At 63.7% G+C, this 57,671-nt stretch carries 48 protein-coding genes and 1 pseudogene (2 of these 49 only partly in view); 27 read left to right on the top strand and 22 right to left on the bottom strand.

The annotated features are described in order from the left end of the window. The 7 genes from ACE04A_RS16250 to ACE04A_RS16280 form a co-directional block, all read left to right on the top strand. Positions 1-740: the 3' portion of a LysR family transcriptional regulator gene (locus tag ACE04A_RS16250; protein ID WP_485820303.1), read on the top strand. Its footprint begins 166 nt before the window's first position; only the last 740 of its 906 coding nucleotides appear in the window; the start codon falls outside the window, past its left edge; its stop codon occupies positions 738-740. 412 nt (positions 741-1,152) lie between these two features. After that, a complete protein-coding gene (locus ACE04A_RS16255; RefSeq protein WP_100855909.1) occupies positions 1,153-2,199 on the top strand; it encodes a TRAP transporter substrate-binding protein in 1,047 nt (348 codons plus the stop codon). A gap of 83 nt (positions 2,200-2,282) precedes the next feature. Beyond that, entirely contained in the window at positions 2,283-2,903 is a 621-nt protein-coding gene (locus ACE04A_RS16260) for a TRAP transporter small permease subunit (RefSeq protein ID WP_279996146.1), read from the top strand. Then, the gene (locus ACE04A_RS16265; protein ID WP_279996147.1) at positions 2,900-4,183 is read left to right on the top strand and encodes a TRAP transporter large permease; all 1,284 of its coding nucleotides are present in this window, start codon (positions 2,900-2,902) and stop codon (positions 4,181-4,183) included. The genes ACE04A_RS16260 and ACE04A_RS16265 overlap by 4 nt, the downstream gene beginning before the upstream one ends. A gap of 72 nt (positions 4,184-4,255) precedes the next feature. Continuing rightward, positions 4,256-4,939 (top strand): DUF2848 domain-containing protein, encoded by a 684-nt coding sequence (locus ACE04A_RS16270; protein WP_279996148.1) that lies wholly within the window; start codon positions 4,256-4,258, stop codon positions 4,937-4,939. A gap of 100 nt (positions 4,940-5,039) precedes the next feature. Next, positions 5,040-6,389 (top strand): amidase, encoded by a 1,350-nt coding sequence (locus tag ACE04A_RS16275; protein WP_279996149.1) that lies wholly within the window; start codon positions 5,040-5,042, stop codon positions 6,387-6,389. 39 nt (positions 6,390-6,428) lie between these two features. Next, complete coding sequence (locus ACE04A_RS16280) at positions 6,429-7,235, top strand: putative hydro-lyase (protein ID WP_448718750.1); 807 nt, start codon at positions 6,429-6,431, stop codon at positions 7,233-7,235. Between the two features lie 54 nt (positions 7,236-7,289). Here ACE04A_RS16280 and ACE04A_RS16285 read toward each other — a convergent pair whose 3' ends face one another. From ACE04A_RS16285 to ACE04A_RS16300, 4 genes are all read right to left on the bottom strand, one after another. Then, positions 7,290-8,363: a porin gene (locus tag ACE04A_RS16285; protein WP_448718751.1), complete on the bottom strand. Its 1,074-nt coding sequence runs from the start codon at positions 8,361-8,363 to the stop codon at positions 7,290-7,292. A 339-nt stretch (positions 8,364-8,702) separates the two neighbouring features. Further along, entirely contained in the window at positions 8,703-10,004 is a 1,302-nt protein-coding gene (locus ACE04A_RS16290) for a TRAP transporter large permease (RefSeq protein ID WP_100855902.1), read from the bottom strand. Continuing rightward, positions 9,997-10,497, bottom strand: coding sequence for a TRAP transporter small permease (locus ACE04A_RS16295; protein ID WP_279996152.1), 501 nt, complete (start codon positions 10,495-10,497; stop codon positions 9,997-9,999). The genes ACE04A_RS16290 and ACE04A_RS16295 overlap by 8 nt, the downstream gene beginning before the upstream one ends. Before the next feature lie 7 nt (positions 10,498-10,504). Continuing rightward, positions 10,505-11,479 carry a TRAP transporter substrate-binding protein gene (locus ACE04A_RS16300; protein WP_279996153.1) on the bottom strand — a complete coding sequence of 325 codons (975 nt, stop codon included), beginning with the start codon at positions 11,477-11,479 and terminating at the stop codon, positions 10,505-10,507. Between the two features lie 282 nt (positions 11,480-11,761). On the opposite strand from ACE04A_RS16300, the gene nudC reads away from it, so the two are divergent. From nudC to ACE04A_RS16315, 3 genes are all read left to right on the top strand, one after another. Beyond that, a complete protein-coding gene (nudC, locus tag ACE04A_RS16305) occupies positions 11,762-12,532 on the top strand; it encodes an NAD(+) diphosphatase (RefSeq protein ID WP_259247849.1) in 771 nt (256 codons plus the stop codon). Positions 12,533-12,688: 156 nt separating this feature from the next. Further along, positions 12,689-13,198, top strand: a complete 510-nt coding sequence (locus ACE04A_RS16310; protein ID WP_438859798.1) for a winged helix DNA-binding protein — start codon at positions 12,689-12,691, stop codon at positions 13,196-13,198. 80 nt (positions 13,199-13,278) lie between these two features. Continuing rightward, positions 13,279-16,905: a hydantoinase B/oxoprolinase family protein gene (locus ACE04A_RS16315; protein WP_485820304.1), complete on the top strand. Its 3,627-nt coding sequence runs from the start codon at positions 13,279-13,281 to the stop codon at positions 16,903-16,905. Positions 16,906-17,148: 243 nt separating this feature from the next. Here ACE04A_RS16315 and ACE04A_RS16320 read toward each other — a convergent pair whose 3' ends face one another. Further along, positions 17,149-18,183 carry a C45 family autoproteolytic acyltransferase/hydrolase gene (locus tag ACE04A_RS16320; RefSeq protein ID WP_259247825.1) on the bottom strand — a complete coding sequence of 345 codons (1,035 nt, stop codon included), beginning with the start codon at positions 18,181-18,183 and terminating at the stop codon, positions 17,149-17,151. Positions 18,184-18,348: 165 nt separating this feature from the next. On the opposite strand from ACE04A_RS16320, the gene glnH reads away from it, so the two are divergent. The 3 genes from glnH (at position 18,349) to glnQ (ending at position 20,580) form a co-directional block, all read left to right on the top strand. Beyond that, positions 18,349-19,101: a glutamine ABC transporter substrate-binding protein GlnH gene (gene glnH / locus ACE04A_RS16325; protein ID WP_100855895.1), complete on the top strand. Its 753-nt coding sequence runs from the start codon at positions 18,349-18,351 to the stop codon at positions 19,099-19,101. Positions 19,102-19,198: 97 nt separating this feature from the next. Further along, entirely contained in the window at positions 19,199-19,855 is a 657-nt protein-coding gene (gene glnP, locus ACE04A_RS16330) for a glutamine ABC transporter permease GlnP (protein WP_100855894.1), read from the top strand. Further along, positions 19,852-20,580 carry a glutamine ABC transporter ATP-binding protein GlnQ gene (gene glnQ / locus ACE04A_RS16335; RefSeq protein ID WP_259247805.1) on the top strand — a complete coding sequence of 243 codons (729 nt, stop codon included), beginning with the start codon at positions 19,852-19,854 and terminating at the stop codon, positions 20,578-20,580. Before glnP ends, glnQ begins: the two co-directional genes overlap by 4 nt. A gap of 82 nt (positions 20,581-20,662) precedes the next feature. Here glnQ and ACE04A_RS16340 read toward each other — a convergent pair whose 3' ends face one another. The 5 genes from ACE04A_RS16340 to ACE04A_RS16360 all read right to left on the bottom strand — a co-directional run bounded on the left by ACE04A_RS16340 (position 20,663) and on the right by ACE04A_RS16360 (position 25,648). Next, positions 20,663-22,957, bottom strand: a complete 2,295-nt coding sequence (locus ACE04A_RS16340) for a RelA/SpoT family protein (RefSeq protein ID WP_100855892.1) — start codon at positions 22,955-22,957, stop codon at positions 20,663-20,665. 22 nt (positions 22,958-22,979) lie between these two features. Next, entirely contained in the window at positions 22,980-23,183 is a 204-nt protein-coding gene (rpoZ, locus tag ACE04A_RS16345) for a DNA-directed RNA polymerase subunit omega (RefSeq protein WP_006219679.1), read from the bottom strand. A gap of 45 nt (positions 23,184-23,228) precedes the next feature. Continuing rightward, positions 23,229-23,861 carry a guanylate kinase gene (gene gmk / locus ACE04A_RS16350; protein ID WP_100855891.1) on the bottom strand — a complete coding sequence of 211 codons (633 nt, stop codon included), beginning with the start codon at positions 23,859-23,861 and terminating at the stop codon, positions 23,229-23,231. 129 nt (positions 23,862-23,990) lie between these two features. Next, positions 23,991-24,947: a c-type cytochrome gene (locus tag ACE04A_RS16355; protein WP_438859921.1), complete on the bottom strand. Its 957-nt coding sequence runs from the start codon at positions 24,945-24,947 to the stop codon at positions 23,991-23,993. Further along, positions 24,944-25,648: a c-type cytochrome gene (locus ACE04A_RS16360; RefSeq protein WP_438859922.1), complete on the bottom strand. Its 705-nt coding sequence runs from the start codon at positions 25,646-25,648 to the stop codon at positions 24,944-24,946. Before ACE04A_RS16360 ends, ACE04A_RS16355 begins: the two co-directional genes overlap by 4 nt. A 230-nt stretch (positions 25,649-25,878) precedes the next feature. Here ACE04A_RS16360 and ACE04A_RS16365 point away from each other — a divergent pair, with 230 nt between their 5' ends. Then, positions 25,879-26,649, top strand: coding sequence for an SDR family oxidoreductase (locus tag ACE04A_RS16365; protein WP_100855888.1), 771 nt, complete (start codon positions 25,879-25,881; stop codon positions 26,647-26,649). 112 nt (positions 26,650-26,761) lie between these two features. Here the strand turns inward: ACE04A_RS16365 and ACE04A_RS16370 are convergent, their stop codons facing one another. The 3 genes from ACE04A_RS16370 to ACE04A_RS16380 all read right to left on the bottom strand — a co-directional run bounded on the left by ACE04A_RS16370 (position 26,762) and on the right by ACE04A_RS16380 (position 30,132). Then, positions 26,762-27,358, bottom strand: a complete 597-nt coding sequence (locus tag ACE04A_RS16370; RefSeq protein ID WP_259247781.1) for a C40 family peptidase — start codon at positions 27,356-27,358, stop codon at positions 26,762-26,764. Positions 27,359-27,618: 260 nt separating this feature from the next. Further along, positions 27,619-29,718, bottom strand: coding sequence for a TonB-dependent receptor (locus ACE04A_RS16375; RefSeq protein WP_485820305.1), 2,100 nt, complete (start codon positions 29,716-29,718; stop codon positions 27,619-27,621). A 66-nt stretch (positions 29,719-29,784) separates the two neighbouring features. Further along, the gene (locus ACE04A_RS16380; RefSeq protein ID WP_448718754.1) at positions 29,785-30,132 is read right to left on the bottom strand and encodes a hypothetical protein; all 348 of its coding nucleotides are present in this window, start codon (positions 30,130-30,132) and stop codon (positions 29,785-29,787) included. Between the two features lie 180 nt (positions 30,133-30,312). On the opposite strand from ACE04A_RS16380, the gene ACE04A_RS16385 reads away from it, so the two are divergent. Continuing rightward, complete coding sequence (locus ACE04A_RS16385; RefSeq protein WP_404976294.1) at positions 30,313-31,812, top strand: AMP nucleosidase; 1,500 nt, start codon at positions 30,313-30,315, stop codon at positions 31,810-31,812. 96 nt (positions 31,813-31,908) lie between these two features. Then, positions 31,909-33,504, top strand: coding sequence for an amino acid permease (locus ACE04A_RS16390; RefSeq protein ID WP_485820306.1), 1,596 nt, complete (start codon positions 31,909-31,911; stop codon positions 33,502-33,504). Positions 33,505-33,556: 52 nt separating this feature from the next. Here ACE04A_RS16390 and ACE04A_RS16395 read toward each other — a convergent pair whose 3' ends face one another. Together ACE04A_RS16395 and ACE04A_RS16400 are read right to left on the bottom strand one after the other, a co-directional pair. Continuing rightward, positions 33,557-34,453, bottom strand: a complete 897-nt coding sequence (locus tag ACE04A_RS16395; RefSeq protein ID WP_279996162.1) for a LysR family transcriptional regulator — start codon at positions 34,451-34,453, stop codon at positions 33,557-33,559. A gap of 136 nt (positions 34,454-34,589) precedes the next feature. Beyond that, entirely contained in the window at positions 34,590-35,522 is a 933-nt protein-coding gene (locus tag ACE04A_RS16400; protein ID WP_448718755.1) for a YicC/YloC family endoribonuclease, read from the bottom strand. A 181-nt stretch (positions 35,523-35,703) separates the two neighbouring features. Here ACE04A_RS16400 and rph point away from each other — a divergent pair, with 181 nt between their 5' ends. Further along, positions 35,704-36,438, top strand: coding sequence for a ribonuclease PH (rph, locus tag ACE04A_RS16405; protein WP_279996164.1), 735 nt, complete (start codon positions 35,704-35,706; stop codon positions 36,436-36,438). A gap of 313 nt (positions 36,439-36,751) precedes the next feature. Here the strand turns inward: rph and ACE04A_RS16410 are convergent, their stop codons facing one another. Both ACE04A_RS16410 and ACE04A_RS16415 read right to left on the bottom strand, forming a co-directional pair. Beyond that, a complete protein-coding gene (locus ACE04A_RS16410) occupies positions 36,752-38,125 on the bottom strand; it encodes an MmgE/PrpD family protein (RefSeq protein WP_448718756.1) in 1,374 nt (457 codons plus the stop codon). 16 nt (positions 38,126-38,141) lie between these two features. Then, positions 38,142-39,302 carry an acyl-CoA dehydrogenase family protein gene (locus ACE04A_RS16415; protein ID WP_485820307.1) on the bottom strand — a complete coding sequence of 387 codons (1,161 nt, stop codon included), beginning with the start codon at positions 39,300-39,302 and terminating at the stop codon, positions 38,142-38,144. Between the two features lie 238 nt (positions 39,303-39,540). Here ACE04A_RS16415 and ACE04A_RS16420 point away from each other — a divergent pair. Continuing rightward, positions 39,541-40,974, top strand: a pseudogene (locus ACE04A_RS16420) (methyl-accepting chemotaxis protein); the annotation flags it as partial. 165 nt (positions 40,975-41,139) lie between these two features. On the opposite strand, the gene ACE04A_RS16425 reads toward ACE04A_RS16420, so the two are convergent. Continuing rightward, the gene (locus ACE04A_RS16425; RefSeq protein WP_259247769.1) at positions 41,140-42,990 is read right to left on the bottom strand and encodes an EAL domain-containing protein; all 1,851 of its coding nucleotides are present in this window, start codon (positions 42,988-42,990) and stop codon (positions 41,140-41,142) included. Between the two features lie 188 nt (positions 42,991-43,178). On the opposite strand from ACE04A_RS16425, the gene rdgB reads away from it, so the two are divergent. The 5 genes from rdgB (at position 43,179) to ntrC (ending at position 49,385) form a co-directional block, all read left to right on the top strand. Then, the gene (gene rdgB, locus ACE04A_RS16430) at positions 43,179-43,802 is read left to right on the top strand and encodes an RdgB/HAM1 family non-canonical purine NTP pyrophosphatase (RefSeq protein ID WP_100855881.1); all 624 of its coding nucleotides are present in this window, start codon (positions 43,179-43,181) and stop codon (positions 43,800-43,802) included. Between the two features lie 5 nt (positions 43,803-43,807). Continuing rightward, entirely contained in the window at positions 43,808-45,028 is a 1,221-nt protein-coding gene (gene hemW / locus ACE04A_RS16435; protein WP_448718757.1) for a radical SAM family heme chaperone HemW, read from the top strand. Positions 45,029-45,213: 185 nt separating this feature from the next. After that, the gene (glnA, locus tag ACE04A_RS16440; RefSeq protein ID WP_100855879.1) at positions 45,214-46,626 is read left to right on the top strand and encodes a type I glutamate--ammonia ligase; all 1,413 of its coding nucleotides are present in this window, start codon (positions 45,214-45,216) and stop codon (positions 46,624-46,626) included. Positions 46,627-46,818: 192 nt separating this feature from the next. Continuing rightward, entirely contained in the window at positions 46,819-47,883 is a 1,065-nt protein-coding gene (gene glnL, locus ACE04A_RS16445) for a nitrogen regulation protein NR(II) (RefSeq protein WP_100855878.1), read from the top strand. Further along, positions 47,883-49,385, top strand: a complete 1,503-nt coding sequence (ntrC, locus tag ACE04A_RS16450) for a nitrogen regulation protein NR(I) (protein WP_485820308.1) — start codon at positions 47,883-47,885, stop codon at positions 49,383-49,385. Before glnL ends, ntrC begins: the two co-directional genes overlap by 1 nt. Before the next feature lie 164 nt (positions 49,386-49,549). On the opposite strand, the gene ACE04A_RS16455 is transcribed toward ntrC, so the two are convergent. Next, positions 49,550-50,464: a LysR family transcriptional regulator gene (locus ACE04A_RS16455; RefSeq protein WP_050446875.1), complete on the bottom strand. Its 915-nt coding sequence runs from the start codon at positions 50,462-50,464 to the stop codon at positions 49,550-49,552. A gap of 178 nt (positions 50,465-50,642) precedes the next feature. Between ACE04A_RS16455 and ACE04A_RS16460 the strand changes: the two genes are divergently transcribed. The 3 genes from ACE04A_RS16460 (at position 50,643) to ACE04A_RS16470 (ending at position 53,467) form a co-directional block, all read left to right on the top strand. Then, the gene (locus ACE04A_RS16460) at positions 50,643-51,341 is read left to right on the top strand and encodes a pirin family protein (protein WP_100855875.1); all 699 of its coding nucleotides are present in this window, start codon (positions 50,643-50,645) and stop codon (positions 51,339-51,341) included. 151 nt (positions 51,342-51,492) lie between these two features. Continuing rightward, positions 51,493-52,398 carry a pirin family protein gene (locus ACE04A_RS16465; protein WP_259247743.1) on the top strand — a complete coding sequence of 302 codons (906 nt, stop codon included), beginning with the start codon at positions 51,493-51,495 and terminating at the stop codon, positions 52,396-52,398. Positions 52,399-52,489: 91 nt separating this feature from the next. Next, positions 52,490-53,467, top strand: a complete 978-nt coding sequence (locus ACE04A_RS16470) for a Bug family tripartite tricarboxylate transporter substrate binding protein (protein ID WP_259247741.1) — start codon at positions 52,490-52,492, stop codon at positions 53,465-53,467. A 35-nt stretch (positions 53,468-53,502) separates the two neighbouring features. Here ACE04A_RS16470 and ACE04A_RS16475 read toward each other — a convergent pair whose 3' ends face one another. The 3 genes from ACE04A_RS16475 to ACE04A_RS16485 form a co-directional block, all read right to left on the bottom strand. Then, positions 53,503-54,279 (bottom strand): ABC transporter ATP-binding protein, encoded by a 777-nt coding sequence (locus tag ACE04A_RS16475; RefSeq protein WP_485820309.1) that lies wholly within the window; start codon positions 54,277-54,279, stop codon positions 53,503-53,505. 5 nt (positions 54,280-54,284) lie between these two features. Continuing rightward, positions 54,285-55,967 carry an ABC transporter permease gene (locus tag ACE04A_RS16480; protein WP_485820310.1) on the bottom strand — a complete coding sequence of 561 codons (1,683 nt, stop codon included), beginning with the start codon at positions 55,965-55,967 and terminating at the stop codon, positions 54,285-54,287. A gap of 113 nt (positions 55,968-56,080) precedes the next feature. Further along, positions 56,081-57,124, bottom strand: a complete 1,044-nt coding sequence (locus ACE04A_RS16485) for a Fe(3+) ABC transporter substrate-binding protein (protein WP_100855872.1) — start codon at positions 57,122-57,124, stop codon at positions 56,081-56,083. Between the two features lie 266 nt (positions 57,125-57,390). Here ACE04A_RS16485 and ACE04A_RS16490 point away from each other — a divergent pair, with 266 nt between their 5' ends. Next, positions 57,391-57,671: the 5' portion of a ferredoxin--NADP reductase gene (locus ACE04A_RS16490; RefSeq protein WP_259247734.1), read on the top strand. 496 nt of this gene lie beyond the right edge of the window; only the first 281 of its 777 coding nucleotides appear in the window; its start codon is at positions 57,391-57,393; its stop codon lies off the right edge, out of view.

The following is a 57,671-nucleotide window of genomic DNA, read 5'->3' on the forward strand; positions in this document are numbered from 1 at the left end:
TCAAGCTCACCGCCAAGGGCCACGAACTGCTGTCGCATGCCGAGCGCATGCTGCAAGTGCGGCGCGACATGTTCGAGGCCGCGCGCGAACAAAACGTCATGACCGGCACCGTGCGCATCGGCGTGGCCGAAACCATTGTGCAGACCTGGCTGCCCACGCTGATCGAACTGATTCATTCGACCTACCCGGCGTTGGTGCTGGAGATTGAGGTGGACACCACCCATGTGCTGCGTCCGCACCTGATGTCGCGCCAGATCGATCTGGCCTTCCTGATGGGGCCCGTGCTTGAGGCGCGCGTTGAAAACCTGGCGCTGTGCAGCTATCCGCTGGCCTGGGGGGCCAGCCCCACGCTGGACCTGGGCCCCGAGCCGCTGACGCTTGAGCGCATCGGCAAGCTGCCCATCATCACGTATCCGTCCAATAGTTCGCCGTACCGCGTGGTGCGCGACATGCTGACGCGCGCCGGCGTGGCCTCGCCGCGCATGTATGGCAGCGCATCCATGTCCATGGTGGTGCGGATGACGCAGGACGGCATCGGCACCAGCGTGATCGCGCCGGTGTTCCTGGGCAAGGAACTGGCGCGCGGCGAACTGCGCATCTTGCGCGTGCAGGCCGACCCCTTGCCCGAGTTGAGCTTCACCGCAAGCTGGGTGCAGGGGCCGGACAGCCACGCGGTCAGGGTGATTGCGCAGATGGCGCAAAAGGTCGCGGCGCAGGCCGGAAACGGAATTCCTACCTAGGTGTTTTCCCCTGGTCAGGGGCCGGCACGGGTCCGCCGGGGGTATCGTCAGTCATGCGCGGGCGGGCGTGAAACCGCCTGCAACGCCGCGCCAGGCCGTCGTTTGCGTGAATTCAGTCCGCGCCGCCGGGCGAGACCCAAGAAATATTTATACCCCCACATCGCAACATACGATTGGACGCTTCCTGCCCTGGCGGATGCAATGGCGAGACATCAAGAATGCAACGCCTGGATACACAGTGCGGGGGAAAAGCATGAATAGTCACTCGATCCAATTGCAGACCCTGGCGCCACGTCCTCGGCCACGCGCAGCGCGCGTTCATCGCGCCTGACCACCTGAACCCAAACCGCACGTGATCGGGGTAACGGGATCCCGCGTGCGCAGACCATCCCGCCAGCCAGGAGTTTTGTCCATGAAGAAGTCTCTTGTTTTCGCCGCCGTCGCCGCCAGTTTGCTGACCGGCGCCGTTCACGCGCAGGACCTGCCCAAAACCCAGTTGAAGGTCGTGGGAGGCCTGTCCAACCTGACCGCCTATAACGACTACGAAAAGCCGTTCTGGACGAAGACCATTCCCGAGCTGTCCAAGGGCCAGGTCACGGCCGAAATCAAGGGCTTCAACGAAATGGGCCTGAAGGGTCCCGAGTTGCTGCGCTTGATGTCGCAAGGCGTGATTGAATTCGGCACCGCCACGCTGTCGTACTTCGCCAGCGACAACCCCATCAACGAAGCCATCGACCTGGCTGGCCTGGCGCCTGACGTCAAGACCGCCCGTGCCGTGACCGATGCCTTCGAACCCGTCTACGCCAAGCTTTACGGCGAAGGCAACAACGTCAAGCTGCTGGGCATTTCCACCTATCCCGCGCAAGTGCTGTTCTGCAACGCCGAGATCAAGGGCCTGGCCGACATCAAGGGCAAGAAGGTCCGCACCAGCAGCCGCACCACGGCTGAATTCGTCGAAGCGTTGGGCGGTTCCAGCGTGACGATGGCCTTCGGTGAAGTGGTGCCTGCCTTGCAGAACAAGGTGGTGGATTGCGCCATCACCGGTTCGCTGTCGGGTTACTCGGCCAAGTGGTACGAGGTGTCCACGCACCTGGTCGCGCTGCCGATCAACTGGAACCAGCAGATCCACGCCGTCAACCAGAAGGCCTGGGACAAGCTGGACCCCGCCGTTCGCACGTTCCTGCAAACCAACGTGAAGACGCTGGTCGACAACATCTGGGATGCCGCCGCGCGCCAGACGCAGGAAGGCTATGACTGCAACACGGGCGCCGCTGCTTGCCCGTTCCCGGTCAAGGGCAAGATGGTTCTGGTTCAGCCGTCCGACGCTGACCGCGCGCTGCTGAAGAAGGTTGCCCAGGAAGCCGTGCTGCCCAAGTGGGCCGCCCGTTGCTCGGCACAGTGCGTGAAGGACTACAACGCCACCATCGGCAAGACGCTGGGCCTGACTGCCAGCAAGTAAGCGCTGGACAGCGCCGCCGCATCGCGCGGCGGCGCGTTTTTCCCGCTAGTCATACCGGGCGCATGCCCGCAGAGGTGCTATCCATGACCCAAACCGAAAACTTCCGCCTGTTGGGCGGTCTGTTGCGGCGCGCCGAGAGCTTGTCGCGCGCAGCCGTCTGGGCCGGCGGCGCGTTGACGGTGGCCAGCGTGCTGCTGATCTCCTTCGACGTGCTGGCCCGCAAATTCCTGGGCTTTACCACCGGCGGCGCCGATGAGCTTTCCAGCTACGCCTTCGCCATCAGCACGTCCTGGGCCTTGGCCTTCGCCACCTTGCAGCGCGCCAACGTGCGCGTTGACGTGCTCTACCAATATTTGCCGGTACGCCTGTCGGCCGTGCTGGATTGGATTTCCATGGTGGCGATGGCCGTCTTCATGGTGTTCCTGACGTATTACGCCTACGACGTGGTGCAAACCTCGTGGGCGCAGAAGTCCACGGCCAACACGCCGCTGGCCACGCCCTTGTGGATTCCGCAGGGCTTGTGGCTGCTGGGCCTGGCCTGGATGTGCATCACCGTTGCGCTGATGCTGACGCGCGCCTCGGCCGCGCTGGTCACGGGCGATATCGAACTGGTCAAGCAGATCTGCGGCGTTCGTTCGGCGCAGGAAGAAGCTGAAGAAGAAGCCGCCGCGGGCGAGCGCATGGTGAAGGGAGAAGCGGCATGATTTCCACCGCATTGACGTTGTTGCTGGTGCTGATCGGCCTGTCCATTCCGGTGGGCGCGGCACTGGGCGTGCTGGGCCTCATCCTGGACCCGCTGTTCTCGATGCTGCCGCTGTCGCGCGCCATCGGTGAAATTTCCTGGAGCTCGAACAACGAGTTCCTGCTGGTGGCGATTCCGCTGTTCATCATGCTGGGCGAAGTGCTGCTGCGCGCGGGTTTCGCCGAACGTATGTACGGCGCGATGAGCCTGTGGCTGTCGTGGCTGCCGGGCGGCTTGATGCACGCCAACATCGGCGCCTCCACCTTGTTCTCGGCCACGTCCGGTTCCAGCGTGGCCACCGCGGCCACCGTGGGTACCGTCGCCATTCCGCAGATCCGCAAGTACGGCTACAACGAACCGCTGTTCCTGGGCAGTCTGGCCGCGGGCGGCACGCTGGGCATCTTGATTCCGCCGTCGATCAACCTGGTCATCTATGGCGTGCTGACGAATTCGTCGGTGCCCAAGCTGTATCTGGCCGGCATCATTCCCGGCTTCGCGATGGCCGCGTTGTTCATGCTGATGATTGTCATCGCGTGCGTCGCCAAGCCGTCATGGGGTGGCAAGAAGATCCACGCAAGCTGGGGCCAACGCCTGGCCAGCCTGGTGCACCTGGCGCCGCCCATGGGCATCTTCTTCCTGGTGGTCGGTTCCATCTACGCGGGCCTGGCCACGCCGACTGAGGCCGCCGCGTTGGGCGTGCTGGGCGCGTTCATCCTGGCCGCCTGGTTCCGCCGCTTGTCCTGGACGATGCTGCGCGAAGTGATGGAGGGCACGATGCGGTCCACGGCGATGATCATGCTGATCGTCATCGCGGCCAGCTTCCTGAACTTCGTCATGTCGGCCACCGGCCTGACCGACGCGCTGACCAAGTCGATCACCGGCCTGGGCCTGTCGCCCGGCTGGATGCTGGTGATCGTGGTGATCTTCTACCTGGTGCTGGGCTGCTTCATGGAAACGCTGTCCATGATGATCACGACCATCCCCATCGTGGCGCCCATCATGATTGCGCTGGGTTACGACCCGATCTGGCTGGGCATCGTCATCATCATCCTGGTCGAAGCCGCGCTGATCACGCCGCCCGTGGGCCTGAACCTGTTCGTGGTGCAAAGCCTGCGCAAGAGCGGTTCGATGGGCGCCGTCATTGTCGGCAGCCTGCCGTTCGTGGCCGCCATGTTCGTGATGCTGGCCTTGCTGGCGTTCTGGCCCGACATCGCGCTGTGGTTGCCGCGCGCCTTTGGTTGATTGCTTGTTTGAACCGGGTGCGGCCCATGGGTGGCCGCACCGTTTTCCACCCGTTATTTCCGCAGGACTGATATGAAAGCCATATTCAACATCGACGACGCCAATCCCCGCCAGGTGGAAGTGGACTTCAACACCCTGATCGTGGCCGGCTGGGCCGGACGCGACATGGCCGCCATTGAGCACCACATCGAAGAGCTGGCCGCCATCGGCGTACCGCGTCCGACCAGCGTGCCGCTGTACTACCGCATCGCCGACAACCAACTGACCCAGGCCACGCAAGTGCAGGCCGTGGGCGAGGATTCGTCGGGCGAAGTGGAAACCTTCGTGTTCGCCGTGGACGGCGAGATGTACGTCAGCATCGCGTCCGACCATACCGACCGCAAGCTGGAGACCGTCAGCGTCGCCATGTCCAAGCAGGTCTGCGTCAAGCCCGTGGCAACCAAAGCCTGGCGCCTGGCCGACGTGGCGGACTACTGGGACGAACTGGTCATCCGCTCGTACATCGTCGAAAACGGCGAAAAGGTGCTGTACCAGGAAGGCCCGCTGTCCACGCTGCGCACGCCGCAAGACCTGATCGCCGGCTACACCGGCGGCGCGGCCGTGCTGCCGCAAGGCGCGGGCATGACCTGCGGCACGGTGGGCGCCATTGGCGGCATCCGCGCCGCTGCCGACTTCACCATGGAACTGTTCGACCCGCGCCGCCAGCGCACGATCAGCCACCGCTATCATGTTGAATCGCTGCCCGTGGTGGCCTGATTCCGGTTCCGGATCCTGATCGCATTGAACGCCAGGCGCGCCTTTTCTCAAGGTTGCGCCTGTCCGCACTTTTACGCCGCAAGTCGGCACGAGGACAAAGATGGTTTCGACCTTGAATGAACTGACCTTGGCCCTGAGTGAAGGCCGTACCACGTCGGTCGCCCTGACCGAACTGGCGCTGGCACGCGCCCAGGATGCGGCGGGCGAGGGCGCGCGCGTGTTCACCAAGCTGTATGCCGAATCGGCGTTGGCCCAGGCCCGCGCTTCCGACACCCTGCGCGCAGCCGGCATCGTGCGCTCGGCGGTGGAAGGCCTGCCGATCAGCATCAAGGACTTGTTTGATATCGAGGGCGAAACCACCATGGCCGGTTCCGTCGCGCGCGAAGGCGAGCCCGCGGCCGACGCCAACGCCGAAGTCGTGCAGCGTTTGATCGCCGCCGGTGCCGTCATCATCGGCCGCACCAACATGACCGAATTCGCCTATTCGGGCCTGGGCATCAACCCGCACTACGGCACGCCGCTGAACCCCTACGATCGTGGCACCGGCCGCATTCCGGGTGGTTCATCGTCGGGCGCGGCGGTGTCGGTTGCCGACGGCATGGCCGTTGCCGGCATCGGTTCGGACACCGGCGGTTCGGTGCGCATTCCGGCCGCGCTGTGCGGCCTGACGGGCTTCAAGCCCAGCGCCTGGCGCGTGTCCATGACGGGCGTGTTGCCGCTGTCGGCCAACCTGGATTCCATCGGCCCCATCGCGGGCAGCGTGCGCTGCTGCGCCGAGCTGGATGCCATCCTGTCCGGCGACGGTGGCCCGGTGCCCGAGGCCATGGCGCTGCGCGGCCTGCGCCTGGCCGTGCCGACCACCCTGGCGCTGGACGCCATGGAAAAGCACGTGGCCGACAGCTTTGCCGCTGCCGTGGCCAAGCTGAAGGAAGCGGGCGCGCTGGTCGAGGAAATCGCCATTCCCGAATTCGCCGAACTGGGCAACATCAATAGCAAGGGCGGCTTCACGGCGGCCGAAGCCTGGGCCTGGCACCGCGACCTGATCGCGCGCGCCGGCAAGCGCTACGACCCGCGCGTGGTGTCGCGCATCATGCGCGGCCAGGACATGAGCGCCGCCGACTACCTGGACCTGCTGGACGCGCGCGAAGCCTGGGTGGCCGCGGTGGACCACCGCATTGCCGGGTACGACGCGCTCATCATGCCCACCACGCCCATCGTGGCGCCGGCGGTGGCGGACCTGGTGGCTTCCGACGAAGCCTATTACGCGGCCAACGGCCTGATCCTGCGCAACCCCACGTTGATCAACTTCCTGGACGGCTGCGCGCTGTCCCTGCCGTGCCATGCGCCGGGCACGGCGCCCGTGGGCTTGATGATCTCCGGCAGCAACGGCGCCGACCGCCGCATCCTGGCCGTGGGCCTGGCGGTTGAAGCGCTGCTTGCCGGACGTTGATCGCCAAGCGCCTCACAACCCGCATCAAAAGGAATTGTCATGTCGCCCGTCGACGTAGTACGCAATAGTGTCGAACTGGCCCGCCAGGCCCGGCTGGACGCCCGCAGCGGGCGTCTGACCGGCCCCACGGCCAACCTGGCGCCGGGGCACGTGCAGGCCAACCTGGCCATCCTGCCACGCGCGCTGGCCGCCGAGTTTCTGCATTTCTGCCAGCGCAACCCCAAGCCTTGCCCCTTGCTGGCCATGTCCGAACCCGGCAACCCGGCTTTGCCGGAATTGGGCGAGGACATCGACATTCGCACCGATATCCCGCGCTACCGCGTCTGGAAGAACGGCGAGCTGGTGGCCGAACCCACCGAAGTGCGCGATATCTGGCGCGATGATCTCGTGTCGTTCCTGATCGGCTGCTCGTTTTCGTTCGAAGAAGCCATGCTGGACAACGGCTTGCCGGTGCGCCACATCGAGCAGGGGTGCAACGTGCCCATGTACCGCACCAACATCCCCACGAATCCGGCCGGCTCGTTCAGCGGCCCCTTGGTGGTGTCCATGCGCCCCTTGAAGGCGGCGGATGCCATCCGCGCCATCCAGGTGACGTCGCGCTTTCCGTCCGTGCATGGCGCGCCGGTGCACATCGGCGACCCCGCATTGATCGGCATCGCGGACATCAACCGGCCGGATTACGGCGACGCGGTTGAGATTCGCCCCGGCGAAATGCCGGTGTTCTGGGCTTGCGGCGTAACGCCGCAGTCGGTGGTGTCGTCCGTGCGGCCAGAGTTCTGCATTACGCACGCCCCGGGGCACATGCTGGTGACCGACCTGGTCAACAGCCGAATGGCCATGCTGTAAAAAAAAGACCCATCACAACAAAGCGATGGGTCTTTTTTTGGAAAACGCCAGGCTTTAGAAAATGTGGCGGAAGCCCACGGCCGCGCCCACCTGATGGTTCTTGCCGGCAATTTCGTTGCTGGCGGCGTTGCTGACCTTGTTCCAGTCCACGGTGCCGTAGACCTGCGAACGCTTGGACAGCGCGTATTCGGCCACGGCCACCAGCGCATAGCGCTTGCCCTTGTCGCCGTCTTCAACCACGTTCTTGCTTTGGTCGTAGTAGCCGGCGCCGGTAATGGCCCAACGCGGCGTGGCTTGCCAGGTGACGCCGGCGAAGTAGCCGTTGTCCTTGCGGTCCAGCCCGGCGGTGGCGGTGGCGCCACCCATGACGGCATTGACCCAGCCGGTTTCGTCGCGGCCGTTGAAGTAGCCGACGAACACCTTGGCGCTGTCGAACTGATAGGACGCGTTCAAGTTCCAGACGCGCTGGCGCAGGTCGGAATCCAGGCCGTCGTAGGTCTGCTGATACGCCGCGCCCAGGCCCAGCTTGCCAACCATGTAGCGCAGGCTGGCGCCGTATTGCTGGCCGGCCTTGCGGTCTTCCCAGCTTTCGCCGTTGGCCCACGACAACGCCAATGACAGGTCGCCAATGGTGTTGGAATACTTGGTCATGTTGTTGGTGCGCACGCGCGACATCGCAGCGGGCAACCAGGCGTTCTGATCGTAGTTGCCCACGGTCAGCGGGTCGAAGTGGTCGGCCAGCAGGTCGAACATCGGCGTGTTCTGCAAGCCCAGCGTCAGTTGGCCAATGTTGCCGCCATCCAGGCCCACGTAGGCCAGGCGGCCAAACGTCTTGCCCGTGGCCGACGAATTGCCGTTCTGCATGTTGAAGCCGTTTTCCAGGCGGAAGAAGGCGCGATTGCCATTGCCCAGGTCCTCCGAGCCACGCAGGCCCCAACGGCTGTTCGAGATGGCGCCGTTTTCCATCGAAATGCGGCTGCCGTCCTGGCCAACGCTGCCGGCGCTGGTGCTCAGATAGCGGATGCTGACGTCGGCGATACCGTACAGGGTCACGCTGGTTTCCGCCGAAGCGGCGCCGGCGGCCAGGCCCAGGCCTGCTGCGGCGAGCGTAAGGGTGATGCGTTTCATTCGAGACTCCTCCTGTGTAGCTGATTTTTTTTGATTGCACCCGGCTTGTGGCCGGAGGTATTGCGCCGGAAGGGTGGTCCGACGCTGGGCCCTTGCACCGACGCTTTGGATTCAGCGCGGGTCCGGAGCAGTGGCCCAATGGGGTTTGCGAAACGGCTGCGCCAACTTGGTGCAGCCCTTTGGCGCCAGGGGATTCTAAGAAAATTGGCGCTGCTGTAGTGCCCAATTGGATTTGGCGTTTTCCCTGGTTTACAGAACGCGGAAAGCAGAAAAGGGAGCGCGCGGGCGAAAAAAAACCGGCCGCCTGAAGCGACCGGTCTTGCATGCAGCCCTAAGGCGTCACAGCGTCATGTGCAGAGGCAGCCACGTCGCGATGCCGGGGACGAAGTACAGCAACAGCACCGCCACGATCATCAGCAGGAACATCGGCATCGAGGCCCGCGCAATGTAGGGCAGTTCGCGCCCGCTCATGCCGGACAGCACGAACAGGTTGAAGCCCACAGGTGGCGTGATCTGTGCCATTTCCACGACGAACACGATGAAGATGCCGAACCAGATCAGGTCAATGCCCGCGGCCTGGACCGTGGGCAGCAGCACGCCCATGGTCAGCACCACGATCGAAATGCCGTCCAGGAAGCAACCCAGCACCACGAAGAACACCATCAGCGCCATGATCAGGCCGAATTGCGACAAGCCCAGCCCGCCGATCCATTCGGCCAGCGCGCGTGGCAGGCCGATATAGCCCATCGCCAGCGTCAGGAACTGCGCACCCGCCAGAATCAGCGCAATCATGCAATACAGCCGGGTAGCGCCCAGCAGTGATTGCTTGAAGGTTGACCGGTTCAACGAGCCTTGCAGTGCCGATAGGATCAATGCGCCCACCACGCCCACCGCCGCCGCTTCCGTGGCCGTGGCGATGCCGCTGTAGATCGAGCCCAGCACGGCCCCGATCAGCACCATGACGGGAATAAGATGCCGCGATTGCGACAGCTTCTGCATGAACGACATGCCGGGATCCGCCTTCGGCACTTGGCCGGGATTGCGTATTGCCCACAAAGCGATGTAGCCCATGAACAGCAAGGCCAGCAGCGCCCCGGGGAAGATGCCCGCGATGAAGAGCTTGGCGATCGACACGTCGGCCGCCACGCCGTACACGATCATGATGATGGACGGTGGAATCAACAGGCCCAGCGTGCCCGCGCCTGACAACGTGCCCAGGATCTTGTCCTCGGGGTAACCGCGGCGCGTCAGTTCGGGAATGGTCATCTTGCCGACGGTGGCGCAGGTGGCGGCAGACGACCCCGACACGGCGGCAAAAATCGCGCAACCGATCACGTTCGTGTGCAGCAGCCGGCCCGGCAAGCGGTTCAGCCACGGCGCCAGTCCCTTGAACAGGTCTTCGGACAGCCGCGTGCGGAACAGGATTTCACCCATCCACAGAAACAAGGGCAGGGCGGTCAGCGTCCAACTGGACGAGGCGCCCCAGATGGTAACGGCCATGGCGTCGCCCGCCGGGCGGCTGGAGAAGATCTCCATGCCGATCCACGCCGTACCCGCCAACGTCAGGCCGACCCAGACCCCGCAGCCCAAGAGCACGAAGATCGAGACGACCAATAGGGTAATGACAAGAAGTTCATTCATGAGATTGCTGCGAGGTAGCGGCGGCCACGCCGCGTGAACGACGGACCAGTTCGTCGACTAGGGCGACCAGGAACAGGACCGTGCCCACCGCCATGCTGATCTGGGGAATCCAGAGCGGCGTGGCGTCGTTGGACGTGGAGATGTCGTTGTACAGCCAGGAGTCGTACGTCAGCTTGATGCTGAAGAAGGCAAAGGCCGAAGCCAGTAGCGAGCCAACGGCCAGTGCAAAAATATCCAGCCGGCGGCTGCCGGCCGGTGCTAGCGAATTCAGCAACAGCGTCACACGGATGTGTTCGCCGTGCTTGAACGTGCTGGCCAACGCCAGAAAACCCGCCGCGGCCATGAAGTAGCCTGCATACGCATCGGTGCCCGGAATGTTCCAGCCGAGCTGGCGGGCGATGATCGCCGCCAGCACCGACACCAGGACGCCGATCGTGCACAAGCCGGCCAACAGGCCGGCCGCGCCGTAAAGACCATCTAAAAAGCGGCGCATGGAAATATCACTGCTTCTTGTAGGTGTCGATCATGGTTTTGCCGTCCGCGCCGGCCTTCTTCAGCCAGTCATCCAGCATGCGCTTGCCAATCACCGACAGGCCTTCCTTCAGCTCGACGGTGGGCTGCACGGTTTCCATGCCGTTCTTGGCCAACTGTTCCTGATACCACTTGTTCTTTTCTTGCGACAGCTTCCAGCCGCGCGCCTCGGCTTCCGCACCGGCCTTCTTCAAGGCGTCCTGCGTGGCGGGCTCCAGCGCGTCGAAGGCCTTCTTGTTCACGATGATGGCGTTCTTGGGCAACCAGGCCTGCGTGTCGTAGAACTTCTTGATGTACTCGTAGGTCTTGGTGTCGTAGCCGGTGGAGGCCGACGACATATAGGAATCGATCACGCCGGTGGCCAGCGCTTGCGCCAGTTCAGCCTGCTGCACCGTGACGGGCTGCGCGCCCACCAGTTCAGCGATCTTGGCCGTGACCGGGCTATACGCGCGCCACTTCAAGCCCTTCATGTCGCTGATCTGCTTGATTTCCTTGTTGGCGAAGATGCCTTGGGGCGGCCACGCCACGGCGTACAGCAGCATCATGCCTTGCGACTCAAGCTTCTTTTCCAGGAAGGGTTTTTGCGCCTGGTACAGCTTGAACGAAGCGTCGTAACCCGTGGCCAGGAAGGGCAGGCCATCCAGTTCGTAGATCGGGTCTTCATTGGCGAAGTTGGTCAACAGGATTTCGCCGATCTGCGCCTGGTTGCCTTGCACGGCGCGCTTGATTTCCGGCGCCTTGTACAGCGAGGCATTGTTGTGCAGCTGGATCTTCAGCTTGCCTTGCGACAGCGTATCCACGTCCTTGATGAAGGTCGTCAGGTTTTCAACATGAAAGTTGCTGGCCGGGTAGGCGCTGGGCAAATCCCACTTGGTTTGGGCCTGTGCGCCGGCGCTGAACGCCAGGACGATGCTGCCGGCCAGCATTGAAATTTTCTTGTACATGGATGGTCCTTCTGTGCGAATGGTGAAGACGGGTTGTGCCCGATAGGCATTCTTGAAAGAGTCTGCTGCGCGGATCGTGCGCGGCTTGAAAGCCGTGCCATTCTATGGTGCTGCGCGGCACCATCGCGCAGAAAAAACGCGGGTTTACGGGTTAATCCTAGGCTTGGGCGTGCCAATTCGTTGAAGGTTAAATCGTTGTGCACCCCATGGACACCCGGCATTCAGCCCCCCGTTTTTTCTTCTAAGATTGCGGCTGTTGAATGCGTGCCGCAGAGGTCACTTGTGAATTTCGTTTTCCGCCGAGATGAGTTGCTGGTTGAAGAAGCGTCCAGCCTGTTGCCGGACCTGGCGTTGTGCGAACGCATCGGCCTGGCCCTGCCGGCCTTGCAGCCGATCTGGACCACGCCCGATTCCCCGTATCGGACGATGCACGTGGACCCCACGCTGGAGGCGCCCGAAGGCTATGCCTTCAAGAAGCTGCGCTCGCTGTTCGGCGTGCTGGACGACGAGCGCATGGCGCTGGCGGGCCGTGCCTACCAGATCGCCGAATGGGCACGCACGCATCGGTTCTGTGGCGCCTGCGGGACGCCCGCCGAGCGCGTGGCGCACGAATTCTGCCTGCGCTGCCCGTCCTGTGGCTTCTCAGCCTACCCGCGCATCTCGCCGGCCATGATGGTGCTGATCCGCAAGGGCGACAGCATTCTGCTGGCGCGCCACACCACCACCGCCACGTCCCGCTATACGGCGCTGGCGGGCTTTGTGGAACCGGGCGAAAGCATCGAAGAAACCGTGCATCGTGAGGTCTACGAGGAAGTCGGCCTGAAGGTCGGCAACCTGCAGTATTTCGGCAGCCAGCCCTGGCCGTTTCCACATTCGCTGATGGTGGCGTTCACCGCCGACTACGTCTCGGGCGACATCCGCGTGCAGGAAGACGAGATCGCCGATGCGCGCTGGTTTGGCCCGGGCGACCCCATGCCCGACATCGCGCCGCGCATTTCGATTGCGGGCTGGCTCATCCGCGCCAATCTGCCCATGGGCTGGACCGCGCCGTAGGCACGTCAAGCCGCCTCCGGCGTCATTTCCACTTGCACAACGCTAGGGGTATTCCCTTGAAACGGCCGTTTTCGGTCGTTTGGCGCTTATTTTTTATGGATGAAATGCACATAAATTATTAGTATTTCGACCAGATAAACTTGGTTCGAGCGTTCCATGAGCCCCACGTTGATAGCCTCGTCGGCCCACCTTGCCGGCGGCAGTGCGCCCGATCTGTCCGAAGTCGAATTCGGCCTGATGATCGCCAGCCATGCTTTTGACCGCTGGACCGTGCGCTGCATGGCGGCGGCCGGGTTGCCCGACCTGACGCCTACCGACGTGATGGTGTTCCACCATGTCTACCACCGGCAACGCGCCAAGAAGCTTGCCGACATCTGCTTCACGCTCAACGTCGAAGACACCCACATCGTCAGCTACGCGCTGAAGAAGCTGGAGCGCCTGGGCGTGGTCAAGGGCGAACGCAGCAGCAAGGAAGTGTTCTACAGCGTCACGCCGGACGGCGCGACCATCCTCAAGCGCTACGGCGAAATCCGCGAGCAATGCCTTACCGCCGGTCTGGACGGGCCAGGCGGGGGCGGGCTGGATTTCAGCCGTCAACTGGCGCATGCATTGCGCTCGCTATCGGGCCTGTACGACCAGGCCGCACGGGCGGCAACCTCACTCTGAATCTGTTCGGGCATGGCCCGGCACACCGCAACCCGACTGCGGCGGCACGCGCCGTGGCCGTGGGTTTTCAAGGATCACGCATGAAGAAGTGGCAATTCTGGATCGATCGTGGGGGCACCTTCACCGACATCGTGGCGCGTCGCCCCGATGGCACGACCACCACGGCGAAGATGCTGTCGGAAAACCCCGAGCAGTATCGCGACGCGGCCGTGGCCGGCATTCGCAAGCTGCTGGGCGTTGCGCCCGGCCAGCCCGTGCCGGTCGAGCAGGTTGAGTGCGTGAAGATGGGCACCACCGTCGCCACCAACGCCTTGCTGGAACGCAAGGGCGAACGCACGCTGCTCGTGACGACGCGCGGGTTTCGCGATGCGTTGCGGATCGCCTATCAGAACCGGCCCCGGCTGTTCGACCGCAATGTCGTGCTGCCCGAAATGCTTTATGAATCCGTCGTCGAAGCCGACGAGCGCGTGGCCGCCGATGGCGAAGTCATCCGCGACCTGGACGAAGCCGGCCTGCGCGCGGGCATGCAGGCCGCCTACGACAGCGGCATCCGCGCAGTGGCCATTGTGTTCATGCACGCCTGGCACGCCACCGGCCATGAACAACGCGCGGCTCGCATCGCCCGCGAAGTGGGCTTCACGCAAGTGTCGGCCTCGCACGAAGTCAGCCCGCTGATCAAATTCGTGTCGCGCGGCGACACCACGGTGGTTGACGCCTACCTGTCGCCGATCCTCAAGCGCTACGTGGATCAAGTGGCGGGTGAACTACCGGGCATCCGCCTGATGTTCATGCAATCCAGCGGCGGCCTGACCGACGCGCACCGTTTCCGTGGCAAGGACGCCATTCTGTCCGGCCCGGCCGGCGGCATCGTCGGCATGGTGCGCACCAGCGAAATCGCGGGGTTCCCCAAGGTCATCGGCTTTGACATGGGCGGCACGTCCACCGACGTGTCGCATTACGCGGGCGAGTTCGAACGCGAATTCGAAACCCAGGTGGCGGGCGTGCGCATGCGCGCACCCATGATGAGCATCCACACCGTGGCGGCAGGCGGCGGGTCCATCCTGCATTTCGACGGCGCGCGCCTGCGCGTCGGCCCGGATTCGGCGGGCGCCAACCCCGGGCCCGCCTGCTACCGCCGTGGCGGCCCGCTGGCGGTGACGGACTGCAATGTGCTGTTGGGCAAGATCCAGCCGGACTTCTTCCCCAAGGTCTTTGGCCCCGATGCCAACGAAGCGCTGGACCGCGACGCCGTGGTTGCGCGCTTCACGGCCATGGCGGACGAGGTGCGCACCGCCACCGGCCGCGAAATGACGCCGGAGCAACTGGCCGAAGGCTTCCTGGAAATCGCCGTCGGCAACATGGCGGAAGCCATCAAGCGCATCTCGGTACAGCGCGGCCACGACGTCACGGAATATGCCCTGACCGTGTTCGGCGGCGCGGGCGGGCAGCATGCCTGCCTGGTGGCCGATGCGCTGGGCATGACGACGGTGTTCGCGCACCCGCTGGGCGGCGTGCTGTCGGCCTATGGCATGGGCTTGGCCGACCAGACCGACATGCGCCAGAAGACGGTTGAAAAAGTGCTGGACGCCGACCTGATGGGCGAGTTGAAGGACGAACTGGATGTGCTGGCCGGCCAGGCGGTGGGCGAGCTTCGCCGCCAGCATGTGCCGGATGGCGACATCAGCGTGCAGCGCCGCCTGCATTTGAAATACCGGGGCACGGATACGGCGCTGGAAGTCGCCTTTTCCACTCTGGAGCAGGCACGTGGCGATTTTGAAGCCGCGTATCGGCAGCGCTATTCCTTCCTGATGCCCAATCGCGAACTGGTCGTTGAAACCATTTCGGTGGAAGCCACCGGTGGCGGTGAGCGCGTTGGCGAAGCATCGGTCTCGCGCACCCGGGACGGCGCCCTGTCGGCCCGCCGCGTGGTCAACATGTACAGCGCGGGTGAATGGCGCGAGACGCCTTTGTATGTGCGTGAAGACATGGCGGGCGGCGACGTGGTGGCGGGTCCCGCCATCATCTCCGAGCCCAATCAGACGACCGTTGTCGAACCCGGCTGGCAAGCGGAACTGACATCGCAAGACCATTTTGTGATCCGGCGTGTCGAGGCGCGTGCCGATCGGCGCCGCATCGGCACGCAGGCGGATCCGGTCATGCTGGAGGTGTTCAACAACCTCTTCATGTCGATTGCCGAGCAGATGGGTTACCGCCTGCAGAACACGGCGTATTCCGTCAACATCAAGGAACGCCTGGACTTCTCGTGCGCCATTTTTGATGCGCAAGCCCGTTTGATCGCCAATGCGCCGCACATGCCCGTGCACCTGGGGTCCATGGGTGAATCGGTGCGCACGGTGATGAACGCCAACGCGGGCCGCATGATGCCGGGCGACGCCTATGTGGTGAACGACCCTTATCACGGCGGCACGCACTTGCCCGACGTGACGGTCATTACCCCGGTGTTCGACCACGCCGGCCGCGAGATCCTGTTTTACGTCGGTTCGCGTGGGCACCATGCGGATATCGGCGGTACGACGCCGGGTTCCATGCCGCCCGATTCCAAGACGGTCGAAGACGAGGGCGTGCTCTTCACCAATTTCCAGTTGGTGAAGAACGGCGAATTCCGCGAGCAGGCCGCACGCGACATCCTGGGCTCGGGCCGCTGGCCCGCGCGCAATCCGGATCAGAACATCGCCGACATGCACGCGCAGATCGCCGCCAACGAGAAGGGCGTACAAGAGCTGCTGCGCATGTGCGACCACTTCGGCCTGGATGTGGTGCGCGCCTATATGGGCCACGTGCAGGACAACGCTGAAGAAGCGGTGCGCCGCGTGATCTCGGTGCTGAAGGACGGCAGCTACGAATACCCGTTGGACAACGGCGCGGTGATACGCGTGGCGGTGAAGGTGGATACGCAGGCGCGTAGCGCGGTGGTCGATTTCACCGGCACGTCACCGCAGTTGGACAACAACTTCAACGCGCCTGGCGCGATTGCCGTGGCCGCGGTGCTGTATGTGTTCCGCACCATGGTCAACGACGACATCCCGCTGAACGACGGCTGCCTGGCGCCGCTGTCGATCATCCTGCCGGAAGGCTCGATGCTGCGCCCGAACCCGCCCGCGTCGGTGGTGGCGGGCAACGTGGAAACGTCCATGTGCATCGTCAACGCGCTGTACGGCGCGCTGGGCGTGCTGGCGGCCAGCCAGGGCACGATGAACAACTTCACCTTCGGCAACGCGCGCCATCAGTACTACGAGACCATCTCGGGCGGCACGGGGGCGGGCCCGGTACGCATCGACGCGGCGGGTCCGCAGGACGAGGGCTTCGCCGGCACGTCGGTGGTGCAGGCGCACATGACGAATTCGCGCTTGACGGACCCCGAGGTGCTGGAGTTCCGCTTCCCCGTGCGTCTGGAGTCCTACGAAATTCGCAAGGGTTCCGGCGGCGCGGGCCGCTATCCGGGCGGCGAGGGCGGTGTGCGCCGCATTCGGTTCCTGGAAGACATGACGGCAGCTATCCTGTCCAACAACCGCCGCTACGCGCCGTTCGGCCTGGCGGGCGGACAGCCTGGCGCGATGGGCCGAAACTCGATCGAGCGCGTCGATGGTTCCATCGAGGAACTCGGCCCGCAAGACAGCGCCCAATTGCAGCCGGGCGACGTGTTCGTGGTCGAAACCCCCGGGGGTGGAGGATACGGCAAGGCGTGATGGTATCGCCTCGGTGCACAAAATAGGCAAGTCGTAGGATGGGTGGAGCGCGCGAACTCCGGGGCAAGAACCCCGACGTACAACGCGCGCAACCCATCATGCAACGGTGGGCGTGTGGCCAAATCAGCCACAGAGCTCGTGGCCAATTCAGCCACAGCTCAACCACCGCTTGATGGGTTACGCGCGTTCAGCGTCAATTTCCTGTTCCAGGACGGTGCGCGCTTCACCCATCCTACGATCCGGCTATTCCGGGTCCGACATTACATCCAGCGCAATGTCCGCCATCTTTCTGCGGTCATAGACTCGCAACGTGACCTCGTCGTCGCGGATTTCGAACATCGCGGTTGCCAAGGTATTTTCACCATCCGGATCGGCCGCGTCGGTCCGCAAGATCGGCAGGGCACCCAGCGTGTCGTGCAGCGCGGCCAGCATGTCCGCGCTGCCGGTTTCAGGCGACCAGCCATCCACAATTCCCTCGATCCGGTTTTGCCGGTCGCGCGATGATTCCGTAATCACTTGAGGCTGGTCGCGTGCCTTGGCGTGGACCATATGGTTGGCGTGACCATAGCGCGTGCCAATATCCATGGTGGACACCAGCCCCGGCGCCGCCTCGGCACTGATCAGGCGGGGGTCCGTTGCGCTGCCCAGCAAATGGTGAAAGCCGCCGGAATGCGGCAGATCCTGAAGCAGGGCGATGGCCTCATCCAACGTGGCGCAGTCCAGCACCGCGCGCGCCAGAAACATGCGTGGCACGCCCGGTTGGCGCAATCGGGTGCGCAGGTTATTGATGGTTTGCACCAGGCCGGCCCGATTGGCGCCGAAGGTATGCCCCGGCAAGGAACCTGGGTAATAGAAGCTGACATAGCCAGGTGCGTCTTCCAACGCCACATCAACCAGATGGCAGCGCCCATATAAGTACGGGTCGCCGTCTTCGTTATGCCCAATCCAGCGGGTGCCGTCCGCGCCTTTCAGTGCGACGGACGTGCAGCCATCGGTGGTGCTGTGCAGCAAGTCGCCACGGCAATTCCAAAGCAGCACGTCTTTCACGGGCATGCGCAGGCCGTCGGCCAACCCTTCAAGCTCTTCCCATATCTGCGGCAACGCTTCCCGGGCCTGCTGCCCCAGCTCATCCACATAGGGATGGTCACGCCAGCGCCGCAGGGCTTCCCAAGTGCTGCTTTGATTCAGGTACGCCGACATCATCGGGCGTGCCAACTTGCCCAGCGCCTGGCCAACTTCGCGCCGGTTTCCGGCTATGCGTACATACTTGTATGGCATGGGGATTCTCCGGGGTGACATGCGGATTGTAATTTTTCTAAGCTCTGCCGGGTGGGGACGGATGCGTTAAGATCGCCGATAAGCAGCGCCGGAGATCCCGGAGCAGCCAGGAATCATGCCCCTACAACAACCCGGGGAGCCGACGGTCCCCAAGAGGAGAGTTTCATGATCAAACGTAAAGTCGCCGCCGCCTTGGTCGGCCTGTCCGTGGCCATGTTCGGCGCCGTGTCCGGCGCGCAAGCCCAGGGCAAGGAATTGGTGGTGGCCACCGATACCGCTTTCGTGCCGTTCGAGTTCAAGCAGGGTAATACCTATGTGGGCTTTGATGTGGATCTCTGGGCCGCCATCGCCAAGGAACTCAACCTGAAGTACAAGCTTCAGCCGATGGATTTCAACGGCATCATTCCGGGTTTGCAAACGAAGAACATCGACGCCGCGCTCGCGGGCATCACGATTCGGGACGACCGCAAGAAGGTCATCGATTTCTCGGATCCCTACTATGAAAGCGGCCTGGCCATTCTGGTCAGCGACAAGAACACCGATATCAAAGACGCCAAGTCCCTCGCCGGCAAGACCGTTGCCGTCAAGACCGGCACCGCTACCGTGGACTTCCTGAAAGCCCAGGTGCCGGACGCCAAGCTCAAGCTGTTCCCCAACATCGATAACGCTTATCTGGAACTGGCAACGGGCCGCGTGGACGCCGCCGTGCATGACACGCCGAATGTTCAGTACTACGCCAACACGGCGGGCAAGGGCCGCGTGAAGGTGATCGGCTCGGTCAAGAGCGGTGACTTCTACGGCATCGCCTTCCCCAAGGGCAGCGACCTGGTCCCGCAGGTGAACAAGGCCTTGGCCACGTTGAAAGCCAACGGCCAGTACGACGCCATCTATGAAAAGTGGTTCGGCAAGAAGCCGTAAGCGCTGGGCATAGCATTGCTTTGGGCGCCGTCCGCCACGAAGTGCGTGGGCGGCGCCGCGATGATGCGGCGCGCGACGGCGCCTTGGGGGGACTACCGTGGAATTTGACTGGGCTGTAATTCAAGACGCGATACCCAATCTGCTTGAGGGTACGCTGATGACCATCAAGATCACGTTCTGGGGCTTGGTTGGCGGTTTTCTGTTGGGTGCATTGTCAGGCGTGACCCGGGCTTATGGGCATCCCGTCCTGTCGGCGATCGCACAAGTCTATGTGGCCGTCATTCGCGGCACGCCGATTGTTGTGCAGGTGATGTTCATCTACTTCGCCTTGCCGCTGCTGGCCGATATCCGGGTGGATGCCGAATGGGCGGCCATCGTCACCCTGATCATCAACTCGGGCGCCTACATCTCTGAAATCGTGCGGGGTGCGCTGCTGTCCGTGCACAAGGGGCTGAAGGAAGCGGGGCAGGCAATGGGCTTGCCGTTCCACAAGATCTTGTTCCATATCATCGGACCCGTGGCGTTTCGCCGCATGATTCCCCCGCTGGGCAACCAGTGCATCATCAGCTTGAAGGATTCATCGCTGTTCATCGTGATCGGCGTGGCCGAACTGACACGCCAGGGCCAAGAGATCATGGCCAGTAACTTCCGCGCCGTTGAAATCTGGTCCGCTGTCGCGATCGTCTACCTGATCCTGACCGGCCTGATGGCGCTGAGCCTGCACCTGGTGGAAAGAAGGATGCGCATATTATGAGCATGGTCGAATTCCATAACGTCACCAAGAACTTTGGCGAATCCATGGTGCTGGACGGCATTTCGCTGAGCATCGACGCGGGCGAGGTCGTGGTGGTGGTGGGCCCGTCGGGTTCCGGCAAGTCCACCTTCCTGCGATGCATCAATGTGCTGGAAACCATCAACGGCGGTGATCTGCTGGTGGATGGCTTGAGCGTGAAGGGCGATACCGCGCAGGTTCGCGAGATTCGCCGCGAAGCCGGCATGGTGTTCCAGCAGTTCAACCTGTTCCCACAGATGACCGCGCTGGAAAATGTCATGTTCGGCCCCGTGCATACGCGCGGCCAGCCGCGCGGCGAAGCACGCGAGCTGGCCGAGGCATTGCTGGACAAGGTAGGCCTTGCTGAGCGCATGCACCACTACCCGGCGGAGCTGTCCGGCGGTCAGCAACAGCGCGTGGCCATTGCACGCGCCCTGGCCATCAAGCCCAAACTGATGCTGTTCGACGAGCCCACCTCGGCGCTCGACCCCGAACTGCGTCACGAAGTGCTGAAGGTGATGCGGGACCTGGCGGAGGAGGGCATGACGATGGTGGTCGTGACCCACGAAATGGAATTTGCGCGCAAGGTCGGCAGCCGGCTTATCTTCATCGACGCGGGAAAAATCGCGCACGATGGCCCGCCAGCTGAACTACTGAGCAACCCGCCCAGCCAGCGTTTGAAGGATTTCCTGCAGCACGTGACCTGAGGCGCGATTCAGTCATGGCGTAAAAAAACCAGCATGTTGCTGGTTTTTTTTGTGCCCTGCGCTGGGTCGTGAAGAAAGGGCGTCAGCCTTTCACCCGGACAATCTTCTGCACCTGCGGCACGTGTCGAATGGCGCGGATAACCTGGGCCAGGTGCTTGCGGCTGTCGACCTGAATGGTCAGGTGCAACGACACCGTGGACACCGCATCGTCGTGCATCGTCACGTGCATGATGTTGGCGTCGGCCGCGGTAACTTCCGCCGCCAACCGGCCCAACACGCCGCGCTCGTTGCGGGTGATGATGTCCAGGCGCGTGGCCAGGTGCTTGGCTGTGTGGGCGTCCCAGGCGACGTTGATCCAACGCTCGGGCTCGCGCAGGCGCTGGCGCATGGCCACGGGGCAGTCGGCGGTGTGTACCACCAGCCCATGGCCCATGCGCATGCCCGCCACAATCGGGTCGCCCGGCAGCGGACCGCAGCAGGGCGCCAACTGCACGGCCTGGCCTTCGTTGCCTTGGATCAGGATGGGGGCGCTGCGCGCGGAAGTCAGCTCGTCCACCGCCGCCGCCGTGGTGGCGACCAATTGGTGTTCCGGCGCAAACCGGCGTGCAACGACGGCGGCCAGGCGTTTGCCCAGGCCGATATCGGCAAGTATTTCCTCGCGCGAACTGGCGCCGGTGCTACGCGCCAACTTCTGCCACGCGGGGTCATCGGTGGCCGGCATCGGCATATGCAATTCTTGCAAGGCCTGGCTCAACAAGCGTTCACCGAACGCCACCGATTCTTCGTACTTGACGGTGCGCAGGTAGTGCCGAATTTCAGAGCGCGCGCGGCCGGTGCGTACATAATTGAGCCACTGCGCGTTGGGGCGCGAGGCGGGCGACGTGACGATTTCCACCGTGTCGCCGCTGTTCAGCTCGGTGCGCAGCGGAACAAATTCGCCGTTGACCTTGGCCGCCACGGCCTGGTTGCCGATGTCCGTGTGGATAGCGTAGGCAAAGTCCACGGGCGTAGCGCCGCGTGGCAGTGAAATGATCTTGCCGCGCGGCGTGAACACGTAGACCGCGTCCGGAAACAGATCGACCTTGACGTGTTCAAGGAATTCGCCGGAATCACCCGTCTGGCTTTGAATATCCAGCAGCGATTGCAGCCATTGATGGGTGCGCTTTTGCAGGTCGTTCAGCGTCAGGTCGGCGCCCTTGTACAGCCAGTGCGACGCCACGCCTTCTTCGGCCACGTGATGCATGTCGCGCGTGCGGAACTGAAATTCCACCGGCGTGCCGTAGGGGCCGACCAGCGTGGTGTGCAAGGACTGATAGCCGTTCACCTTCGGGATGGCGATGTAGTCCTTGAATTTGCCGGGTACGGGTCGATAGAGCTGGTGCAGCGTGCCCAGCGCCAGATAGCACTCGGGCAGCGTGTGCACGATGACGCGAAAGCCATAGATGTCGAGCACGTCGGAAAACGACTTTTTCTGGTCCACCATCTTGCGGTAGATGCCGTAAAGCGTTTTCTCGCGGCCCGTGACTTCGGCTTCGATACCGGCGGCGGGCAGCGAGGCCCGCACTGAATCCGCAATCTTTGTGATGACTTCGCGGCGATTGCCGCGCGCGGCCAGCACGGCCTTGTACAGCACCTGATAGCGGTTCGGGTACATGGCCGCGAAGCACAGGTCCTGTAGTTCCCGAAACAGCAGGTTCAGGCCCAGGCGATGCGCAATGGGTGCATAGATGTCCAGCGTTTCGCGGGCGATGCGCCGGCGCTTCTCGGGGTTGACCGCGTCCAGCGTGCGCATGTTGTGCAAGCGGTCGGCCAGCTTGATGAGAATGACGCGCACGTCGCGCGCCATCGCCAGCAGCATCTTGCGGAAACTTTCGGCTTGTTGTTCGGCCTTCGTGGCGAAGTCCAGGCGGTCCAGTTTGGACAGGCCATCAACAAGCTCGGCGACTTCAGGGCCAAAGCGTTCGGCAAGCTCGTGCTTGGCGATGCCCTGGTCTTCCATCACATCATGCAGCAGGGCGGCCGACAGCGCGTTGACGTCGAGCTTCCAGCCTGCGCAGATTTCAGTGACGGCGATGGGGTGCGAGATATAGGGCGAACCGCTGGCGCGGAATTGGCCCAGGTGCGCCTGATCCGCGAAGCGATAGGCTTCGCGCACACGTTCTACATCTTTGGGATCGAGATAGCTGCCGATGATTTCGGTCAGCGGCGCCAGCGAAGCAACCGGCGAAGCGGTTGCGTCCGCCGCTTCTTGCGCAGCGACAGACGGTGGCGTAGCGAGGTTTTTGCTTTTCTTACCCGTGCGGCGCCCAAGACGGGAGCCGGCACGTAGCGCGGCAAGCAGACCAGATGAAGCGTACTTCAGCCCGGGAAAAGCCATACTTGCCGCCCCCCGGAGAGTATCAGGTGGGAACTTTACGCAGCATTTCCACGCCGGTTAGGCCGCCCGCGATTTCGCGCAGTGCAGTGACCGTGGGCTTGTCTTTGCTGTCCAGGCGCGGGGCATGGCCTTGCGCCAACTCGCGGGCGCGATACGTCGCGGCCAGCGTGAGCTTGAAACGGTTGGGGATTTGATTCAGACAGTCTTCGACGGTAATGCGAGCCATTAGGACACCTGGTGCTGATGGATTATTGGAGAGAATGCAGTCGGCTCAGTGCTCGGCGGGAATGCCAAGTTGCGAGAACAACTGAGCGTGCCGGGCGGCCTGAGACGAAAAACGCAGCCGCGCGGCGCTGACTATTTGTATCAGTTCCGACAAGGCTACGCTAAATTCTTGATTAATAATAACATATTCGCATTCTGGCGCGTGGGCGATTTCGCCGCCCGCGGCCATCAGCCGGCGCGCGATCACTTGCGGTGCATCCTGGCCGCGCGCCTTCAAGCGGTTTTCCAGTTCATCGATCGACGGCGGCAGCACGAAAATGCCGATTGCCCCTGGAAAACGCTGTTTTACCTGGCGCGCGCCTTGCCAATCGATTTCAAGCAGGACGTCGCGCCCTTCGCGCGTGGCGGTGTCGATGCGGTCGCGCGGGGTGCCGTAGAAATTGCCATGCACTTCGGCCCATTCCAGCAAATTTTGCCCGTCGCGCATCTGCCTGAAGTCTTCCGCGGACACGAAGCGGTATTCACGGCCATCTTCTTCGCCGGGCCGGGGCGCGCGCGTGGTGCAGGAAATGGAAAGTTCGATGGAAGGATCTTGCTGGAGCAAGGCCTTGACCAGGCTGGACTTGCCCGCGCCGCTGGGCGCGACGACCATGAAGACGTTTCCGGGATTGGCGTGCATGAATATGACCGGCGTGTGATGCTAAGACCGGAAGTCTAGCAAATCACGCGGCGCGGCAGGGGAAAACCCGATGCCGCGCCACATGTTTTTTCAAGGCCTGCGATTAGAGGCGGCTCAACCCGAAGTGGCTCAACTCGCCGGTTTGGCATTCGCCTGGATCAGCGTGCCGCCCGGCGGTGGGGCATCGCTGCCCAGCAGATGGCCATTGACCTCTATCCCGTAGAGGGAATCGTCCGAGTCATGGTATTTGGCTCGCGTTGCCGCGACCGATTCGGTGTAGCGCGGGTCTTGCGGGCGTTCGTGCGCATTCATGAAGTAGGCCACGTCCCAGGCTTCCTGATCGCTCAGCATGCCGCCCTGGCCCAAGGGCATGTTGGCCTTGATGAAGCCCGCGGCGTTGCCGATCTGGTGCATGCCGGCGCCCCAATTGAACGAGTCGGCGCCCCATAGCGCCGGAAACACCCAGTGCTTGCCGTTCTTCTGACCCTGGCCTTGGGCACCGTGGCATACCGCGCAATACTGCGCATAGACCTCGCTGCCGCGCACGTAGTCCGCCTTTTGCGCGGGCGCGGGCAGTTTGCGGTAGCCCTGGCCTTCCAACACCACCCCCGTGGGCGCCTTGCTGGCCAGCCAGAACATATAGCTTTGCAACGCGGTCAGCACCGGATCATCCGCCGCCGGGGCCTTGCCGTTCATGCTGAATCGAAAACAGCCTTGCAGGCGCTCGGCCAGTGTGTTGACGTGTTCGTTCTTGGCGCGGTAGGCCGGGTAGAGCACGTAGGCCGCCCACATCGGCGCGGAATCGGGCCTGCGTCCGGCATCCAGATGGCAACTGACGCAATTCAAGTTATTGCCCACGAACTTGCCCGCCATTTGCGGGGTATGCAAAAAGATCTGTTCGCCTTGACGCACGATCTTGCCGAAGTCGGTGTCCGGCAAGGAGGCCGCGGAAGGTGGCGTGAAGGCGGGGCGGGCGTCGGCCGCGAACGTGGTGGACGACGCAAAGAACAGGGTGAAAAGCGAGGAGAGCAGCGCGCCGGTGAACCCGGCCCTGCGCACCGCGCGGGAGATCGAACAGGGCTTCATTGCGTCTTCCCCTGGTTGGCGGGCGTTTGCGTGGCGAGCTGATCCGCGGCGGCGGGCAGGCCGGCGTAATAGGCCGAGACGGCGTCGATCTCCGCGTCGCTCAGGCGGGTGGCCACGGCGGGCATCAAGGCCAAGGGACCGGGCGGCCGCTGGCCTTGCTGCCACGCGCGCAACTGGCCGGCTATATACGCGGCGGGTTGTCCCGCCAGGCTTGGGAAGTTTTCACCCACGCCGATACCTCCTGGCCCGTGGCACTGATTACAGGCGGGCACGTTCTTGTCCCACGCGCCGCGTGTGGCCAGCCAGGCGCCGGTGTCGGCCGGCTTGACGGGGTGCATGGCCGTCGCGGCCAGGCGGTCGGTATTGAGTGGGGAGGGCAAGCCCGCGTAATACCGGGCCACGGCCTCTTGCTGCGCGGGATTCAGGGCCTTGGCGGTGGCGGCCATGATGGGGCTCACACGCGAGCCGTTGGCCATGGCTTCCAGTTGTTCCGCCAGATACTTGGCGCCGATACCCGCCAGTTGTGGAAAGCCCGCGGCGGGGTTGCCTTCGCCGCGGGCGCCGTGACAGGTGATACAGGCGGGAGCGCCGTTGGCGCCTTGCATGCTGATCTGTTTGCCGTCAGGCGCGCCCTGCGCATGCGCAACCGTCGCGCATAGCAGACCTGACAGCAACGTGGCGCGTAAAGACCGTGGGGTCATGGTTGCCTGCTCCGTAGCTCGTTATTAAATTTTGGGTAATAAGCTAATTTCCGCAAATTATATAAAGACTTGTGACAGATCGCGCGCCTTTTGCGACTTGATGTCGGCCGCCCGCGTTTCTTCTGCTTGCAAGCCGTCGCGCCGCATTGTGTCCGCGTTGGAAACTTTGCTTGCAGCTTCGCAAGAATGATTGCGGTAGCATCTCGCCGATTGATAACAAGGAGAATTCGATGCATACGAACGAGATCGAACCGCCGCGCGTAGCCCTGGTAACCGGCGCAGGGACAGGAATTGGACGTGCGGTAGCGCTGGAGTTTCTGGCCCAAGGCTATCGGGTGGTGCTGGCGGGGCGTCGGCGCGATCCGCTTGAAGCCACGCGCACGGCGGCGGGCGAAGACGGTGTGCGCGCCCTGGTGGTGCCCACCGATGTCTCGGACGAGCACGCCGTGCGTGATCTATTCGACACGGCGCAGCGTGAATATGGCCGCCTGGACGTGCTGTTCAATAACGCGGGCCGTGGCGCGCCCGCCATGCCGATTGAAGAACTGCCCGTGTCGGTGTGGCGCGAAGTCGTCGACACCAACCTGACCGGCATGTTCCTGTGCGCGCAAGCTGCCATCCGCGTGATGAAGGCGCAGTCCCCGCAGGGCGGCCGCATCATCAATAACGGGTCGATTTCCGCCCACGCGCCGCGCCCGTTCTCCATTGCCTATACGGCCACCAAGCACGCCGTGACTGGTTTGACCAAATCCATCTCGCTGGATTGCCGCCCCTATGGCATTGCCTGCGGGCAGATCGACATCGGCAACGCCGCCACCGACATGACCGAGCGCATGGCGGCGGGCATCCTCCAGGCCGACGGCAGCACCAAGGTCGAGCCGCGCATGGACGTGGCCCATGTGGCGCAAGCCGTCGCCGCCATGGCGCGCCTGCCCTTGGATGCCAATGTGCAGTTCATGACCATCATGGCTACGAACATGCCCTTCGTGGGCCGGGGCTGAATGCACGAAGCCTGCCGGCTATTGCCTGGCAGGCTTCGATGCCCCTGACATGCTAGGCGCCCGGCAGGCGCCTTTTTTTGCGCCGGTCCGCCTGGGCCCGGCTCTTACTGCCTTATCGCGAAGCTTGCGCCAGCATCTGGCCCTGCGTGGTGTCCAGATAGCGCCGCGCGCCTACGTAGCGCTTGGTCCAGTAGGGGTTCTTCATCTCGTCGACGCGCACCTTGGTGCCTCGCCGGGGCGCGTGGACGAACTTGTTCTGGCCGATGTAGATGCCTACATGCGACGTTACACCCCGGCCACGGGTGGCGAAGAAGACCAGGTCGCCCGGACGCAGTTCTTGCTTGTTGGGCACGGACTTCCCTTCGCTGCGCTGGGCGCGGGCGGTGCGGGGAAGTTCAAGGCCGGCGATCTCGCGGTAGACATACAGCACCAAGCCGCTGCAGTCGAAACCTTCGGCGTCGTCGCCACCCCAACTGTACGGGGTGCCGATCGCATCCAGACCCGCTTGCACGACACGTTCACGCAAGGTGGGTACGGTGGGCTCTTGCGCCAGGCGCAGGCCGCTGAGCGTGGGGCGGGCTTGCTCGGTGGGCAGGGAGGCCTGAGCGGCGCCTGGTATCCACGAGAGGGTCAGAGCAAGAAGGGGGGCTGACAGAAAAACGGGAATGCGGAAATTGGCAATTCGGACTTTTCGCGTAGGCGGCGTCATTACGTCACTTCAGAAATCGGAGTAGGCGACATGGCTTCGCCCAGAGGGGGCAAGCCGGCGGAAAGGGGTGGCTTCGGGACGCAAAAGGCCTCGGAAGCTGTTGAATTATAGTGGAATAAAGTTTCATTACATTTGTAGTGCAATGCAGCAAAATTTGGGTGCAACCGTTACTTCCGCCAGGGGGTACGACGTAACGGTTGCAGCATTCGTGGCTTGAAAAGTTGGGGTATCAGGAAAGCCACTCTTCAACAAGCCGCGCCTCAGAAACTGCCGCGCAAGCCCACCATGACGGCGCGTCCGCCTTCCGGCGCCACGTCGCGCAGTACCGAGGTGGCGTAGCGGATGTCCTGATTGGTCAGGTTCAAGCCGCGCACGTAGGCCTCCCATTGCACGCCAGTGGTCTTGAAGCGGTAGCCGGCGTTGGCGTCCAGGCTGTAGTACCCGGCGGTAGAAGTGTCGTTGGCCGGGTGGTCGTGTTGGGCAAAGGCTTTGGATACGCTAACTCCCGCGCTGTAAGGCCCGTAGCCGTAGTCCAGCGCCACGCGCAGGCGCAGCGGCGGAATGCGCGGCAGCGAACGGCCCGTATCCCGGTTGCGCGAGAGGGTGTAGTCGCCAGACAAGCCCAGGTCCAGCGTATGACCGTCTTGCTGCAAGACCCGCGTCACGTTTTCGGCTTCCAGGCCGTACAGGCGGGCGGGCACGCCTTGGTAGCGCGCCTCGGGCAATGCGTCGTCGTCGCCCGCCGCGACCACGTCGCCGTCGTCGTTGCGATAGCGCCCGGTGTTTGTTTCCGCCAGATAGTTGGAGAAGCTGCTGTAGAACACCCCGATGCTGCCGTGGTCGGTGTCATTTTTGTAGCGTAACGACAGGTCGCCCGACCACGCGCGTTCCTTGCCCAGGTTCTGGTCACCGACCAGATATTGGCCCGTGGCGGCGTGGGGGCCGTTGGCGTAGAGCTCGTAGAAGGTGGGCGCGCGCTCGGTATAGGCGCCGTTGGCGGCGACCGACCAGCGGCTGTCCAGCTTGTAGATGCCGCCCACCGAAAAGCTGCCCGCGTTGAAGTCGCGGCGCGAGGATCTGTCGAAACGGTCGTTGCCGCCCGCCGTCGGCGTCAACTGCGTGTGATCGATACGAGCCCCGGCTGACAGCGTAAAGCGGTCGGTCAGGTCCCATTCCTCCAGCGCAAAGAGCGCGGCGGAATCGGTGTCGGTCGTGGGCACCAGCGCTTCGTCGCCCAGCGCTGAAAAGCGCGTTTGTCCGAACTGCAGGCCCAGCACGCCGTGCAACGGGCCAATGTCGGCGTGGCGCGCCTCGACGCGGGCCTCATAGCCCCGGTTCTTGAACACCGTGCCGGTTTGGCCGTCCTCCACTTCCTTGTGCTGGTAGTCCGTGTAGGCGAAGTTGAGCTTGATGCTCTTGAACGGCCCATCAAGGTCGCGCAGCTCGCCGGCCGCGCCGAAGCGTTCCTGGTGCATCTTGATGCGCACATCCTCTTCGGCGACAGACCCATAGTTGGCGTCGTAACCGCTGTAGGACAAGCCTGCGTAACCGTGATCGCTCGTCCAGGACATGCCCAACGCGCCGCCGCTGGCCTCGCCATCGCTGTTGGGCAGGCGGCCGCGGGGTTGATCGGCATCGGGCCCGTCGGCCGCGCGTTGCTGCGCCGTGCGTGCATAGCCGGGAATGCGCAGCGTATCGGTCTTGCGTCCGAACACATCGGCGTGGATGGCAAAGGTGCCATCGCCGCCTTCCAGTTGCACGGCGCCGTTGCGGTCGTTGTTGGCGCCGCCGTAGCTGCCGCCCACCTCGCCGTGGATGCCGTCGATGGGTTCGGTGGGGATGCGGTTGTCCACGGTGTTGACCACGCCGCCGATGGCGTTGCCGCCGTAGAGCAGGGCGGCGGGGCCGCGCAGCACCTCCACCCGGTTCATCGACAGCGGGTCCTGCGGCACGGCGTGGTCGAACGACAGCGACGACGCATCCAGCATGCCGACGCCGTTGTTCAACAGGCGGATCCGGTCGCCGTCCAGCCCGCGGATGATCGGCCGGCCCACCATGGGGCCGTAACTGGTGGTGGACACGCCGGGCAACCCGTTCAGCGTTTCACCCAGATTCGAGGCGCGGCGCAACGCCAGGCCTTGGCCTTCCAGCACGCTGGCGGGCGTGGTCAGCGCGTCGCTGCCCAGCGGATTGGCGGTAATGACGACGGGCGCCAGCGGGGCGGCGTTGGATGGGGTTTGCGCCTGCGCGGCGGCGGGAAGGGCGTAGGGCAACGCGGCCAGGCAGGCAAGCGTCAACGGGCGCATGGCAACAGCGCGCAGCGCGGCACGCGCCCCGGCGGAATAGGTCGGGAAACTCATGGTGGCAATCCAGGAGCCGGCGCAAGGGCCGGCGGATGAAATCAGAAAAGGGGAGGTTTGCGGATTTCAGCCCTGGACGGGCGGGGCGCGGGATTGGAACCAGGTGCCGCTGATAGCGATGGCACTGGCCGGCGCTGTGAACGCGGGCGTGGAGGTGGCGGTACGGACCGCATTCCAATGAAACGACGACGGCAGCGGCGCATCCAGCAGGTCCCAGAGATCGCACAGGTCGCAATGGCCCGGCTTGTCTTGTGGATGGGTGTCGTGTTGGCTTGCGGCGGGCGGCTCGCCCAGGTGGGTAAGCGCGTGGCGAAGGTTGCCGACGGGCGCCAGCAGCAGGCAGGCGCACACCCAGCCGAGCACCACCCACCGCGTGAATCGCGGTGGGGTGTTGCGGGGTGGGGGAAGCTGCAAACGCATCCGTCTGGGGCAAAAATAAAGTACGGAATGATATATCGTTTCGTCAGTGCGCGCGATGCCTGCCTTGTCGCCACAGGGCTGAATGTGTCACTTCAGGCGCGAAGGGCTCGGGCATAATCGTCGACATACCCGATAAGACAGCGATAAGACAGAAAAGAAGCGGAGTAGAGCTCAATGATGAACGCAGTACACCCTTTGTCTTCCATGAACCGGCCCGACGCCTTGCCCTTCGAACCCTTCCAGGATGCGCGGGCCGCCGTCGACCGCTTGTCCGAAATCTACGCGCGCAACACGGCATTCCTGCGCGCCGCTTTCCGCGAAGTGCTCAAAGGCCCCGGCAACGGCCCCGAGCGTGCCCGCGCGTATTACCCGGCAATCCGTATCGTGGTTGAAACCTACGACCCGATCGACACGCGGCTGTCGTACGGCCATGTGGCCGAACCCGGCGTTTACCAAACCACCATCACCCAACCCGAATTGTTCCGTGACTACCTGATCGAACAGGTGGGCCAACTGTTGCAGAACCACCGCGTGGCGGTGGAAGTGGGCGAATCCGATTCCCCCATCCCGCTGCATTTCGCCTTTCCGGAAGGCGCCTATGTCGAAGGTGAACACCTGGAAGCGCTGAAGCGCCCGCTTCGTGACCTGTTCGACGTGCCTGACCTGGCCGTTACCGATGACGCCATCGTGAACGGTTCCTGGCGCGGCAAAGAGGGTGAGCCCAAGCCGCTGGCGCCGTTTACCGCACAACGCGTCGATTATTCGCTGCACCGCTTGCAGCACTACACGTCCACCGCGCCGGCGCACTTTCAGAATTTTGTGCTGTTCACCAATTACCAGTTCTATGTCGACGAATTCTGCGCCCGCGCTCGCGCGCTGATGGCCAGCGGCAACGAAGACTACGAAATGCTGGTCGAGCCTGGCAACCGCATTACGCGGCGTGGCGAAAACGGCCCGGGCGACGAAGGCCAGGGCGTGCGCCTGCCGCAAATGCCCGCCTATCACCTGGTGCGCAGTGACCACTCCGGCATCACGCTGGTAAATATTGGCGTGGGCCCGTCCAACGCCAAGACCATTACCGATCACATTGCCGTGCTGCGTCCGCACGCCTGGTTGATGCTGGGCCATTGCGCCGGCCTGCGTGATTCCCAGCGCCTGGGCGACTACGTGTTGGCGCACGGCTATGTGCGCGAAGACCACGTCCTGGACGATGACCTGCCTACCTGGGTGCCGGTGCCCGCCCTGGCCGAGGTGCAGGTGGCCTTGGAACAGGCGGTGGAAGAGGTTGCCGGGCTGTCGGGGTGGGACCTGAAACGCATCATGCGCACGGGCACCGTGGCCACCATCGACAACCGCAACTGGGAACTGCGCGACCACGTTGAACTGGTCGAGCGCTTTGCGCAGTCCAGAGCCATTGCACTGGACATGGAATCGGCCACCATCGCCGCGAACGGTTTTCGCTTTCGGGTGCCTTATGGCACGTTGCTATGTGTATCCGACAAGCCCCTGCACGGCGAATTGAAACTGCCTGGGATGGCCAGCGTGTTCTATCGACGGCAGGTCAACCAGCATCTGGAAATTGGCATCCGTGCGCTGGAGCGCCTGCGCGACATGCCGCCTGAGCGCCTGCATTCGCGCAAGCTGCGTACCTTCATGGAAACGGCCTTCCAGTAGGCCTGATCCGTCCCCAAACCCCTCGCCGTTTTTGCGGCGGGCGGGTTTGCGCTATTCTCGCGCGTTGCTCGGTAATCCCAGGCTTTCGCGCGGTAAATGCGCGGACGCTTTCAAGACGTGAAGGAATGCATTTTGGCCCCCTCGGAACATGATGAACGCCGCTCCGGTGGCACGCGCGCGGCGAAGGCGAGTGCGCCTTCGGAGCTGCGGCGCACCTTGTCCGCGCGCCACCTGACGATGATCGCGGTAGGTGGCTCCATTGGCACGGGGCTGTTCGTGGCCTCGGGCGCGACCATCGCCACCGCGGGCCCCGGCGGCGCGTTGCTGGGCTACGTGCTGATCGGCGTGATGGTCTATTTTCTGATGACCAGCCTGGGCGAATTGGCTGCCGCCATGCCCGTGTCGGGTTCGTTTTCCACTTACGGCGCGCGCTACGTCGAAGACGGTTTCGGCTTCGCGCTGGGTTGGAACTATTGGTACAACTGGGCGGTAACCGTGGCGGTGGATCTGGTGGCCGCGCAGCTCGTCATGGCCTATTGGTTTCCCGACGTGCCGGGCTTCTACTGGAGCGCCTTGTTCCTGGCGATTACCTTCGGGCTGAACGCGATGTCGGCGCGCGGCTTCGGTGAAGCGGAATTCTGGTTTGCGCTGATCAAGGTCGTGGCCGTGCTGGGCTTTGTGGCCATGGGCGTGATGATGCTGTTGGGCATTATCCGGGGCGGCGAAACCGGCGGCGTGGCCAACTGGACGGTGGGCGATGCGCCCTTCGCCGGCGGGTTCGCCGCCTTGATCGGCGTGGCGATGGTAGTGGGGTTTTCTTTCCAGGGCACCGAGCTTATCGGCATCGCCGCAGGCGAATCCAAGGACCCGGCGCGCAACCTGCCGCGCGCGGTTCGCCAGGTGTTCTGGCGCATTCTGCTGTTTTACGTCATGGCGATTCTGGTGATCGGCCTGCTGATCCCGTACACCGACCCGCACCTGCTGCGTAACGACGTTGAAGACATCAGCGTCAGCCCGTTTGCGCTGATCTTCGAACGCGCAGGGTTGTTGGGGGCGGCCTCCGTGATGAACGCCGTGGTGCTGACGTCGGTGTTGTCGGCGGGCAATTCGGGCATGTACGCCGCAACTCGCATGCTGTACAGCCTGGCGCGGGAAGGCAAGGCGCCGCGCATTTTTGGCCGTATTTCGCGCCATGGCGTGCCGCTGTGGGCACTGCTGGCCACGACGGTGGTGGCAGCCTTGTGCTTCTTCACCTTTATCTTCAGCCCGAACGCCGTGTACATCTGGCTGCTGAACACGTCTGGCATGACCGGCTTTATCGCGTGGCTGGGCATCGCCATCAGCCACTATCGATTTCGGCGCGGGTATGTGAAGCAAGGCCATAGCCTGGCTGACCTGCCTTATGTGTCGCCGTTCTTTCCCTTCGGCCCGATCTTCGCCTTCGTGCTGTGCCTGGTGATCACGCTGGGCCAGAACTACCAGGCGTTTCTGCAAGACCGCATCGATTGGGGCGGCGTGGTGGCCACGTATATCGGCATTCCGCTGTTCCTGCTGATTTGGCTGGGCTACCGCTTGGCGCGCGGCTCGCGTTTCATCAGCTACCGGGACATGCGCTTCCCGGAGCCGCGCGCGCGTCGTGAATATCTGGATGCAGCCTTGCGCGGAGAGCCCGCGGCGGGCGAGGCGCGGTAGGAATAGCAGGCGCTGGATTGCCCGGTAAGGACGACCCCGCCCCAAGGCGTGCTCAGGCCATGGGCCGGCACTGCTCAAGCATCCATGCCCCGAATTCGCGCACCAGCGGCGTGTCCGCCTGCGCTTGGGGATAGACGAAGTAGTAGGCGTCGGTGCTGCTCAGCACTTGCGGAAACAGTTGGATCAGCTCGCCCGAGTCGATCTCGCGTTCAACCAGAAAGCGGGGAAGCAGCGCCGCGCCCAGACTTGAGGCGGCGGCTTGCGCCAGCATTGCCGCCTGCTCGAAATGCGGGCCTTGCATGGCGCGCGCAGAACTGGCGCCGTGCTGGTCGAACCACGTAGCCCACTGTGCGGGGCGTGAGGTCTGGTGCAGCAACACCACTTGAGCCAGATCCGCGATATGCCGAATGCCATGGCGCCGTTGATAGCCGGGGCTGCACACGGCGATCACTTCTTCGGGCATCAGGTATTCGCATACGGCACCGGCCCAGTAGGGCGCGCCAAAGTGGATGGCTGCGTCAAACGGCTCTTGCGAAAACTCGAAGGGCAGGGTGCGCGACGTGAAGTTGATGGTGACCTCGGGCTTGCGCGCCATGAAATCGCCCAGGCGGGGAATGAGCCAGCGCGTGCCCAGCGTGGGCAGCACCGCCAGGTTGAGCTGGTCACGCCGGGTGCAAGCCATGGTGCGCCGCGTGGCGTCGGACAATTGGTGCAGCAGTATGCGCACTTCCGAGGCATAGGCGCGGCCGGCATCGCTTAACACCACCCGTTGACGCACGCGATGGAACAACGTGACGCCCAACTGCGTTTCAAGCTGGTGGATCTGGCGCGATACCGCGCTTTGCGTCAGGTGGAGCTCATCCGCCGCGCGCGACACGCTGTTGCGCCGGGCGACTGCTTCGAAGGCCAGCAGGTTGGCGACGGGCGGCAGAAAGGTCTTGCGGAACATGGCGATTCCTAATCGGTACGTCCTGAAAGTAAACCCGCCATGACAACATGCCCTCGTGGGCGCCCGAATAGGAAAAGTCTGAAATGCAAAAAGGCCGCGTTATCGCGGCCTTGAAGCATTGGCAACGCGCGTCGCGTTACTCGATGTTTTGCGCCTGTTCGCGCATTTGCTCGATAAGCAGTTTCAGATCCATGGCGGCGCGGGTGACTTCCATGCTGCCTGCCTTGGAGCCCAGGGTGTTGGCTTCGCGGTTCATTTCCTGGAACAGGAAATCCAGGCGCTTGCCGGCGCTGCCGGCGTGCTTCTTGCCCGACGCCGCCTTGCCGCCGCCGTCGGTCAGCAGGTGACGCAATTCTTCAAGGTGCGAACGCAGCCGCGACAGTTCTTCCGCGACATCAATACGCAGCGCAAACAGGTTGGCTTCCTGCGACAGGCGCTCGGACAATTCCGTGCCCGAGATGTGCGTGAAACCGCCCGGAAACGCCGATTCCACGCTTTCGCGCAGCTTGGCAGCCAGCTTGTCGCGATGGTCGGACAGCAACTGCGGCAGATGCGCCTGAACGATGTCGACTACACGGGCGACCCCATCGGCGCACTCGCGCATCATGCCTGCCAGGCGTTCGCCTTCGCGCGCGCGGCCTTCCTGCAATTGCGTCAGGGCCTGTTGCGCGGCTTGCAAACAAGCGGCGCCCCAGATCTGCGGGTCCAGCGCGTCGTTGCCGCGTTGGCCGGGCCAGTTGAACAGTTCCACCAGCCGGGGGGGAGAGATATCGGGAACGATGCGGCGGGCCGCCTGGAGCTGCTCGGCCAGGCTTTCCAGCCAGGCCGGATCGAGCTTGGACAGGTCGGTGCTGGCATTGCGGGTGAACGACACACGGATCTCGACCTTGCCGCGCGCCAGATTGGCCGTCAACAGTTCGCGCAACGGCGTTTCAACGTGCCGCAGTTCGTCGGGCAAGCGGAAATACAAATCAAGGAAGCGGCTGTTGACGCTGCGCAGTTCAATGGCAAGCGTGCCTTGTTCTAGGTCTGCTCGGGCGTTGCCGAAGGCGGTCATGCTGCGAATCATGGGCGTGTCCTGGTGAAGCTTGGGGTAAGAGCCGGTTGCGCCGGGACCCGCGGCATCCTGGTAAAGGGGGCGGGTCTGTTTATTGAACCGGATATATCGCGGCAGGATACTCCAAGCCGGGATTTCCTGCGGCGGCTGCCCGTACAATGCCGCGAACCCTATTTCTGTCTGGAGTCTGCCTGTGACCACTACGCCCACCATCGCCCGTCCGTCTGGCCGCGCCGTCGACGAATTGCGGCCGTTCAGCCTGGAGCGCGGCTTCACGCGCTACGCCGAAGGGTCGGTACTGGTGAAGGCGGGCGACACGCATGTCCTGTGTACGGCAAGCGTGCTGGAAAAGGTGCCGCCGTTCTTGAAGGGCAAGGGTGAAGGCTGGGTCACGGCGGAATACGGCATGCTGCCGCGCGCGACGCATACGCGCGGTGACCGCGAAGCCGCGCGCGGCAAGCAAAGCGGCCGCACGCAGGAAATCCAACGCCTGATCGGCCGCAGCCTGCGCGCCGTGTTCGACATGCGGGCACTGGGCGAACGCACCTTGCATCTGGATTGCGATGTGCTCCAGGCTGACGGCGGCACCCGCTGCGCCAGCATCACCGGCGCCTGGGTCGCGGCCGCGGATGCGGTGGCCTTGCTGATGAAGCGCGGCGATCTGGCGGTAAATCCGATCCGCGACGCCGTCGCCGCCGTGTCCGTGGGCCTGGTGCAAGGGCGTTCGGTGCTGGATCTGGACTACCAGGAAGATTCCGCCTGCGACGCCGACGTCAACGTCATCATGACGGGCAGCGGAGCGTTCGTGGAAGTGCAAGGCACCGGCGAAGGCGCAACCTTCACCCGCGCTGAGTTGGACACCATGCTGGTGCTGGCGGAAGGCGGGATCGCGAGCCTGGTCAAGGCGCAACGGGCTGCGCTGGTGTGACCTGATTGGTCGGTGCGCTGAACGCGCTCTGCTGGCGCGACCTATTCGGTCTGCGCCCTACGGGCTGCGCTGGCGCGACCTGTTCGGTCTGCGCCCTATGGGCTGCGCCGGCGCGACTTTTGTAGGATGGGTGAAGCGCGGGAAGCGGCCGGCAAGAATTCTGCTGGGAAACGCGCGTAACCCATCGTGCGGCGGTGATTTTTTGCCTTGCCGGTTCTTTGGTGAAATCGGCTTGGGCTTCACCGCTGCTTGATGGGTTACGCGCGTTGGAATTCGGTTTTCTATTGAATGGAAATCTCGCGCTGCACCCATCCTACGTGGGCAATAGGGTGCCCACTTTCTCTGCCTTTTCCAAGGCCCAGATTTTATCTATCAGGCCGCGTAGCTCCGATTCCGTCGCCGCATTGGCGTAGCGGCCCAGGCTTAGCGTCTTGTCTTCGATTTCGGGGCGGCTCAGGGTGTTGCCGGGGTCGCCCTTGGGTTCGTCGACGCGGCCGTGCAGCGTGCGGCCGTCGCGTGTGGTGACGGTGACTTTACCGATCCAACGTTGCGGATAGGCGTTGTCGACCTCGGCGTCCAGCACCATCTCCACTTTCCCCCGGAACGCTGCCACCGCCGGGTCATCCAGCCCCGCATCAAATTCCGCCAAGCCCGCGCGCCCTTGGCGGGCGATCAGCGCCAGCACCGTGCCCATCGAAAACTTGGACTGGTGCACCGTTTGCGGGTTGACCACCGGGCCCAGCACATCGATCGCGCCCTGGTGCACATGCGCCACCACGCGCTCCACATCCGCCTCCGTCAGCTTGTTTTCCCGCAGCGCCTGTTGCAAGGCGTCCGCCGCCGGGTGCGTGTGACGGCACGAAGCATGGAACTTGAATGACGTCTCGGCCAAGGCCCAGCGTTCGCCCAGACGGTCGCAAAGCTTGGAAGGGTCCGCATCCGTGGACATACCCGCCGCCATGCCCTGCGGGCCTTCCAGGATGTGGCGCGCACCGGTGAAGCCCTCGCGTGCCAGGTAGGCGGCGGTCATGCCATCGGCCGCGGCCTTGGCCGTATGCAGTTGCTTGGAGTCGGCCGCATCACGCAGAAACTCCCACAGACCGGCCGCCTGTGTGCCGGCCGAGCCCAAGGCGTGCAGCATCTGCTCGGGCGTGAGCTTGAGCAGGCGACCGGTGGTGACGGCGGCGGCCAAGGTGCCGGCCGTGCCCGTCGTGTGGAAAATCTTGTAGTGCGAGCGCCCCAGGAATTCACCCACCCGGATGCCCACTTCATAGCCCGCAACCGACGCCACCAACAGATCACGCCCCGAACTGCCCAGCGCCTGCGCAACCGCCAGCGCGGGCGGGAACACCACGGCGGCCGGATGGAACACGGAACCGTTGTGGACGTCGTCCTGCTCCACCACATGGGCCGCCGCCGCATTCACCATGGCGGCAAACAGCGGCGTGGTGCGGCGGCGGTTGATCAGTACTTCGCTGGGGCCATCGGACGGCCCCATCGCAGCGGCATACCGGTCTATGGCCAGCACCGCGCGGGCCGACGCGCCGGCGAGTATCGACGCCAGGCAATCCAGCAACAGGTCTTCGGCGCGGCGCAATACCGGCGCGGGAATGTCTTCGTAGCGCAGGTTGGCGGCAAAGGTGGCCAGTTCGGCGCTTAGATGGGGAGTGTCTTTGGTTGCGGTCATGAGCATTGATGTCGAGTCAGAAGGAACGGGGCAAGCCCAGGATGTGTTCGGCAACGTAAGACAAAATCAGGTTGGTTGAAATCGGCGCCACCTGATAAAGCCGCGTCTCGCGGAACTTGCGTTCCACGTCGTATTCGGTGGCAAAGCCGAACCCGCCGTGGAACTGCAGGCAGGCGTTGGCGGCTTCCCACGACGCATCCGCGGCCAGCAGCTTGGCCATGTTGGCCTGCGCCCCGCAGGGTTGGTGCGCGTCGAATAGCCGGCAGGCTTCGTAGCGCATCAGGCTGGCGGCTTCCACGTTGATGTGGGCGCGGGCGATCGGGAATTGCACGCCCTGGTTCTGGCCGATCGGGCGGCCGAACACCATGCGTTCCTTTGCGTAGGCGGTGACCTTGTCCACGAACCAGTAGCCGTCGCCGATGCACTCGGCGGCAATCAGCGTGCGTTCGGCATTCAAGCCGTCCAGGATGTACTTGAAGCCTTTGCCTTCTTCACCGATCAAGTTTTCGACGGGAATTTCCAGGTTGTCGAAAAACAGTTCATTGGTCTCGTGGTTGACCATGTTGGGAATGGGGCGGATCGTCATGCCGTGCTTGACGGCGTGATGCAGGTCCACCAGGAAGATCGACATGCCTTCGGACTTGCGCGTCACCTGGTCCAGCGGCGTGGTGCGCGCCAGAAGAATCATCAGGTCGGAATGCTGCACGCGCGAAATCCAGACCTTCTGGCCATTGATGACGTAGCGGGCGCCACGGCGCACGGCCGTGGTTTTGATCTTGGTGGTGTCGGTGCCGGTGGTGGGTTCGGTTACGCCCATCGACTGCAACCGCAGTTCGCCCGCGGCGATGCGCGGCAGGTACTCGCGTTTCTGCGCCTCCGAGCCGTGGCGCAGCAGGGTGCCCATGTTGTACATCTGGCCGTGGCAGGCGCCGGAATTGCCGCCGCTGCGGTTGATCTCTTCCATGATGACCGACGCTTCGGTCAGCCCCAGACCCGAGCCGCCGTATTCCTGGGGAATCAGCGCGGCCAGCCAGCCGGCCTCGGTCAGTGCGCGGACAAAGTCCTCGGGGTAGCCGCGTTCTTCATCAACCTTGCGGAAATACTCGCCCGGAAATTGCGCGCAAAGATCGCGCACGGCTTCGCGGATGTCCTGATAGTCGTGTGAGGCGTGGGGCATAGGGGTGTAGTGGGTCTTGTGAAAGGCAAAAGAATGGATCGGTACAGCATCGAATGTGCCGCATGGGCGCGGGCGTGCCAATTCACAATTCCTTAATACGGGGTTCCTGTTCGCAAAAGCGCACTTTCATGACCGGCGTTGGTCAGTGCCCAAGGCAGTTGTGTCAAGAAATTGCCAAACTGCCTGTCCATAATCCAGGGCACTGCGCCCCACGGCGCCCGGCTATAGACGGATGGATATGCAGAAAAATCTTAGGGTCACCACGGCGGTATCGGCCATTCTGGCGTTGTTCGTGTTGTTGTTTGCCATTGCAGCGGCGGCGGGCATTGCGGTATTGCGCGACAACCGCGCCGACATCGAAGCCCTGGGCCGGGGCAGCATCGAACGCGCCAGCGACCTGGCCAACATGACCAGCCGGTTGTTCCAGGCGCGCGCCGCGCTGGCCGACGCCAAGACCAGTATGGAAGGCGGGCTGGAAGAGGCGCGCAACCAATCCCTGGCGCAGGCCGAGGCGCTGCTCAAGCAGGCGGGCGAGAGCCTTGCGCGGCTCCGCGGCAATCCGGATACCAGCGCGCAAGGCGGTCCGTTGTTTGAACAGTTGCTGGCCGCGTACACCGCCTTCGCGGACCAGACCCTGGCCCCCATGCTGCAGGCGACGCAAGGATGGAACGGCATCGAAGTGAACCGGCTGGTGGACAAGGTGCTGCCCGCCAGCGGCGCGGCCTATGTTAAGCAGGCGGACGCCTATCAGACCTACGCACGCGAGCAGGGCCAGGCCGCCGTTGCCAGCGCCAGCCAAACCCTGGAGCGCGTCATCATGGTGGCCGGCGTGGTGCTGGCGGTGGTGCTGTTGCTGGCCGTGCTGATTCGGCTGGCGTTTCGACGCAGCATTCTGCGCCCGCTGAACGAGGCCGGCGCGCACTTCGACCGTATCGCCGATGGCGATCTGACCGGCGCCATCGCCACGCGCGGCGACAACGAAATCGGCGTGCTGTATTCAGCCATGCGCCGCATGCAGACGGGGTTGTCGGCGGCGGTGGCCTCGGTGCGCCATGGTGTCGAGGAAATTCACACCGGCTCCGGCGAGATCGCGGCAGGCGGCGCGGATATGTCCGACCGCACCGCGCGCCAGGCCGGGTCCTTGCAGGAAGCCGCCGCCAACATGACGCAGTTGGCCCACACCGTCCAGCTTACGGCGGGTAACGCCGACCTGGCCAGCCGCCAGGCGGAAAGCGCCACGCAATTGGCCCAGCGCGGCGGGCGTGCGGTGGACGAGGTCGTGCAAAGCATGCAGGGCATTGCCGACAGCGCGCGCCGCATCGGTGAAATCGTGGGCGTGGTGGACAGCATTGCTTTTCAGACCAACATCCTGGCCTTGAACGCCGCCGTCGAGGCGGCGCGTGCAGGCGAGCAGGGCAAGGGTTTCGCGGTGGTGGCGGGCGAGGTGCGCTCGCTGGCGCAACGCAGCGCGCAGGCGGCCAAGGAAATCAAAGGGCTGATCGAAGATTCCGCCGAGCGCGTGCAGGCCGGCGTGCGTCAAGTGAACCTGGCCGGCGACACCATGCGCGACATGGTGGTGTCGGTGGACCGGGTGACGCAGATCGTGGCCGAAATTTCAAACGCCACGGCCGAACAGGCCGCGGGCATTGCCTCGGTGAACGACGCGGTGGCCGATATTGAAAGGTCCACCCAGGAAAACGCCGCCATGGTCGAGCAGACCGCCGCCGCCGCCGCAGCCCTGGAGATCCAGGCGCAAGGCCTGCGCCGGGCGGTGGCCGTGTTCCAGATCGCCCAGGCGGCCCAGAACGCCTCGGCCGTGCAGGCCTCGATCGGCCAGTTACGCGGCCAGGTCGGGCAGGACGCCGCCGGTGTAGCGCTCGATCACCAGCGACAGGTTCCCATGCTTGACCTTGTGCTTGACGTTCGCGGCGGCCGACGCGATGTCCTCCGGGCGGATGCGCTCGCATAGCGAGGGGGTGACGGTCAGCGCACCGACACCCAGCGTGACGAAGGGGAAGAAGCGCGGCACGCCGTAGCGGTCTTCCGCTTCGATGCCGCCATTCTTGCGGCCCAGGTCGTCGTACAGGGCGGTGGCTTGCTCGTTGAATTCCGCAATGATGCGCTGCACGCGCTCGGCCCAGTCCGGGCTGCGGAACAGCACCACGAAATCATCGCCGCCCACATGGCCGACAAAGTCGCGCAAGGGGTCGCAATGTTGCTTGAAGACTTCGGCGGTCAGCATGATCATGTCGTCGCCGCGCCAATAGCCGTACACGTCGTTGAAGGGCTTGAAGTTGTTCAGGTCGCCATAGCAAACCGTGAAGTCGGCCGCGTCTTCCAGCAGGGTTGCAATGTGGCGACTGATGGGAATGTTGCCGGGCAGGGACGTCAGCGGGTTGGCGTAGCGCGCCGCTTCGATCCGCATTTCGGTCACGGAACGCACCAGCGTTTCGCCAGTTGCCAGGCCGTCGTAACGGCCATCCCGCGTGATGATCAGGCCGTCCATCAGGTAGCGCTGGTCTTCCGAAATCAGCACATGGCTGAGCTGGTCGATGGACACGTTAAGGTCCACCAGCACCGGTTCGGCGTTCATGAAGGTTGAACAGCGGTCGCGGCCGAACAGTTCGCGCGTGTAGCGCTGCGCGTAATGCTCCGAAAAGTCGCGCCGGTTGATGATGCCCACCGGCCGGTTGTCGGCGTCGACCACCGCCACGGCGTGCATGTTTTTTTGTTCGATAAAAAGCCGGTGCACGTCATCGTTGGTGTGTTTGTCCAGCAAGGCGGCCGGGGCTTCCACCCGCAGGCTGGCCGCCGTGCCGCCCGCCGCGCGTTGCGACAAGGGGGCGGTGCTGCGTACGCGCAGCGAATCGCGCACGGGCGCGGTCAGCTCGGTCAGCAGTGTTTCTTCAGGCCGGCCCAAGTACCAGCCTTGCGCATAGCGGATGTCCAGCTCGCGCACCATGGCCAGGTCTTCGGCGGTCTCGATGCCTTCGGCCACGATGGCCGTGCCCAAGTGCTGGGCCACCTTCAGAATGGCGCGCACCATGCTTTGCTTGCGGTCGTCGTGGCCGATGCCGTCGAAGAAGTAGCGGTCGATCTTGACCAGGTCGGGCTGCATTTCAGCCCACAGTTGCAAGTTCGAGTTGCCTACGCCGTAGTCGTCCAGCGCGATGCGCATGCCGTGCTCGCGCAGGCAGGCGAACGCATCGCCCAGTTCCTGCATGTGATCCGACAATGGGTCCTGCTCGGTCAGCTCGACGATGATGCTGGACGCGGGCAGTGCGCAATCCTTAAGCAGTTGCTGCGGCATATCGCTGCCCCATAGCGTCCAATAGTGGATCAGCGCTGACCCCGACAGGTTCAGGAACAGCTTGCCGGCCGCTTCGTTGCTGTGAAACCCCTGGGCACCGGCCCGAAAGCTGGCCAGCTCCAACTGCGGGTGCAGGCCCCGGCGCCGGGCTTCGGCAAAGAGCGCGTCCGGAAAGTGCAGGGCGGTGTCGGCGGGGCCGCGTATCAGGCTTTCGTGGCCGTAGATGCGGGTGTGGGACAGGTCCACCACTGGTTGGTAGCGAGGCCGAAGTAGACGCTCTTGCAAGATGCCGGCCAAGCCGACGGATGCGGGCGCGTCGCCCAGAGTGAATGGCGTGCGGGCCGTGGTCGGCCGAGGCAGAGCGTGAAGGGAGGTCATCGCCGAGGCGTTCAGATACGATCAGTGACAAGATTGGTCATGTTGACAACAAAATATGTCTGCGTTGTTGCCGCTGCGCGCGACGCGCAATCTTCAAGCGCTGTTACATGGGTGTCAACCGAGGTTTCCCCTTGCTATGAGCGGGGGCAGGGGCCGCGCGCCACCCCGCGCCCTATACAATTTGCCCCATGACTTCCCCCAAGATTCCCGAATCCCTGCGCCGCATCGTGCTGGCGTCCAACAACGCCGGCAAGTTGCGTGAGTTTTCCGCCTTGTTCGCGCCCCTGGGCGTAGAACTCGTGCCTCAAGGCGAGCTCGGCGTGCCCGAAGCCGAAGAGCCCCATGTAACCTTTGTTGAAAATGCGCTGGCCAAGGCGCGCCATGCCAGCCGCTTGACCGGCCTGCCGGCCCTGGCCGACGACTCCGGTCTGTGCGTGGCCGCCCTGGACGCCGCGCCCGGCGTGTATTCGGCTCGCTACGCCAAGATGCACGGTGGGGAAAAATCCGACCAGGCCAATAACGCGCTGCTGGTGCGCAACCTGGCGGGCGTAACCGACCGCCACGCCTGGTATGTGGCGGTGCTGGCCCTGGTGCGTTCGGAAAACGACCCGTGCCCCATCATTGGCGAAGGCCTGTGGCACGGCGAGATCATCGACCAGCCCGAAGGCGCGAACGGCTTTGGCTACGACCCGCACTTCTACCTGCCCGACATGGCCTTGACGGCAGCCTCGCTCGACCCCGAAGAAAAGAACCGCGTCAGCCATCGCGCCCGCGCCCTGCGCGAACTGCTGAGCAAACTCAGCCACGCTTAACCCGCATGTCCATCACAATTCCCATCCGCAACGACATGGGCGCGTCGCCATCGCGTGTGCGCATGCCGCCCGGGGCCACGCTGACCAGCCTGCCGCCGCTGTCCATCTATGTGCACGTGCCGTGGTGCGTGCGCAAATGCCCGTATTGCGACTTCAATTCCCATGCCGCGCCAGGAGAAATCCCCGAACGCGCGTATCTGGACGCCTTGCGCAGTGATCTTGAACAGGCGCTGCCGTCCATCTGGGGCAGGCAGGTGGTGTCCGTCTTCATTGGGGGCGGCACGCCCAGCCTGCTGTCGTCGGCCGGATTGGACGAACTGCTGGCCATGCTGCGCGCCTGTCTGAACCTTTGGCCAGACGCCGAGATCACCATGGAGGCCAACCCCGGCACCGCCGAGGCCAGTCGCTTCCGCGACTATGCCGCCAGCGGCGTTACGCGCTTCTCGCTGGGTATCCAGAGTTTTGACGATGCGCAACTGCAAAAGCTGGGCCGCATCCACGATGCCGCGCAGGCCCGCGCGGCGATCGACATGGCGCAGCGCGCCGTCTCGCGCGTGAACCTGGACATGATGTTCGCCTTGCCCGGCCAAAGCCTGGACGCCTGTGTGGCGGACCTGCGCCAGGCCATCTCGTTTGGCACCGAGCATCTGTCGCTGTATCACCTGACGATGGAACCCAACACCGTCTTTGCCAAGTTCCCGCCCGCGGAACTGCCTGATGACGACACCAGCGCAGCCATGCAAGATGCGGTTGAAGCGGAACTGGCCGCAGCCGGCTTGGCCCGCTATGAAGTGTCGGCCTATGCCAAGCCAGGCGCGCGCTGCCGCCACAACCTGAATTACTGGGAATTTGGCGACTACCTGGGCATCGGCCCCGGCGCGCACGGCAAGCTGTCATTTCATGACCGTATCGTGCGCGAGGCGCGGTTGCGCAATCCGGAGTCCTGGATGCAGGCAGCCATGGCGCGCGACGGTAGCCACCTGGCCGAAAGCCGCCAGGTCGGCCCTGATGAATTGCCCTTTGAATTCATGCTTAACGCGCTGCGCCTGAAGGACGGGGTGCCGGCCACGACGTTCAACGAACGCACCGGTTTGTCGCTTGCCGCCATTGCGCACCAATTGGAGGCAGCATCGAAACGGGGCTTGCTGGACGCGGACCCAACGCGTCTGAAGGCCACGCCCTTGGGCTGGCGGTTTCTGAACGACTTGCAGGAAATGTTCCTGTAGTTGCTTTTGCACCAAAACGGAGCAATCATGCTCCATCTTTTGCACCATGATGGTGCTTCGTGTTTCCATAAGCGTGCGGTTTTCCCCCCGGGATTCCCTAGGGAAAACCTGGCACGCTTATTGCTTCCCTCTTTTATGCCAGTCGAGCGGCAAAGCCCTCGACCCTTTTATCTAATGGAGATGACATGGCAAGCCCGAAAGACGTCCTGAAACAGATCGCCGATAACGAAGTCAAGTTCGTGGATTTCCGCTTTACCGATACGGTTGGCCGTGAGCACCACGTTTCCGTGCCCACCTCCGCGATCGATGAAGACAAGCTGGAAAGCGGGCAGGCTTTCGACGGTTCGTCGATCCCGGGTTGGAAGGGCATCGAAGCGTCCGACATGCTGCTCATCCCCGACTGCTCGACCGCCAACCTGGATCCGTTCCGCGAAGAGCCGACCCTGATCCTGTCGTGCGACGTCGTTGAGCCGTCGGACCTGAAGGGCTATGACCGCGACCCGCGTTCGCTGGCCAAGCGCGCCGAAGCCTACCTGAAGTCCTCCGGCCTGGGCGACACCGCCTACTTCGGTCCGGAACCCGAATTCTTCGTGTTCGACGGCGTGACCTGGAACACCGACATGTCGGGCACGTTCGTCAAGATCAAGTCCGAAGAAGCCTCGTGGTCGACCGGCCTGGAATTCGAAGGCGGCAACACGGGCCATCGTCCCGCGGTCAAGGGCGGCTACTTCCCCGTTCCCCCGGTTGATTCGTTCCAGGACATGCGTTCGGAAATGTGCCTGCTGATGGAACAAATGGGCGTGCCGGTTGAAGTGCACCACCATGAAGTGGCCGGCGCCGGCCAGCTGGAAATCGGCACCAAGTTCAGCACGCTGGTTCAGCGCGCCGACTGGACCCAGATCGTCAAGTACGTCGTGCACAACGTGGCCCATGCCTATGGCAAGACCGCCACGTTCATGCCCAAGCCCATCGTTGGCGACAACGGTTCCGGCATGCACGTGCACCAATCCATCTGGAAGGATGGCCAGAACCTGTTCGCGGGTAACGGCTACGCCGGCCTGTCGGAATTCGCGCTGTACTACATCGGCGGCATCATCAAGCACGCCCGCGCCCTGAACGCCATCACCAACCCGGGTACCAACTCGTACAAGCGTCTGGTTCCACACTACGAAGCCCCGGTCAAGCTGGCTTACTCGGCCCGCAACCGTTCGGCCTCGATCCGCATTCCGTACGTTGGCAACCCGAAGGGCCGCCGCGTCGAAGCGCGTTTCCCGGACCCCCTGGCCAACCCGTACCTGGCCTTCTCGGCCCTGATGATGGCCGGCCTGGACGGCGTGCAGAACAAGATCCACCCGGGCGATCCGGCCGACAAGAACCTGTACGACCTGCCGCCGGAAGAAGACGCAAAGATCCCGACCGTGTGCTCCTCGCTGGAACAAGCGCTGGAAGCCCTGGACGCCGATCGCGAATTCCTGACCCGTGGTGGCGTGTTCAGCAACGACATGCTCAACGCCTACATCGATCTGAAGATGGGCGATGTGAATCGTCTGCGCATGACCACGCACCCGGTCGAATTCGACATGTACTACAGCCTCTGATCCTTTAGAGGCTGTGGCGGGGGGGAGCGCGATGATGTAGGCAGAAACCAGGGCCCACACATCGCGCACCACCAGGTCGCGGCTCGACGGTTTGTTCGCCAGGCATCACGCCTGGCGGGCAGGGCGCCGGGTTCCGGCGCCGCCGTCGCGGGCGCGTTCCGCTTTTCCCCTGTCATTCGGGTACGTTGAAAAATGAATGTAGAAGCTCTCGATCTGCTTGCCACGTCCGTTTTCCTGGTCAACGAGCGCGGCCACATTGAATACGCCAACGCCGCCGCCGAAGATCTGTTCGGCCGCTCACGCAAGCAACTGGCCGGGCACTCCGCCGCCACGTTGTTCGACACCCCAGAAAACATCCAGTCCTCCATTGACCGCGCCGCCGCAGGCAGGTACGCCGACGTCAGGCAATTGGCCTCGTTGCGCCGCGCCGCCGAATCCGTCGAAGTCGCGGTCACCACGGTGGGGCTGACGGGCCAACGCTGGCCGGTATTGATCGAAACGCGCGAGATCGAACAGCGCGTGCTGGCCGACCGCAACCATCGGCTGGTGGACGAAATAGAAGCGCACCGCGAGCTGTTGCGCAATCTGGCCCATGAAGTGAAGAATCCCCTGGGCGGTTTGCGCGGCGCCGCGCAATTGCTCGAAGCCGAGCTGCCCAGTGCGGCGCTGGCTGAATACACCCAAGTCATTATTTCCGAAGCCGACCGCCTGCAGGCGCTGGTGGACCGCCTGAGCGGCCCGCAACGTGTGCCGCTGAACGCGCGGCCGGTGAACATCCATGAAATCTGCGAGCGCGTGTGCGCGCTGATCCAGGCCGAGTTCCGCAACGATGTCACCATCCTGCGCGACTACGACGCCTCGGTGCCAGATTTGAAGGGCGATGCCGCCCGCCTGATGCAGGCGGTGCTGAACGTGGCGCGCAACGCTGCGCAGGAACTGGTTGCGCGGCCGCAAGGCCCGCAGACGGAACCCGGCGTGGTGACGCTGCGCACCCGCGTGGCCCGGCAGGTCATGCTGGCCCATCGGCAACACCGGCTGGCGCTGGTGCTGTCCATCATCGACAACGGTCCCGGCGTGCCGGACCACATCCGCGACCGCATTTTCCACCCGCTGGTCACGGCAAGGGCCGGCGGTACCGGGCTGGGCTTGAGCCTGGCCCAGGACTTCGTGCAACAGCACGGCGGCATCATCGAATTTGAATCCCGACCCGGGCGTACCGAGTTTCGCCTGGTCCTACCGATGGAGCCCGCACACTGATGAAACCCGTATGGATCGTCGACGACGACCAGGCCATCCGCTGGGTCCTCGAAAAGGCCCTGGCCCGCGCTGGTGTCCCCACCCGTAGTTTTTCCCAATCGGCCGACGTGCTGGAAGCGCTGTCGCGCGAAACGCCCGTCGCCTTGGTATCCGATATCCGCATGCCCGGCGGCAATGGTTTGGAGCTGTTGCGCCAGTTGAAAGAACGGCATCCCGGCCTGCCGGTCATTGTGATGACCGCGTTCGCCGATCTGGACAGCACCGTGTCCGCCTTCCAGGGCGGCGCGGTTGATTACCTGGCCAAGCCGTTCGACGTGAACGAAGCGGTGGCGCTGATCCAGCGCGCCATGCAGGAATCCGCACAGCCCGAAAGCCCGGAAGGCCAAGGCGAGGGCGCGCAGAACAACGAGCGCTGGATGATGACGCAGTCGTCTTCCACCGCCATGCAGGAAGTGTTCCGCGCCATTGGCCGGCTGGCTCAGTCCAAGGTCACGGTGTTGATCACGGGCGAATCGGGCACGGGCAAGGAATTGGTGGCCCGTGCGCTGCACGGCCACGGCGTGCGCGCCAGCGGGCCCTTCGTTGCCTTGAACGCGGCGGCCATTCCGCGTGACCTGCTTGAAGCCGAATTGTTCGGCCACGAACGCGGCGCGTTCACGGGCGCCAACAATTTGCGCCGGGGCCGCTTCGAGGAAGCGCACGGCGGCACGCTGTTCCTGGACGAAATCGGCGATATGCCGATTGAATTGCAGACGCGTTTGTTGCGCGTGCTGGCCGAAGGCAGCTTCTATCGCGTGGGCGGCGCGCAGCCGGTGCGCGTGGACGTGCGCATCGTGGCAGCCACCCACCAGCCGCTGGAACAGCGAGTTGAGCAGGGCTTGTTCCGCGAAGACTTGTTCCATCGCCTGAACGTGATCCGGCTGCGTCTGCCGCCGCTGCGCGAGCGCGTGGAAGATATCCCCGCGTTGGCCCAGTACTTTCTGACTGCCAGCGCCCGCACGCTGGGAGTGCCGGTCAAGCGCCTGACGCCGGATGCGCTGGCCGTGCTGACCAAGTTCGACTTTCCGGGCAACGTCCGGCAGTTGGAAAACTTCTGCCACTGGCTGACGGTCATGGCCCCCGGCCAGACCGTGGACCGGGCCGACCTGCCGCCGGAAATCCGCGCGTTGGAACACCAGCAGCAACAGCCGGCATCGGCGCCTTTGCGTCCGGCCGCGCCGATTTCAGGCATCGGTACGGTGGTGCAGGCGGGGCAAGGGCAGGTTATTGACGAGGGCGCACCGCGCAATTGGCAAGATTCCCTGCTGCGCGACGCGCAATACCGGCTGGAACGCGGCGAACCCGCGGTCATGGCCACGCTGACCCGTCAGTTTGAAAAGATCCTGCTGCAAAGCGCCCTGGACGCCAGCCGTGGCCGCCGCGTGGAAGCGGCGTCGCGATTGGGGATAGGGCGAAACACCATCACGCGGAAGCTGCGTGAATTGGGGATTGAGGACGAGTGATGGTGTGATCGTGTGATGGGTTGCGCGCGATGGGCGTCCAGATTTTTTTGCACGGCATGGCGCGCTCCACCCATCCTACGAAGGGCACCTTGTGGCACCCCGTAGGATGGGTGCAGCGCGTCCATATCACCGCAAGAACCCCGCCATAAATCGCGCGAAACCCATCACCCCATCCCCAACAAACTCTCACACAACCTCGGCGACTTCAGCTTCTGCAGCCACCATTTCAGCGCTTCTCCCGGCGCTTCCGCTCGCCAGGCGTAAGCCACATGTTCCGTCAGAGACATCCCTTCATCCGTCTCACACACCACCAACAACCCCTGCGCCAAATACGGCGCCGCCATCGTCAGCGGCAAATAACCGCATCCCAATCCCCGCACCTGCGCGTCAATCTTCGCCTGCATTGACGGCATGACCAGCGTGGCCTGATCCGCCAGGATGCCGCGTGATTGCGGTGGCAGGTTGCGCGACGTATCCGCCACCACCACCGCGCAGTACTTCGTGATGTCCGCGCGGCTAAGGGGTTGCGGCAAGGACGCCAAGGGGTGGTGCGCCGCCACGCAGAAACCGAACTGGGTCGTGCCGATGGCTTGCGATCGATACGGCCCGGTGGGCTCTGCATTGGCCCCCGCGCCAATGACCAGATCCGCGCGGTTGGACGTCAACGCATCCCAGTTGCCGCTTAGCACCTCGCTGGAAAACCGCAGTGTCGTTGCGCTTTCCAGCGTCTGGAATTCAGCGATCAGGTCATACAGCGGCCGCCATGGCAACACCGCGCTGACGGCAATGCGCAGTTCCACCTCCCACCCCGTGGCAATTCGCTTGACGCGGCAAGCCAAGTCATCCAACGATTGCAGCACATGCCGCCCGTCCTTCAGCAGCGCCTCGCCCGCCGGCGTCAGTAGCGCGCGATGGCCGGAGCGGTCGAACAGCAACACGTCCAGCCCATCCTCCAGCTTGCGTATCGAATAAGTCACCGCCGAGGGCACCTTGCCCAATTCGCGGGCCGCTTTGGCAAAGCTGCCGTGGCGGGCGATGGCGTCTACCAGGATGAGTAATTCAGGCGTAATGGGCTGCATGTCAGGTCGAAAAGTGGGCATTCAAAATATTTGAACGAACTCGTCAAAATATAGCGCCAAAACGCCTATCTGGCGCGCGCAGAATATCACTCATGCCAAGGGTGCAGCGAAACGGCAACGAAACAACGCTGGCGCAGCACCCCGACAATCATTCATATTATTGAAACAGGAGTCCACAATGCTTACGATTCGCCGCGCTAACGAACGGGGTCACGCCAACCACGGATGGCTGGATTCGTTTCACACCTTCTCCTTCGCCAACTACTACGACCCGGCTCACATGGGCTTTGGCTCGCTGCGTGTCATCAACGACGACCGCATCGCCGCCGGACGCGGTTTTGGCACCCACGGCCATCGCGACATGGAAATCATCACCTATGTGCTGGACGGCGCCATCGCTCACAAGGACAGCATGGGCAGCGGCTCGACCATCAAGCCGGGCAATGTGCAACGGATGAGCGCGGGACGCGGCGTGATGCACTCCGAGTTCAACCCGCTGCCCGACACCGAAACGCACATGCTGCAAATCTGGATCGAGCCCGACGTGACCGGTATTGCGCCGGAATACGAAGAGCGCGAATTCAGCGATGCGCAAAAGCGTGGCCGTCTGCAAGCGCTGGTGTCGCCCGATGGCGAAGACGGTTCGATGAAGATCCATCAAGACGCGCGGCTTTATGGCGGCCTGTTTGATGGCGATGAATCCGCCACGCTGAAGTTGGCGGCCGGTCGCCGGGCCTGGGTCCACGTGGCGCGTGGCAGCTTGACGGTCAACGGCGTTGAACTGTCGGGTGGCGACGCGGCAGCGATCACGGATGAAACCCGTGTCGAACTGTCCGCCGGCAAGAAGGCTGAAGTGTTGGTGTTTGACCTGGCGTAAGCCATGGGCGCCGGGCGGAAGCGGTTTCCGCCCGGCTTGTTATTGATGAGGCCAATGGGCCTTTTTTAAGATGGCCGATGGCTTTTTTCTTACGATTGCCACTGACCTCTTTTACGATGGCCGTTGGCCAATTCATGCGGAGCTCTACACCATGTCCACCTTGTCCGAAGCAGGCGAAAGCCAGATCGAAACCATCGTCGTGCCGCGCACCAGCGACCTGGGCGGGTTTTCCGTTCGGCGCGCCATTCCGTCGGCGCAGCGCCGCACCGTTGGGCCGTTTGTGTTCCTGGACCACATGGGGCCCGCCGATTTTGACGTGGGCGCCGGCATCGACGTGCGGCCGCACCCGCATATCGGCCTGTCCACGGTGACCTATCTGTATGAAGGTTCAATGGTGCATCGCGACGGTGCTGGCCATACCCAGACCATTCTTCCCGGCGAAGTGAACTGGATGACGGCAGGGCGCGGCATTGTGCACTCCGAGCGTTCGTCGCCCGAAGCCCGCCTGTCGCCGCAACGCCTCTGTGGCCTGCAAATCTGGGTGGGCCTGCCCACGAAATACGAAGAAACGGACCCCGGTTTCACGCACTACGGGCTGGACGCGCAGCCGGTGATTGAAGGCGAGGGCGTGCGCGCCCAGGTCGTGGCGGGATCGCTGTTCGGCAAGACGTCGTCCGTCAAGACGCTGTCGCCGCTCTTCTATGGCGACCTGCAATTGCAAGCCGGCGCCACCACGGTGCTGCCGGCGGAATACGAAGAGCGCGCCGCCTACCTGGCGCAAGGCACCGTCGAAGTCGACGGGCAGGTCTTCGAAAGCGGTCGCCTGGTCGTCTTTGCACCCGGCCGCCCGGTGCAAATCCGTGCAATAACCGCCGCCCGCTTCGCCGTCATCGGCGGCGAGCCTCTGGATGGCCCGCGCTACGTCTGGTGGAACTTCGTGTCCAGCAACAAGGACCGTATCGAACAAGCCAAGCAGGATTGGCAGCGCACGCGTTTCGATCAGGTTGTGCCGGGCGACGAAACGGAATTCATCCCGCTGCCGGAACCGCGCGCCTGACCTGAAAAAGTCGTTGCGACTCCCTGCCGCGCAAGCCCTGCGCGGCAGTATGATGCGCCTCCAAACCTTGATAACAACAGGATGGAGACACATGCATCGCTATACGTTCAATCTGGTACGCGGCGTGGCCGCGCTGGCGCTTGTACACGGCGCGTCCGTGGCGCAGGCGGCGGGCTACCCGACAAAGCCCATCACCTTCATCGTGCCCTACACGGCCGGCGGCACCACCGACCTGGTCGCGCGCACGGCTGGGCAGAAAGTGGCCGAGAAACTGGGCCAACCCGTCGTGGTTGAAAACCGCCCTGGCGCGGGCGGCAATATCGGCATGGATGCCGTGGCCAAAGCCGCGCCCGACGGTTATACGATCGGGTTCGGCGCCATTTCCACCAATGCGTTGAACCCCTTCGTCTATCCCAAGATGCCGTTTGATCCCACCAAGGATTTCACCGGGGTCAGCATGTTGGGCGCGTCCTCGGTGGTGCTGGAAACCGGCCCCGCCTTGAAGGTAGACAGCGTGAAGGACCTGGTCGCCTACGCCAAGCAGCACCCGGGCACTTCGTTCGGCACACCCGGCACGGGCACGTCCATGCATCTGGCTGGCGTGATGTTCGACCAGTTGACCGGCGCCGGCATGCAGCACGTGCCGTACAAGGGCAGCGCGCAGGCGCTTAACGATCTGCTGGGCGGGCACTTGCCCGTGATGTTCGACAACCTGCCCGCGTCGTTGCCGCACATCAAGTCGGGCAAGATCCACCCGCTGGCGGTGACGGGCAGCAAGAGGGCGCCGGCGCTGCCGAACGTGCCGACCCTGGCCGAACTGGGCTATGCCGGCGCGGTGGTCGACCCGTGGTTCGCGGTGTATGGCCCGGCCAATATGTCGCCCGAGGCCACGCGCGCGTTAAGCGAGGCCTTTCAATGGGCGCTGGCGTTGCCGGAAGTGAAGGACAAGCTTGAACAGGCGGGTTTCATGCCTTACGGGTCCACGCCTGAAGAGGTGCAACGCCTGACGGCCAGCCAGCACGAATCGTTCAAGGCCCTGTCGCAAAAGGTGAAACTGTCGGCGGACTGACCGCCGACGGATGCGGCGCCGATTGGCGCCAGGGTTCAGCGCCCGCGGGCGAAAGCCTGCTCGCGCTGTTCTTCCAACGCTTCGCGCCGGATGAAGTCGCGCACAAAGTCGTTGCTGGGGCGATGGTGCAGGTTGTAGGGGGTGTCCCACTGCGCGATGCTGCCCTGGCTCATCACCCCGATGCGGTCCGCGATGGCGAAGGCTTCGGCCTGGTTGTGCGTGACGAGGATGGCGGTGTGGCCGGTCGTCGTCAGGATGTCGCGCACTTCGAACGCCAGGCGTTCGCGTGTGTCCACGTCCAGGTTGGAAAACGGTTCATCCAGCAACAGCAGGTCGGGCGAGGGCGCCAGTGCGCGAGCCAGCGCCACGCGCTGTTGCTGGCCACCCGAGATCTCGTGCGGATAGCTGTTGGCGGCATGGGCCAGGCCCACCAATGTCAGCATTTCTTCGACACGGCGGGCACGCTCGGCACGCGGCAGCTTGCGTAGGCCGAAGGCGACGTTCAGCGCCACCGTCAGGTGCGGGAACAGCGCGTAATCCTGGAACATCATGCCCACGCGGCGGTGTTCGGGCGCAACTTGTTCGGTAGGCGACGAGATCACCGTCCCGTCCAACAGGATGCGGCCGGCGCGCACCGGCTCAAAGCCGGCAATGGCGCGCAGCACCGTTGTCTTGCCGCAGCCGGATTCACCCAGCAAGCAGCCGATATGGCCTACGGGCAAGCCCAGCGATAAGTCCTGCACAACGGGTTTCAAGCCCTTGGGCGTGTCGTAAGCCAGGGAAAGATGTTCGATTTCTAAGAGATCGGGCACGATGATCAATGTCCCATTTTCAGATTGGTGCGCGCCAGCAGGATGACGGGCAGAAGGCCGGCCAGCACGATCGCCAGCGCCGCCACGGCGCCTTCCTCGTACGTGCCGCGGGCGGCTTCGGCGTAGAGCCAGGTCGCTAGCGTGTCGAAATTCATGGGCCGCAGCAGCAGGGTGGCCGGTAGTTCCTTCATGGCGTCCACGAACACCAGCAGCGCACTGGCCGCCAGCGCGGGCCGCAGCAAGGGCAGATGGACGCGGCGCAAGGTGCCGCCGGCACTTTCCCCCAACAGGCGCGAGGCTTGTTCAAGCGAAGGCGGAATGCGTGCAAGCCCGGCTTCCAGCGCGCCGGTGGATATGGCCAGGAAGCGGATCACGTAGGCGCAGACCAGCGCGGCCATTGACCCCATCAGCAACAGCCCGGTTCCGCCAAAGACCTTGGCGACCGCGGTGTCGATCCACACGAAAGGCGTCAGCAGCCCGATGGCCAGCACGGTGCCGGGCACCGCATAGCCCAGGCTGGCAATGCGCGCGCACGCGCGGCCGGGGTTGAATCCCGCGCTTTCGCGCAAGGTGCGTCCGGCCCACGCCACGATCAAGCCGCAAAGCAGCGTGACGATGGTGGCGCTGAACGCGACGATCAGCGTGTTGCTCAGGCCATTGATCAGTTGCTCGGACACACCGCCCACCAAATGCAGGCGCTTGTAGGTTTCCACGACCAGGTACAGGGCAGGCGCCACAAAGCCCAGCACAACGGGGATCCAGCCCAGCACGGCGGCGATGGCGGCGGCCGGCCCGTGCAGCCGGCGCGCCTGCATCGGCCGCATGCGCTGCGTGTTGGCATAGCGTTGCCGTTTGCGGCCATGGCGTTCCAGCAGGATCAGCCCAATCACGATGGCCAGCATCGTCAGCGCAATCTGCGCCGCGCCCGCCAGGTCGGACCGCGTGACCCAGGTGGTATAGACCGATACCGTCAACGTCTGCACCCCCAGGAATTCAGAGGCGCCAATGTCGTTCAAGGTTTCCAGCAGCGCCAGGCTGACGCCCACCACGATGGCGGGGCGGGCCAAGGGCAAGGCCACGCGGCAGAAGACGGCGATGCGGCCGGCGCCCAAGGTGCGCGCGGCTTCCAGCAGGCTGGCCGCCTGCGTCATGAACATGACGCGCGTGCTCAGGTAGACGTAGGGGTACAGCACGAAACCCAGCACGAAGATGGCGCCGTAGATCGACCGCAGGTCAGGCAGGCGGAACTGGCGCGGGCTGTCGTAGCCCAACAGCGCACGGATGGCGGTCTGGATGGGGCCGATGGGGTGCAGCAGGTCCAGGTAGGCAAACGCAATGATGTAGGTGGGTACCGCCAGCGGCAGCAATAGCGCCCAGGTCAGGATGCGGCGAGTGGGAAAGTCGTAGGCGGTTACCAGCCAGGCAGCGCCCGTGCCCAGCAGCGTGACGACCACGCCCACGCCCGCAAGCAGCATGGCGGTGTTGGCAAGCGCTTGCGGCAGCACGTAGCTGGCCAAGTGCTGCCAGTGCGCCAATTCACCACCCAACGCCCACCAGCCCAACGTCAGCACGGGGGCCAGCACGGCCAGGGCGATCAGCCCGGCGCCCGCCAGCCAGCCCGCGCCGCGTTCTGTCCAGCGCAGGCGCATGGGCCGGGGCAAAGGCCGGGGCAAAGATTCAGTGTGCATACTTCAAAGTCGATGGCATCAATGGCAAGGCCTGTTCCCTTCAAAAAAGGGAACAGGCCCAATACTGTCAGACGGCCGCATCACGCGATAAGCGTCCTGCGGCTATCGAAAGATCAGTTGTCGAAGCCGACCTTGTCGACCAGCTCGCTGGCTTGTTTGCGATGCTTGGCGATTTCAGTCAGGGGCAACGGATCAACCTTCAATTCACCAAAGCTGGCAATAACCGGGTCCAGCTTCACGCCCTTGCGCACGGGGTATTCGTAGTTGGCCTGGGCATACAGCGCTTGGGCGGGTTCCGACACCAGGAAGTCCAGCAGCTTGATGGCGTTGGCCTTGTTGGGCGCGTGCGCGGCCACGGCGGCGCCGCTGACGTTCACGTGCGTACCGCCGCTTTTCTCGTTGGCGAACGTCGGGCGGATGACCTTGATGGCATCGCCCCACTTGCGCGCGTCGGTGCCGGGTTGGGCGTTCTTCATGTGGCCCACGTAGTAGGCGTTGGCCAGGCCGATGTCGCAAATGCCGCCCAGGATGTCGCGAGCCACGTCGCGGTCGCCGCCCGCGGCCTTGCGAGCCAGGTTGGCCTTGACGCCGCGCAGCCATTTTTCGGTGGCTTCGGCGCCGTCATGCGCGATCATGGACGCGACCATGGCGGTGTTGTAGGGGTGCTGGCCGGAACGGATGCAGACCTTGCCCTTCCACTTGGGGTCGGCCAGGTCTTCGTAGCGGAAGGACTCCAGCTTCAGATCCTTTTCCACGTACAGCACGCGGTCGCGCAGCGACAGGGCGTACCACTTGCCGTCGGCGCCACGCAGGTTGGCGGGAATCACGGATTCCAGGGTTTGCGACTTGATCGATTGCGTCACGCCGCCGTCAACCAGGTCCAGCAAGTTGCCGATGTCCACGGTCATCAGTACGTCGGCGGGCGACTTGGCGCCTTCAGCCTTGACGCGTTCCAGCAGGCCGTCCTTGACGAACACGGTGTTGACCTTGATGCCGCTTTCTTTCGTGAAGGCGTCCAACAGAGGCTGGATCAGCTTCGGTTCCCGGGTGGTGTACAGGCTGACTTCTTCGGCGGCATTGGCCGAAACGGTGAAGGCGGCGGCGCCTGCCAGCGCGAGGGCGCGCAGCAGCGAATTCAATTGGGGACGCTTGGTCATGTCGGGAACTCCGGCTAGGGCAGCTAGCGGACAGGGCAGGGCGAAAAACCTGATCTTTCCACTGCTTAAAACAGTCTGCTAACGAAAATGATTATCAACTGAGAACGCGACGATAACAGGAAGCAAAGGCGCATTCAACTTTTCGTAAGGGGTGGCTGTTCCCGGCTTGATCCCTATCAATACGGCATAAGCGTATTACGGAATAATGAGACAAGTTCCCAACAAGACCTGTAGAATAGGGTCAACCCTAATACAACGAATCCGACATGGCTGCTTTCAACACTGAGCGCGTACTTAGCGTGCACCACTGGAACGACACCCTGTTTTCCTTCACCACGACTCGTGACGCGGCCTTGCGGTTCCACAACGGCCACTTCGTCATGATCGGCCTGGAAGTTGAAGGCAAACCGCTGCTGCGGGCCTACAGCATCGCCAGCGCCAACTACGAAGAAAACCTCGAATTCCTCAGCATCAAGGTGCAGAACGGCCCGCTCACGTCGCGGCTGCAGCACTTGAAAGAGGGCGACACCATTCTGGTCAGCCGCAA

Source organism: Achromobacter colocynthidis, from assembly GCF_057334535.1.

Coding starts and splice junctions, on each gene's coding strand:
- ACE04A_RS16255 (WP_100855909.1), top strand. CDS start 1,153: ATGAAGAAGTCTCTTGTTTTCGCCGCCGTCGCCGCCAGTTTGCTGACC.
- ACE04A_RS16260 (WP_279996146.1), top strand. CDS start 2,283: ATGACCCAAACCGAAAACTTCCGCCTGTTGGGCGGTCTGTTGCGGCGC.
- ACE04A_RS16265 (WP_279996147.1), top strand. CDS start 2,900: ATGATTTCCACCGCATTGACGTTGTTGCTGGTGCTGATCGGCCTGTCC.
- ACE04A_RS16270 (WP_279996148.1), top strand. CDS start 4,256: ATGAAAGCCATATTCAACATCGACGACGCCAATCCCCGCCAGGTGGAA.
- ACE04A_RS16275 (WP_279996149.1), top strand. CDS start 5,040: ATGGTTTCGACCTTGAATGAACTGACCTTGGCCCTGAGTGAAGGCCGT.
- ACE04A_RS16280 (WP_448718750.1), top strand. CDS start 6,429: ATGTCGCCCGTCGACGTAGTACGCAATAGTGTCGAACTGGCCCGCCAG.
- ACE04A_RS16285 (WP_448718751.1), bottom strand. CDS start 8,363: ATGAAACGCATCACCCTTACGCTCGCCGCAGCAGGCCTGGGCCTGGCC.
- ACE04A_RS16290 (WP_100855902.1), bottom strand. CDS start 10,004: ATGAATGAACTTCTTGTCATTACCCTATTGGTCGTCTCGATCTTCGTG.
- ACE04A_RS16295 (WP_279996152.1), bottom strand. CDS start 10,497: ATGCGCCGCTTTTTAGATGGTCTTTACGGCGCGGCCGGCCTGTTGGCC.
- ACE04A_RS16300 (WP_279996153.1), bottom strand. CDS start 11,479: ATGTACAAGAAAATTTCAATGCTGGCCGGCAGCATCGTCCTGGCGTTC.
- ACE04A_RS16310 (WP_438859798.1), top strand. CDS start 12,689: ATGAGCCCCACGTTGATAGCCTCGTCGGCCCACCTTGCCGGCGGCAGT.
- ACE04A_RS16315 (WP_485820304.1), top strand. CDS start 13,279: ATGAAGAAGTGGCAATTCTGGATCGATCGTGGGGGCACCTTCACCGAC.
- ACE04A_RS16320 (WP_259247825.1), bottom strand. CDS start 18,183: ATGCCATACAAGTATGTACGCATAGCCGGAAACCGGCGCGAAGTTGGC.
- glnH (WP_100855895.1), top strand. CDS start 18,349: ATGATCAAACGTAAAGTCGCCGCCGCCTTGGTCGGCCTGTCCGTGGCC.
- glnQ (WP_259247805.1), top strand. CDS start 19,852: ATGAGCATGGTCGAATTCCATAACGTCACCAAGAACTTTGGCGAATCC.
- ACE04A_RS16340 (WP_100855892.1), bottom strand. CDS start 22,957: ATGGCTTTTCCCGGGCTGAAGTACGCTTCATCTGGTCTGCTTGCCGCG.
- rpoZ (WP_006219679.1), bottom strand. CDS start 23,183: ATGGCTCGCATTACCGTCGAAGACTGTCTGAATCAAATCCCCAACCGT.
- gmk (WP_100855891.1), bottom strand. CDS start 23,861: ATGCACGCCAATCCCGGAAACGTCTTCATGGTCGTCGCGCCCAGCGGC.
- ACE04A_RS16355 (WP_438859921.1), bottom strand. CDS start 24,947: ATGAAGCCCTGTTCGATCTCCCGCGCGGTGCGCAGGGCCGGGTTCACC.
- ACE04A_RS16360 (WP_438859922.1), bottom strand. CDS start 25,648: ATGACCCCACGGTCTTTACGCGCCACGTTGCTGTCAGGTCTGCTATGC.
- ACE04A_RS16365 (WP_100855888.1), top strand. CDS start 25,879: ATGCATACGAACGAGATCGAACCGCCGCGCGTAGCCCTGGTAACCGGC.
- ACE04A_RS16370 (WP_259247781.1), bottom strand. CDS start 27,358: ATGACGCCGCCTACGCGAAAAGTCCGAATTGCCAATTTCCGCATTCCC.
- ACE04A_RS16375 (WP_485820305.1), bottom strand. CDS start 29,718: ATGAGTTTCCCGACCTATTCCGCCGGGGCGCGTGCCGCGCTGCGCGCT.
- ACE04A_RS16385 (WP_404976294.1), top strand. CDS start 30,313: ATGATGAACGCAGTACACCCTTTGTCTTCCATGAACCGGCCCGACGCC.
- ACE04A_RS16390 (WP_485820306.1), top strand. CDS start 31,909: ATGCGCGGACGCTTTCAAGACGTGAAGGAATGCATTTTGGCCCCCTCG.
- ACE04A_RS16395 (WP_279996162.1), bottom strand. CDS start 34,453: ATGTTCCGCAAGACCTTTCTGCCGCCCGTCGCCAACCTGCTGGCCTTC.
- ACE04A_RS16400 (WP_448718755.1), bottom strand. CDS start 35,522: ATGATTCGCAGCATGACCGCCTTCGGCAACGCCCGAGCAGACCTAGAA.
- ACE04A_RS16410 (WP_448718756.1), bottom strand. CDS start 38,125: ATGACCGCAACCAAAGACACTCCCCATCTAAGCGCCGAACTGGCCACC.
- ACE04A_RS16415 (WP_485820307.1), bottom strand. CDS start 39,302: ATGCCCCACGCCTCACACGACTATCAGGACATCCGCGAAGCCGTGCGC.
- ACE04A_RS16425 (WP_259247769.1), bottom strand. CDS start 42,990: ATGACCTCCCTTCACGCTCTGCCTCGGCCGACCACGGCCCGCACGCCA.
- rdgB (WP_100855881.1), top strand. CDS start 43,179: ATGACTTCCCCCAAGATTCCCGAATCCCTGCGCCGCATCGTGCTGGCG.
- hemW (WP_448718757.1), top strand. CDS start 43,808: ATGTCCATCACAATTCCCATCCGCAACGACATGGGCGCGTCGCCATCG.
- glnA (WP_100855879.1), top strand. CDS start 45,214: ATGGCAAGCCCGAAAGACGTCCTGAAACAGATCGCCGATAACGAAGTC.
- glnL (WP_100855878.1), top strand. CDS start 46,819: ATGAATGTAGAAGCTCTCGATCTGCTTGCCACGTCCGTTTTCCTGGTC.
- ntrC (WP_485820308.1), top strand. CDS start 47,883: ATGAAACCCGTATGGATCGTCGACGACGACCAGGCCATCCGCTGGGTC.
- ACE04A_RS16455 (WP_050446875.1), bottom strand. CDS start 50,464: ATGCAGCCCATTACGCCTGAATTACTCATCCTGGTAGACGCCATCGCC.
- ACE04A_RS16460 (WP_100855875.1), top strand. CDS start 50,643: ATGCTTACGATTCGCCGCGCTAACGAACGGGGTCACGCCAACCACGGA.
- ACE04A_RS16465 (WP_259247743.1), top strand. CDS start 51,493: ATGTCCACCTTGTCCGAAGCAGGCGAAAGCCAGATCGAAACCATCGTC.
- ACE04A_RS16470 (WP_259247741.1), top strand. CDS start 52,490: ATGCATCGCTATACGTTCAATCTGGTACGCGGCGTGGCCGCGCTGGCG.
- ACE04A_RS16480 (WP_485820310.1), bottom strand. CDS start 55,967: ATGCACACTGAATCTTTGCCCCGGCCTTTGCCCCGGCCCATGCGCCTG.
- ACE04A_RS16485 (WP_100855872.1), bottom strand. CDS start 57,124: ATGACCAAGCGTCCCCAATTGAATTCGCTGCTGCGCGCCCTCGCGCTG.